This is a genomic window from Acidobacteriota bacterium (assembly GCA_009838525.1).
Lineage (GTDB): Bacteria > Acidobacteriota > Vicinamibacteria > Vicinamibacterales > UBA8438 > VXRJ01.
The window spans coordinates 1-57,418 of sequence record VXRJ01000035.1; the positions used below are offsets into that span (position 1 = coordinate 1).

Consider the following 57,418-nt stretch of genomic DNA (forward strand, 5'->3'; position numbering starts at 1 on the left):
CCCGGGGCACTTGCTTTCCTCCGAGCTCCGGGGCGGGTGGGTGTCGCCGGGGTCCGGGCTACTGCGGCTACGGCGCCGCCCGGAGAGCCGGCCGGAACGGCTCCAGCGATCCGGCAACGCCGTCCGCGGGGGTCAGCCCCAGCAGATGGGCGATCAGCGGGTAGACATCGACGGCTTCGACCGGTGGCAGCACCACCCCTTCCGCGATCCCGGGGCCCACGGCGAAGAAGATGCCGTGCATCGAGGGCAGGCGGGGGTCCCAGCCATGCATGCCGGCGGGCGGTGCGCGGCCGCCGGGCAGTTGCACCATGCCCGCCCCGTCCGGAATCACCATGACCTCTCCGAGGCTCGCGTTATCCCGCGCGTGCAGATGTTCCGGCAGTTCCTCGCGAAGCCAGGCGCGTGCGTGCGTGAGTTCGGCATTCAGCGCATCGCGCAGCGCACGGCTCCGCGCATCGTCGCCGGTGTGCAGGCTGATCGACGGCCCGGCCGGCACTGCCCGGACGTCAGTCAGATCTACGGATTCCGGCAACGTCTCCGTCAGGTCGGGGTCGGGCGTCGCCATCCCGTGATCCGACAGCACCACCAGTGCGACCCGGTCGGCGTGCGGCAGCGCGTCGACCCCCGCCATCAGATCGCCCAGCAGCCCGTCGGCGGTCTCGACGCTGTCGCGCATGCCGGGATGGTCCGGTCCCAGCCGGTGGCCATTGCTGTCGACGAGCGAGAAGTAGAGGGTGATCACGTGCGGGCGGCGCTCCGGCGGCAGGGCCAGCCAGTCGAGCGTCTGTGCCACGCGCATCCGGTTCGGCACGCTGCCGTCGTAGGGAAAGTAGTGACTGGGGCGGATGCCGCCGATGGCCGCTTCCGTACCGGGGAAGAAGAACGCCGCCGCCACCATGCCCTGCTCCTCGGCGGTGACCCAGATCGGCTCGCCGAGCCACCACGATCCGTCTCGCGGATCCTCCGGGTCGCGGTAGTTGAACTCGTCGTTCCGTACGGGATCCCAGAAGCGGTTGCCGGCGATCCCGTGCGCGCCCGGATAGAGGCCGGTGGCGATCGAGTAATGCGACGGGAAGGTGAGCGACGGGAAGACCGGCACGAGTCCCTCGGCCGCCATGCCGCGCTCGGCGAGACTAGCGAAGTTGGGTGTTTCGAAGCGGTCGAGGTACGCCGGATGGAAGCCGTCGAACGACACCAGCACGACGTGCGGCCGGTCGTAGACCGACGGATCGTTGGTGCCACCGGTTCCGGCCGGCGTCGACGGGCCCGATGCGGGCCGGACGGGTTCGGCAGCCGCGCAGGCGGCCACAACCGCAAGCCAGATGCTGCCGAGCGCGGCGGTCGTTCGCCTTGGGCTCACAGCGCCCGCCGCAACCGGTAGAGAGGGGTACTGGGGTGAGTGACGGGGATCGAACCCGCAACATCCGGAGCCACAGTCCGGTGCTCTACCATTGAGCTACACTCACCACGGAAGCTTGGTCCGGGATCCGGGCAAACCCGCATTGTAGCAGTCCCGCCCGCTACAATGAGGCTCATGGCTCCCGAGACCGCGGCCCGGCGCGACGCCCGGCCTACCGCCAGGGTCGACAGTGAAGCAATCAACGCCGCCCGCGTGATGGCCGAGGCGTTCCGGCTGGCGAACGAGGCCACCGATGCCGCCCGCCTTCTGAACGGCGTGCTCGACGGCCTGGTGTCGCTGGTCGATCACGATGCCGCAGGTATTTACGTCGTCGACACGCTGGGGGAGCGGGTTTCGCACAGTCTGGCGCGCGGTTGCGTCAACCCGGTACCGGTCGACATGCGTGCCCCGTTCGACGATCACGGCGTCGTCGGGCGGGTCCTCGCGGGCAGTAGCCCCCTGTCGTTGCACGATCAGGCGGGGGCCTGTGAGGGGCGCGACGTCGCTCACTCTCGCCTGATCGTCCCGCTCATCGGCACTGGCGGCCGGATCCGGGGAGCGCTGGATCTCTGGTCGGACCGCTCGAATGGCTACGACGACGCGGCGCTGGAAGCGGTCGAGGTCTACGCGCTGGCGGTGGCGGTCATCATCGAGAACGCCCGGTTGATCGAGGAGGTGCACAACCGCCGCCGCCTCGACAGCGAGTTGCAATTGGCGCGGGACGTGATGGAGGAGCTGCTGCCGCGCGCCGTGCCGTCGCTGGAGGGTTTCGACATCGCCGGCGTGCACGAGTCGTCGCGGGCAGTGGGAGGGGACTACTACGAGTTCATGCCGCTGCCGGAGGACCGGTGGGGGGTCGTCATCGCCGACGTCGTCGGCAAGGGAATCGCGGCCGCCCTGATGGCGGCGGCCACGCGCGCGTCGATGGCCTCGCTGGTGGGGCACGAACTGGCGGTCCGCGCCGTGATGCGTCGCGCCAACCGTTTCTTTCACCAGTCGGTGGAGGAGGGACGCTACGTCACCCTCTGCTACATGGTGCTCGACGTCCAGGCGCAACGCCTTCTGTACGTCAACGCCGGACACGTCCCGCCGCTCCTGATCCGGGCGGACGGCGAGGTGGAACTCTTCACCGAGGGCGGCGTACCGCTCGGCCTGTTCGAATCACCGCGCTATTTCGAGGGCCACGCGGCGTTCGAGGCGGGCGACGTACTCGTCCTCTACACCGACGGGATCGTCGAACAGACGAACGCGGAGGGCGAGGAGTTCGGCCGCGCCCGCCTCATCGAGACAATCCGTCAGTCGGCGGACGCGGGCGCGACGGAGATGTGCAGCCGCGTGATGCAGCAGGTGCACCGCTTCAGTGGCGGCATGCAGACTGACGATCGGACGCTGGTGGTCATCAAGTCCACGGCGCCCGCGGACCCGCATCCGCTACCGTCGTAGCGTTCCTAGTTGGCGTTGACGGTTTCGACGCCGTGCGGGTACTGCTGGTAGTGCTCGGCCAGCAGGTCGCGCCCGAAGTCCCCGTCGAAATCGCGCCAGACCGAGTGGACGTGGTTCGCCGTGTTCTGCACGTTGTCGTACTCGATCAGGAACGTCGGCCCCTGCACCCGGTAGTAGTGGGGTTCATCCTGCATGACGCTTCCCATCCAGGCGAACTTGATGTTGTCGAGGCCGGCCGCCCGCACCTTCGAGAGCCGCTCGGCGGCGACCGGCGCGGGCTGAACTGCGGCGTATTCCTCGATGAGGGCCCAGAGGGTCGCCTGCTGGTCGCCGTTCAACGCGGAATAGGCGACGCCCACATCCTCCTGCATGGCCGCTTCGCGGTCCGAGGTCGTCAGGATGTCGTCCGGCGCCTCGTCGGCGACGATCGCGTCGGCGAGCTGCTCGCTGGACAGCGACCCGAGCAGCGTCCGGGCCAGGTAGTCCTCCGCGTTCAGCACCCGCTCGCCGGCCTCCGAACCCTCACGGACGTAGGCGGGATTCGTGCCGAAGAACTGTGGCGTGGTCGAGCTGAGGGCGCCGTTGATTACCGTCCAGCTGTGCGAAATGTGGTGCCCTTCGTAGCGCCAGCCCCACGTCCCGCTGTCCGACGGCTCACCGAAGATCATGAAGAAGTAGAGCTCCGTGTCGCGGATATCACGCCCCTCCCGCTCGAAGAGGATCTGCTCGAGCTGGCGGATCCGCTCCGCCTTGTCGTAGCCCTCGGCGCTCAGGCTCGCCTGGACCAGCGCCAGCCCGGCTGCCTGCTGCTCCTCGGTCATCGTCTTGAGCGCCACACCCTTGCGCTCGCGGGGGATGAAATGCCAGTCAAGGCGATCTTCGCCGTTGAACGGGAACATCACGGCGGTCTTCTGCTCCGCCGTCAGTGTTTCGACGAACGCCTGGGCGGCCTTCGTCATGGCAGCGGTCTGGCCGGCGTTGTCCTGCATGGTGACCGCGCCGAGCGTGGCGATGCCGAACGCGAAGACGATGATCGGAATGAAACGGGCCGAAACCTTCATAGGTCCCTCCTGTGCGGGGTCGTGCAGCGAGCCTACAACCGCCCGGAAGTAGGCGTCAAGGACCCCGGCGGTGGTCCGGATCGGCCGAATATGGGACGATCCCGGCTGCTAGCTGTTCATCACCATGATCTCCCGTGCCAGCGTCGCCCAGGCGCCGGCGGCTGCGCTGGTAGCGGTGGCTGTCCTCACCGGTCCAATCGTCGCCGTCACGCAGGAGCCGTCCGTCTCCGCCGGCACGCCGGCGCCGCAACCCACCGAGGCCGCCGCGCCCGCGGTCCCCATCGACGGGCCGCCCCCGCCGGTTCCGCCGGCCGTGATCTCCCGGGACGGAGGGCAGGCGACCATCCGCGCCATCCGGCTCGCCACGCCGTTGCGGGTGGACGGACGGTTGGACGAACCGGTTTACGAGACGGTCGCGCCGGTCTCCGACTTTATTCAGCAGCTACCCGATGAAGGCGCCCGCGCCACCGAGCGGACGGACGCCTGGGTGATGTTCGACGAGGAGAACCTCTACATCTCCGGCCGCTGCTGGGAGAGCGCGCCGCCGGAGGAATGGGTGGCGACCGAGTTGCGGCGCGACGCGTTCAACATGCTGAACAACGACCTGTTCGGCTTTCTGATCGACACCTTCTACGACCGGCGCAACGCGCTTCTCTTCTACGCCAACCCGATCGGCGGCTTCGTCGATCAGGCGATTACGAACGAGGGCAATCCGAACCGCGACTGGAACCCGGTCTGGGACGTGCAGACGGGACGGTTCGACGGAGGCTGGACGATCGAGATGGTCGTGCCGTTCAAGTCGCTCCGCTACCGTCCGGGACGCGAGCAGGTGTGGGGCATCCAGCTCCGCCGCACCGTGATGCGCAAGAACGAGTGGTCCTACCTCACGCTGATCCCGATTTCCGCCGCCGGGTTCGGCGGGCGGGGCGGCGTCTTTCGCGTTTCCGCGGCGGGAACGCTGGTGGGACTCGAAGCGCCGCCGGTCAGCCGGAACCTGGAGATCAAGCCGTACGCCATTGGCGGCGTGACCACGGATCTGACGGCGGCCACGCCGCGCGTCAATGACGGTAGCGGAGACGGCGGAGTGGACGTCAAGTACGGCCTGACGCAGAACCTGACCGCCGACTTCACCTACAACACCGACTTTGCCCAGGTGGAAGTGGACGAACAGCAGGTGAACCTGACGCGGTTCAACTTGTTCTTTCCGGAAAAGCGGGAGTTCTTCCTCGAGGGACGCGGCATCTTCGAGTTCGCGCGCGGCAGCTTCCGGACGGCGCGCAGCCTGCGCCGGCAGAGCGTGTTCGGTGGCGGCGACGCGCCGACCATCTTCTACAGCCGGCGGATCGGCCTGCAGGGACGCGAAGTCGTGCCGATTCTGGGCGGCGGACGGCTGACCGGGAAGGTGGGCGCGTTCGACGTCGGCGTGATGAACATCCAGACCGAGCGGCTGGCGGACGCCGGTGTCGCCGGGACGAACTTCAGCGTGCTGCGCATCAAGCGCGACCTGCTGCGCCGCAGCAGCGTCGGCATGATCGCGACGAACCGGTCGGTCTCGCTGGCGGGAGACGGCGCGAACCAGGCGATCGGGGCCGATGCGGTCTTCTCGTTCTTCGACAGCGTCAACCTGCTCGGCTACTACGCGCGGACCCGAACCGGCGGGCTCACCGGTCGTGACACCAGCTACCAGGCGCGTTTCGACTACGGCGCGGACCGGTACGGCTTCGAGCTGGACCATCTGCTGGTGGAGGACAATTTCCGTCCCGAGGTAGGCTTCGTTCGCCGGGATAACTTCCGGCGGACGTCGGTCTCCGGCCGCTTCAGTCCCCGCCCGGCAACCATCGAGGCGGTGCGGCAGTTCGTCCTCGAAGGGAGCTTCGACTACTTCCTGACGGCCGACAGCGGCAGCCTCGAGACCCGCCAGGCGCAGTTGGCGTTCCAGACCGAGTTCGAGAACAGCGATCAGGTCGGTGTCCGGGTCAGCGACAGTTACGAGCTGGTGCGCGAACCCTTCTCCCCGGGACGTGGCGTTTCCATTCCGGCCGGCGCGTATCGCTTCAGCGACGCGCAGGTTACCTACGCGCTCGGCCCCCAGCGGCCGCTGCAGGGCCGCGTCGACGTGACGGCCGGCGGCTATTTCGGCGGCGCCATCCGGTCGATCGGCATTAGCCGGGGCCGGATGGACCTCTTTCCCAACTTCTCCGTCGAACCGAGCCTTTCGTTCAACTGGATCGAGCTTCCGCACGCTTCCGCCCGGACCGACCTGGCCGTGACCCGGGTCAACTACACCTTTTCGCCCCGCATGTTCTTCAGCGGCCTTCTCCAGTACAACTCGACGAATCACACCGTCGGAACCAACCTCCGCCTTCGTTGGGAGTACACGCCGGGCAGCGAGCTGTTCGTCGTCTACACGGAGGAACAGAACATCGAACCGCTTCGACCGGATCGCTACGCGGAGCTTCGCAATCGGGGCTTCGTGGTCAAGGTGACCCGGCTGTTCCGGTGATCCGTCTTCGCACCGGAGTGTCGCGGCGGCCGCCGCGGATCACGCCGACGCCGGTTGCTGGGCCAGCCCCAGGTTCCGGAGGATGGCCAGCGGCGAATGGGCGCGGTTGAGACCATAGAGGTGCAGGCCGGGGGCGCCGGCGGCGAGTAGCGCTTCGCACTGGCGGGTGGCGTAGTCGATACCGAAGGCGGTGACCGACGCGTCGTCGTCGCCGAGGCGATCGAGCTCCGCGAGGAGCGGCGGCGGAAGCGTGGCGCCGCACAGGGCGGTGAAGCGCTTTATCTGCTTCGTGTTCAGGATGGGGAGGATGCCCGGCGTGATCGGCACCGTTACGCCGAGCGCGCCGGTCACATAGTCGACCATCTCGAAGTAGTAGGCGTTGTCGAAAAAGAGTTGCGTCAGGACGAACTCGGCACCCGCGTCGACCTTGGTCTTGAGGTGGCCCCAGTCGGCGTGCTTCCCCTCCGCGCAGTCGGGGTGTCCTTCCGGGAACCCGGCGCATCCGACCGCGAACTCATCGGAACGGGTCCGGCGGATGACGCCGATCAGGTCGGACGCGTAGTCGAAGCCGCCTTCCGGGCGGCGGAAGTTGGGCTGGTCCGCGGGTGGATCGCCCCGGAGGGCCAGAATGTTCTCGATACCGAGGGTGGCCGCCTCGTCGAGAAACGTCTGCATGCCGCCGCGGGTGAAGCTGACGCAGGTGACGTGCGCCATCGCCGTCAGCCCGTGCTCCCGCTGCATCCGGTCGACGATCTGCAGCGTGCGTCCACGCGTGCCGCCGCCGGCGCCGTAGGTGACCGAGCAATAGTCGGGAGGCGCCTCGCCCAGCGCCGGCAGCACCTCATCGAACAGCCGGTCTTCTCCCGCCGGCGTTTTCGGGGGAAAGAACTCGACGGAGACCACCGGGCGTCCCGTGGCGCGCTTCGCCGCGTAGATATCGGGAATTCGCCTCACGACCGTGATTGTCGGCCGGAAAGACCTCCGAGGCCAGCCCGACACGCCCGCGCCTTGATTTTGGTCAACGCCTGTGCGACATTCGGGCGAACCACGGGTGAGGTCGGCCTCGCGACGCGCGACGACCCCGAAGGAGGTCCCAAGATGAGTGCTCGATGCTTCCGTTTCGCCGCTATCGCGGTCGGAGCGTTCCTTGTTCCGGTGTTGATGGCGGCGCCGGCCGTCGCGCAGTCTACGGCTTCCGACGCGGCCGGCGGATCGTGGGAAGCGCCGCGGCTGCCGTGGGGTGACCCGGACCTCCAGTCGATCTGGACCTCCTCGGGTGAGACGCCGATGGAGCGCCCGGACCAGTACGAGGGGCGCGAAACGCTGTCCGACGAAGAGGTGGCCCAGATTCGCGGCCGCATCGCCGCCCGCAACGAGGAGCTGCTGAACGCGGACGCGCAGCGGACCCAGGCAGGGGGCAACGTCGGCGCCTACAACAACTTCTGGATGGACCGGGGCGCCCGGACGAACCGCACGTCGATGATCGTCGATCCGTCCGACGGCCGGTTCCCGCCGCTGACGCCGCGGGGACAGATTGCCGCCGTCAGCCAGCCGCGCGGGGACAACGTGCCGGCGGATCGCCACATCTGGGAACGGTGCGTCACGCGGGGCGGGATGCCCAACGCGATGTTCCCGCGCTCCTACAACAACAACATGCAACTGTTCCAGACGCCGGATCATGTCGTGATGCTGCTCGAACAGGTGCACGAGGTGCGTGTCGTTCCGCTCGGCGACGGGGCGGCGGTTTCCAGCAACATCGGTCAGTGGAACGGCCTCGCGCGCGGGCGCTGGGACGGTGACACGCTCGAAGTGGTCACCACGAATCTCGATCCACGCGTGAGCGGGCTGCAGCCCTGGTCGGTTTTCAACTCGCACGACGGCTCGGGTGAGGGCATGACGCTGATCGAGCGCTTTACGCGAACCGGCCCCAACAGCCTCGAGTACGAGATCGAGGTGCATGACCCGGAGATGTACACACGGCCGTGGACCGTTGCGTATCCTTTCGCGACGCTGGACGACGTGATGTACGAGTACGCCTGCCACGAGGGCAATATCGGTATGGAAGGCATCCTCGCCGGCGGTCGCGCGGAGGACGCCGAAGCCTCCCGGTAGCGGGCGCATGGCGTCGTCGCCGGACGGCTCGTCCCGGCCCTTCGTCCCGTTCGTTCCCGAGAGCTCCGACCTGCCGGAGCTGACGTTCCGCGCCGTCCTGCTGGGAACGGCGATGGCGATCGTGCTCGGCACCGCTAACGCCTACCTCGGCATGCGCGCCGGCCTGACGGTGGCGGCCACCTTCCCGGCCGCGGTCGTCGCCATGGCGGCGCTCCGGATCCTGGGCGGGTCGATTCTCGAGGAGAACATGGCGCGGACGACCGCGTCAGTCGGCGAGGCGCTGGTGGCCGGCGCCATCTTCACGATCCCCGCCTTCGTCATCAGCGGCGTCTGGGACGAGCTGCGCTACTGGGAGAGCACCGCCATCATGCTGGTGGGCGGCGTGCTGGGCGTGCTCTTCATCATCATCCTGCGCCGCACCCTCGTGGTCGAGGCGGAGCTGCCGTACCCCGAGTCGGTGGCCGCCGCAGAGCTGGTGAAGGCGGGGCAGGGCGGACGGCAGACCGGCGCCGCCTACGTCTTCAAGGCGATGGGGGTGGCGGGTGCGTGGGAGTTGGTCAAGAACAGCAATGGCGTGACGCTGGTGTCGGATTCCGCCACGGCGTTCGTTTCCCTCGGCCGCTCGACGATCGAAATGCTGGGGCAGCAGATCAGCTATGTGGGCGGGTTCCTGCTGCAGTCGCCGGCCGCGTCGCCGGCGCTCGTCGGCGTCGGCTTCATCGTCGGCCCGCGGATTGCCGCGACACTGTTCGCGGGCGCCGTGATGAGCTGGCTCCTGCTGGTGCCGCTCGGTCTGTATCTCAATCCCGAGCTCGCCGCGCAGGCAACCGATCCCGCCGCGTTCGAAGCGCTCAGCACCGAGATCTGGCTCCGGCAGGTTCGGCCCCTCGCGGTCGGAACGATGATCGTTGCGGCGTTCTACACCCTCTTCAAGTTGCGGACGTCGCTGATCCAGGGGATCGGCCGGGCGTTCGGCGATATCGGCGCGACACACGGGGCGGGGAACGGACGGCAGGATACCGACATCAATTTCCGCAAGGTGGGAATTGGCATCGCGGCCCTCTCCGTTCCTCTCTTCGGCCTCTACTGGTACTTCAGCGAGAGCTTCGGCGGCGCGATCCTGCTGACGATCATGATGGTGATCCTCGGCTTCCTCTTCGCCGCGGTCGCCGGCTACCTGGTGGGCCTGCTGGGCAGCTCCAACAACCCCATCAGCGGTCTGACGCTCAGCACCCTCCTGATCGCCGCCATCGTGATGGTCGGGATTGGCGTCACCGGGTCCAGCGGCATCCTCGGCGTGCTGGCGGTGGCGGGAGTGGTCTGTTGCGCGTGCGGCATCTCCGGGGACATGCTGCAGGACCTGAAGGTGGGGCACATCCTGGGCGGCACGCCCTGGAAGATGCAGGTGGGCGAGCTGATCGGCGTGACCGTCGCCGCCATGGTGCTGATCTGGCCGATGATCCTGATGGATCAGGTCTACGAGATTGGCAGCCCGGAGTTGCCGGCGCCGCAGGCGGGACTGATGGCGCTCATATCGCAGGGGATCGTCGGCGGCGAGATGGCGTGGCCGCTGGTGCTTACCGGGATGGCGCTGGCCGGTGTCCTGATTCTCATCGAGGCGCCGTCGCCGATGCTCATCGCGGTCGGCATGTACCTGCCGTTCCCCTCCACGGCCGGGATCTTCGTGGGCGGTCTCGTAAGCTGGTGGCTGTCGCGGTCTCTGAGGGAGCGGCAGGCGACGGACGCGGAGCGCACGCGCGCCACCAATACCGGCGTGCTGCTCTCGTCCGGGTTCATTGCCGGGGAAGCGCTGATGGCGGTCCTGCTGGCGTTCGTCGTCGGGGCGAGCGCGGCGCTGCCGTGGCTCGTTCTGCCACAGTTCGCGAACAGCGCGCTGGGTGGCGCGCTGGTCTTCATCCTGCTCTACTACATGCTGATCCGGATGCCGCTGAACGCGATGCGCGGCGGCGGAAAGTGAGCCCGATACCGCCACGCCCGGCCCAGGATCTCGAAACCCGCGCCGGGGCGCAAGCCTCCGGAGCCTCGCCCTCGGATGCCGCCGGGGCGGTGTCTGCGGATGCCATCGCCTTCTGGAGTTCCCGCCCGCGTCGCTGCCTCGGCTGGCGCGAGCTGGATGACGGGCGGTGCGTCGTTCTGCGTCCGCAGTTCGGCGAGGGGACCATCGGCCGCTGGTTGGCCTCGAAGCTGGGCGATCCCTGTTATCGCATACGCCTCGACGACGTCGGGACCTTCATCTGGAAGGCGTGCGACGGCGAGACGCCGCTGACGGAGATCGCGGGGCGCCTGCGCCGAGCGTTCGGCGAGCGCGTCGAGCCGGCCGAGGAACGGCTGGCGCGGTTCGTGCGTTCGATGCTGCGGTCGCGGATGATCGACGTGTAAGGACCCGTTCCATGAAGGCGGGCGATTCGTGCGGCGATCAGGCTGGCAGGTTGACCAACGGGATACCCATCGTACGGGTGGCGTCCGCCATCCGGCGGTCGTAGGTGGCGAGCTCGACGGTCTGTCCCTCCTGACGCAGATAGTCGGCTGACGCCAGATGCAGGGCGTCGAGGGTCCGGACGGACACGGGAAATGCGCCGAGCGCGCGAGAGAGAACGGGCGGCGACAGCTCCAACAGGGCGATACGTCCGAGGAGCGCAGTGGCGGCATCGCCGTGGGATTCGGCGAACGCGCCGGCGTGCAGGACGGTCCAGATCTCGTATTGGAGGAGGCGACTGGCGGTCAGCGTGTTTTCCCAGAAGTCGGCCGGCGGCCGTCGATCCTCAAGGAAGAGGTGCGCCAACGCGACCGACGCGTCGATGTACATCACCGGTCGCTTCGAGCCTCGTCCAGCATCGCGAGGAGTTCTTCCATCTGCATGATCGGCTTCGGCGCCGGGGGCGGCCCCACGCCGGGCGCTGCCGGAGGCGTCAGAACGCCCTTGCGCACCATGTCCGCGAGCAGAGCGTCTGCGAGGATGGGGCTCCGTTCGGCACGTGGGGGCACGATCTCCGCGACGACGCGGTCGCGGTCCGTCACGAGCACGGTCTCGCCCGAGGCCGCCAAGCGCACGTATTCGCTCAGCTTGTTGTTGAGCACCTTCAGCCCGACGGATCGCATACGCACTAAAGGTAGCTTCCAGTGGCCACCTAGTCAAGGGCTTCTCGCTGCCTCGGAACGGCGCGCTTCGTTGCGGCGTGTACACTGGAAGCAGAGGGGAAACAACCGCCGAGGTGTTCCCGCAAGAAACCTGCCCGGCGCGACGCAGGGGGGCACGACATGTCCTGGTGGGGCTGGCTGATCGTCGGAATCGTCCTGATCGGCGGGGAGCTGATGACGGACGCCGCGTTCTATCTCGTCTTCGCGGGGGCCGCCGCGGTTGTCGTGGGGCTTCTCGGGCTTGCCGGGTTGGCTCTTCCGGTCTGGGCGCAGTGGGTCGCATTCTCCGTGCTGGCCATCGGCCTGATGGTGCTGTTTCGCCGGAAGCTCTACGACCGGCTGAGAGGGGGCCTGCCCGAGTTGCAGCATCCGGCGGTGGGCGCCGTGGTGGTCGTGACCGAGGAGGTAGCTCCCGGCGGGCGCACGCGGGTCCGCCTCCAGGGAACCGACTGGAACGCCGTTAACAGCGGGGCCACGTCCATCGCGGCGGGCGCCGACGCCCGGGTAGTCGAGGCCGATGGCGTCGAGCTTCGGATCGCCGCGCATACGCCGGAAAACAGGGAACGCTAGCTGCTGGACCGACAGGAGGGGAGTCACTTATGGAAGCGGGTTTGATTGTCGCCCTGGTGCTCGCCGGCGCCGCCATCGTCGTCATCGTGAAGACGGCGGTGGTCGTGCCGCAACAGAATGCCTACATCGTCGAGAACCTCGGGAAGTACTCGCGGACCCTGGAATCGGGATTCGCCATCCTGATTCCCTTCGTCGAGCGGGTCGCTTATCGGCACAGCCTGAAGGAGCGCGCGGTCGATGTCGAGGAGCAGATCTGCATCACCGCGGACAACGTGCAGGTTGGTGTCGACGGCGTTCTCTACCTGCAGGTCATGGACGCGCGCAAGGCGTCCTACGGCATCGGCAACTACCTGTTCGCCATCTCGCAGCTCGCCCAGACCACCCTGCGTAGCGAGATTGGCAAGATCGAGCTGGACAGGACCTTCGAGGAGCGCAGCCACATCAACCTGCGGGTCGTCGAGGAGCTCGACGAGGCGTCCAATCCGTGGGGCGTGAAGGTGCTGCGCTACGAGATCAAGAACATCAACCCGCCGCACGACGTGCTGAGCGCGATGGAGAAGCAGATGCGCGCCGAGCGGGAGAAGCGCGCGACCATCCTCCAGTCGGAGGGTGAGCGTGACGCCAAGGTCAACCAGGCCGAGGGCGAGAAGCAGCGCGTGATCAAGGAGTCCGAGGCGGCCAAGCAGCAGCAGATCAACGAGGCGGAGGGTGAGGCGGCCGCCATCCTGGCTGTCGCGGAGGCAACGGCGGAAGGGTTGAAGAAGGTGGCCGAAGCGCTCAACGCGGAGGGCGGCGACAAGGCGATGCAGCTCCGCGTGGCCGAGAACTACCTGGAACAGTTCGGCAACCTCGCGCAGGAAGGCAATACCCTGATCGTGCCGTCCAATCTGAGTGACGTGGCTTCCATGATCGGCGCCGCCACGTCCGTCGTGAAGGAGGTATCGGATGCGAGCGGCAAGGGGTAGTGCCGAGAGTGGAGTATATCGACCCCAGGCTGTACACCCCATGAACCGATGATGCCGTCCAGAACCGTCCTCTCGCCCGCGCTGAGAGCGGTGACGGTGCGCCGGCGCGGAGAACACCAGGTCGAAGACCTGGTCGTCGTCGAGGAACCCCTGGAAATCCGGCTCGACGGCAAACCGCTTGTCGTTACCATGCGCACGCCGGGTGACGACGAGGAGCTCGCTGCCGGATTCCTCCACGCCGAGGGTCTGATAGCGGACGCGGCCGGAATCGCGTCACTCCGCGCGGTGGCCGGCGACGGCTCGTCCGGCCTCGGCGGCCAGGCGCATATCCGGGTGACGCGGTTTGCCGGCGACCGCGTCGAGATCGTCCGAGCCGAGTCCCGGGTCGAACCGGCGCTCACCGCCATGGACCGGGAACGCGAGTTCCGGGCGACGGCCGCATGCGGAGTCTGCGGCAAGTCATCCATCGACGAGCTGAACCAGGAGGTGGCGCGGGTCAAGCCGGTCGAGGCGATGCCAGCCCTGATCGACCGGCTCGAAGCACTCCCAAGCCGTCTCCGCGCCGCGCAGTCGCTCTTCGACGCCACCGGCGGCATCCACGCCGCGGGGATCTTCAGCATGGACGGAGAGCTGAGTTGTGTCCGCGAGGACATCGGCCGGCACAACGCGGTCGACAAGGTGATCGGCCACTACGTGCTACGCAACGAGATGCCGCTCGACGACCGCATTCTGGTGGTGAGCGGCCGCGCCGGCTTCGAGCTGGTCCAGAAAGCCCTCGCCGCGAGGATCCCCCTGATGGTTGCGGTCGGCGCCGCCTCCAGCGTGGCCGTGGATATGGCCTCCGCGGCCGGGATGACGCTCTACTCCTTCGCCGGCCGGGGGCGCGGCAACCTGCACCTGCCGCCCGAGGACCAAGACCGCCAGGAGCCTACGCCGTAGGAGTTTCGCGCCAGCGAAACTTCCGACGCGCCCGCAAGGGCGCGCTAGCGCGCCCCGTGTTCCGCGGTCAGCCGTCGCATCAGTTCGATGGTGTGAGTCGGAGCCTCGAACTCCGCTTCCTCCAACGGGGTCCGCCCGTACTGATCCCGGGCGGTGAAGTCGGCGCCATTGGCGGCCAGGTACTCGACGATGTCGTCGTCACCGACCCGAATGGCGGTGTGGAACGCGCTGGGCCGACCCCGAGGATAGGCGTTGACGTCGAGACCGAGCTCCACCGCGAACCGCACCGCGTCCAGCTCGCGACTGCGGGTGGCCAGCAGCACGGCGCCAGCGCCCTCGTAGGTCTCCACCGCCGGCTCGGCGCCCAGGTCCAGCAACGCACGCATCATATCGACGTTGCCCGACTGCGCGGCGGCGAGGAATGGCGTGAGTCCTCCGGTCGGACGCCACGCGGCGCCGCCCGCCCCGCCGGTGCGCACGTGGACGTCCGCGCCCCGGCCGACGAGATCCCGCGCCAGATCGACGTTGCCCCGCGCAACGACCGCGTGCAGCACCGTCGCCCCGTCGGCGTCGCGGACGGTGAGGTCGGCGCCCCGGTCGAGCAGGAGGCGGGTTATCTCATCGTGGCCGGCCGCCGCGGCGATCAGCAGCGCGGTCTGGCCGTCGCCACCGGTTACGTGGGGATCCGCGCCAGCGTCGATCAGAGAGCGCGCGCTGTCGACATCGCCCGAGGCGGCTGCGAAGAGGATCGGCCGGTAGCCGTTTGTGGAGACGGCGCCGACATCGGCGCCATGCGCGATCAGCAGCCTTGCGATGGCCGTGCGTCCACCGGCGACCGCCCACATCAACGGCGTCTGGCCCATCCGCGACTCGGCGATGGAGACGTCGGCGCCCCGATCGAGGAGCAATCTCACCAACGCTTCGGCCCCGGAATCGACAGCCAGGAGCAGTGGCGTGTCGCCACTCCAGCGTGTCACTTCGATGGCGGCGCCGGCATCGAGCAGCATGCGCGCGATCGCCAGATTGCCGTTCGCACAAGCCAGGAGCAACGGCGTTTCACCGTTCTCGTCGGTGACGTTCGGGTCGGCCCCGGCTTCCAGCAGCGCCGCCGCAATTGCCTCGCTGTCGCGCACGGCGGCCCAGGCGAGCGGCGTCGACCCATCTTCGCGAGCCCTATTCACGTCGGTTCCGGCGGCGATCAGCGCCGCCACTCTATCGCCGTCGAGACGCTGAACCGCCTCGATCAGCGTCCGCTCCGGCGGCGGCGAGGGCTGGGTCGTCTGCGCGACGACCGAAACCGTCGCGCCGAGCGCCAGAGTCACGCAGAGCGGGTATGCCTTGCGCATCAGCCCAATGTACACCCCGACTCGGGCCAGGTGCTACACTGCGGATTCCGTGAGCGGACGAAGCGTCCTTCCGGCCGCCGCCGTTGCTTCGGCAGCTCTTTGCCTCCTGATCGCGCCGGCCGTGAGAGCGCAGAATCAGGACGGGAACGCCGCTACGGCGGGCGGCCCGGAGCTGCTGCAGGCGACCACGGCCCGCTACTGTCTCGCCTGCCACAACGATCGGGCGCGAACCGCTGGCCTGTCCCTCGCCGGCGTGGACGCCACGAACGTTGCCGGGCACGCTCCCGTCCTCGAGAGGGTTCTCCGGAAGCTGCGGTCCGGCGACATGCCGCCGGCGGGCCGGCCCCGCCCGGAGGCGTCGGCCGTAGCCGCCCTGACGTCGTGGCTCGAGACCGCCCTCGACGGCGTCGCGGCGGCGGCGCCGAACCCCGGCGCCCCTGCCATTCACCGCCTCAACCGCGCCGAGTACCGCAACGCCGCCCGCGATCTGCTGGCGCTCGACCTCGACCACGCGCGCGACCTCCCGGCCGACAACTCCGGCTACGGATTCGACAACATCGGCGACGTGCTGACCGTGTCGCCGCTGCACGTCGAGCGCTATGTCGGCGCGGCGCGGCGGATCAGCCGGCTGGCGCTCGGCCAGTTGACGCCCCGGCCCGTGGTCGAGCGGTACGAGGCGACCCGCGGGGCCGGCGACGCAATCGACGCGCTGCCGCCGAACACGCGCGGCGGCATGCTGTTCCGCCACTACTTCGCCTTCGATGCCGACTACGTACTTACCGTCCGGGTCGGCGGACGGCGCGCCACCGGGATGCCGGCGCCCCGGCTTGACGTGCGGGTGGACGGCCGGCGGGTCCGGCTGTTCGAAGCCGACTTCGATCCCGAGGAAGCCAGCCAGGAAACGCGCAACTTCCAGGTGCGGGTACCAGTCACCGCCGGCGAGCATGAGATCGCGGCCGGGTTCCTGACGGAGTACGCCCGGAGCGAAGGGGACGCTACCGCCAACGCCTATCGCGTCGACTACGTCCTCGTTGACGGTCCGTATGACGCTGCAGGGTCCGGCAACACCGAGAGCCAGCGGCGTGTTCTTGTCTGCCGGCCGGCCGCTGGCCAGCCCGAGGAGCCGTGCGCCCGCGAGATTCTGGCCGGGCTGGCCCGCCGCGCCTACCGGCGTCCCGTCGCCGCTTCCGATATCGATCCGTTGATCGACCTGTTCAGGATGGGTCGCGCCGACGGCGGCAGCTTCGAGGCCGGCATCGAGATGGCGCTGAGCGGCGTCCTGGTGTCCCCCAGCTTTCTCTTCCGCGCGCCGGCCGTCCCCGCCGACGCCGTGCCCGGCTCGGTGTACCGCCTTTCCGACATCGACCTTGCCTCTCGCCTCTCCTTTTTCCTCTGGAGCAGCATCCCCGACGAGTCGCTGCTGGAGCTGGCCGAGCAGGGCGAGCTGAGCGACCCGGACGTGCTCGCCGCGCAGGTCGAACGGATGCTCGCCGACCCGAAGGCCCAGGCGCTTATCGACAACTTCGGCGGGCAGTGGCTGCACCTCCGCAACGTGGCGGACTGGAGGCCGGACCCGGAGCGGTTCCGCCAGTTCAACGACTCGCTGCGGTACGCGTTCCAGCGGGAAACCGAACTGTTCCTGGCCCACCTGATCCGCGAGGACCGGAGCGTGCTGGAACTGATCGACGCCGACTACACGTTTCTCAACGAACCGCTCGCCGAGTTCTACGGCATCGACGGCGTCCGCGGGGGCTATTTTCGGCCCGTTCCGCTCGCGGGCACGGGCCGCGGCGGGGTCTTGACCCATGGCAGCATCCTGATGGTCACGTCCTACCCCACGCGCACCTCGCCGGTACTGCGCGGCAAGTGGGTCCTCGAGAACCTGCTGGGTGCGCCGCCGCCTCCGCCGCCGCCCGACGTGCCGGAACTCGAGACCGGGGACGAGGGCTCCGCCGCCAGCCTGCGGGAAGCCCTGGAGCGGCACCGGGCAAGTCCGGCGTGCGCCGCCTGCCACGCAAGCCTCGACCCGCTCGGCTTCGCCCTCGAGAACTTCGACGCGGTCGGCGCATTCCGGACGGAGGAGGAGGAAGGCGTGCCGGTGGACCCGTCCGGGGCGCTGCCCGACGGCACGCTGATCGACGGTCCGGACGGTCTGCGGCGCGTGCTGCTGGGCCGCCGTCACGAATTCGTCGAGACGCTGGCCGCCAAACTGCTGACCTATGCTCTCGGCCGCGGACTCGAATCGTACGATCAGCCGGCCGTGCGGGAGATCCGGCGCCGCACGGAAGCGGGAGACTACCGGTTCTCGGCGCTGGTCTCTGCTATCGTCGATAGCGTACCATTCCGCTTCAGGAGGGCTCCGGAGCCATGATCACCGGAAAGGCGCTGCCTCGCCGCACGTTCCTGCGGGGGATGGGAACCACCATTGCCCTGCCGTTCCTCGATGCGATGACGCCGGCGTTCGCAGCGCCGTCGAAGCCGACGACGCGGGTCGCGTTCGTCTATACCGCCAACGGCGTGATCATGGGGGACTGGACACCCACTGCGGAGGGGGCCGGATTCGAGTTCACCAAGACGCTCGCGCCGGTCGAGCCGTTCCGCGACAACCTGCTGGTCGTAACTGGTCTTGCCCACCGCAACGGTGAAGCGCTGGGTGACGGCCCCGGCGACCATGCGCGAGCCGGCGCAAGCTGGCTGACCGGCGTGCATCCGAAGAAGACGCAGGGGGCCGACATCCGGAACGGCATGTCGGTCGATCAAATGCTGGCCGAGTCCATCGGCCGCGACACGCCGCTCCCGTCGCTCGAGCTCGGTCTGCAGGATGTCCGGATGGTCGGCGGTTGCGATTCCGGGTACAGCTGCGCCTACAGCAACACCATTTCCTGGAGTTCACCGACAACGCCGCTCCCGTATGAGAACAACCCCAGCCAGGTGTTCGCGCGCCTGTTCGGCGACGGTGACACCACCGACCCCGCCGTGCGGGCGATCCGAGCGCGGCAGGATCGCAGCCTGCTCGACTTCGTGGTCGGCGACGCGGACCGGCTGCGCGTGCGCCTCGGTGCGGGCGACCGGCGGAAGCTGGGCGACTATCTCGACTCCGTCCGCGAGGTCGAGCGGCGCATCCAGAACGCGCAACGGCAGGACGTGGAACTGCCGGCGTTCGACCGGCCTGACGGCATCCCGCCCACCTTCGAGGAACACGTGGAGGTGATGTCGGATCTGATCACGCTCGCATTCCAGGCCGATCTGACGCGGGTCGTCACCTTCATGTACTGCCGTGAGGGGAGCAACCGAACGTACCGGTCAATCGGCGTTCCGGACGCCCACCACGGGCTGTCGCATCATCAGAACGATCCGGAGAAGATGGCGCGGCAGGCGATGATCGACCGCCACCACGTCGCGATGTTCGCCCACGTGCTCCAGAAGCTCCAGAACACGCAGGACGAGGACGGGTCGCTGCTGGACCATTCCATGGTGGTCTACGGGAGCAGCCTGAGCGACTCCAACGCGCACACGCACGACAACCTCCCGACGCTGCTGGCCGGCGGCGGCAGCGGCGCCCTGCACGGCGGTCGCCATCTGCGGTACCCCGACGGCACCCCGATGACGAATCTGTTCCTGACGATGCTCGACCGTCTGAACGTGTATCGCGACCAGATCGGGGACAGCACCGGCCAGATTGCCCATCTGAGCGACATCTAGGACCCCGTGGCGAAGCCACCCCTTGACGGACTGCGTGTCATCGACCTGACACGCGTCCTCGCCGGCCCCTACTGCGCCATGATGCTCGGTGACATGGGCGCGGAAGTGATCAAGGTGGAAGAGCCGACGCAGGGGGACGATACCCGCGACTGGGCGCCCCACCGCGGCGGGTTCAGCACTTTCTTCCTGGGGCTGAACCGGAGCAAGAAGAGCGTCACGCTGGACCTGAAGTCGGAAGCGGGCGCCACACGCCTGCATCAGTTGATCGCGACCGCGGACATCCTGATAGAGAACTTCCGCCCCGGCAGCCTGCGGAAGCTCGGATTCGGTTACGACGCACTGGCCGAGCGGCATCCGCGCCTTGTCTACTGCTCCATCACGGGCTACGGCCATAGCGGGCCGAAGAAGGACCTTCCGGGATACGACGCCGTCATTCAGGGTGAGTGCGGACTGATGGACGTGACCGGGCATCCGGATGGTCCGCCGACCCGCGTTGGTGTGGCCATCACCGACTTTCTGGCCGGCCTCTATGCGATGAACGGCATCCTGCTCGCCCTGCGCGATCGCGATCGGACCGGCCGGGGCCAGCACGTCGACATCGCCCTGATGGACGCGATGACCTCGGCGCTCGCGCTGCCGGCCGGGATCTACTTCAACACCGGCGAGGCGCCGGGGCGCGAAGGCAATCAGCACCACTCACTGACACCCTACGAGGCCATCGAGGTCCGGGACGGCCTGGCGGTGGTGGCGGTCGGCAACCCGCGCCTCTGGTCGCAGTTCTGCGAAGCGCTCGACGCCGCCGATCTCCATGACCATCCCGACTACGCGACGAACACGGATCGGATGGCCAATCGTGAGGCGCTTGTCGCGGAACTCCGGCGCCGGCTGGCGTCGTTCACGCGCGACGAGTTGATCGGACGGCTGCGCGGGCACAACGTCCCGTGCGCGCCGGTCCGAAGTATTGCCGAGGCGCTCGAGGACGAACATCTGCGGGCTCGCGAGATGGTCGTTGACATCCCGCACGACGGATTGGGCCAGGTACGGACGCTGGGCAATCCCATCAACCTCTCCCGAACGCCAGCGGTGATCGACCGTCCGCCGCCCGCCCTCGGCGAGCACAACGCCGAGATTCTGGGTGCAAGCGACGCCGCACCCGAGCCCGATGACGCCGCGGCGCTATCCGTCAGCGACCGTCCGGACCGCCGTCGAAGGCGGTTAGACTAGGAGCATGAACATTACGCCCCTGCAATGGCGCATCGCCGGGGGCGTCGGCGCGGTCATCGTCCTCGCCATCGCCGGCTTCTTCCTGTTCGGGCCTCAGAGCGAGGATGCGACGGAACCGTCCAGCGTCACGGCGGTCGACGAGGGGCCGCCGCCGACAGATCCGCCGCCCGCACCTCCGCCACAACCGGACGAGGAGTTGATCCTGCCGCCGCTCGACGAGAGCGACTCCCTGATCCGTGAGCTGGCCACCGCGCTCGCGAGGCACCCCGGCTGGCTGGCGTGGCTGGCGACCGACAACCTGATCCGCACGTTCGTGGTCGTGGTCGACAACGTGGCCGAGGGAAACAACCCGGCCGAACACGTGCCGTTCATGAAGACGGAGCAGAGGTTCGAGGTCGAAGAGGCGGATGGTCAACTGCGCATCGCGGACACGAGTTTCCGCCGGTACGACGGCCTGGCCGCGACCGTCGATGCGCTTGACGTCAGCGGGTCGGCCCGGCTGTACGCGCAATTGCTGCCGTTGATGGATGAGGCCTACGCCGAACTGGGCGCGCCGCCCGACGTCACCTTCCACGGCACGTTCCAGCGCGCCGTCGTCCGTCTGCTCGAGACGCCGGTAATCGAGGGGCGGACGGCCGTCGCGGAGCGCGGCCCGTTCTTCGCCTACACCGATCCGGCGCTCGAGAGCCTCTCGCCGGCGACGAAGCAGTTGATGGGGGTCGGCCCCGAGAACCTTCGCACGATCCAGGCCAAGGTGCGGGACATCGCCGAGGCGATCGGGCTGACCGATCTCCCACCCGGGAGCGTCCTGCTCCGCTGACTCCTGGAATGGCGGAAGCCCTCCGGGTCGCGCTCTGCCAGGCGAACCTGACGGTCGGCGACCTGGCCGGCAACGCGGAGCGCCTCCGTGGTTGCGTCCGCCAGGCCCGATCCGAGGGGGCGGACGTTCTGGTCTGCCCAGAACTCGCCATTACCGGCTATCCGCCGGAAGACCTGCTGCTGAAGCCGAGCTTCATTCGCGACGCGGCGGACGCCGTCGAGGAACTGGCCCGCGAGGTGAGCGGGATCATCGTCCTGGTCGGCATGCCGGACGCGGCGGCGGGGGGGGCGACGGCGGCGGACGGTGGACCCCGGCGGCTCACCGGCAACGCTGCGGCGGTTCTCGCGGACGGCCGGGTCGCCGGCGTGTACCGCAAGCACCATCTGCCGAACTACGCCGTCTTCGACGAGCAGCGCTACTTCGGGCCGGGAAACCGCGCGCTGGTCCTCGACATCGGCGGCTGCCGCGTGGCGGTCACGATTTGCGAAGACATCTGGGAGCCAGGAGGCCCGGTCGACTGGGCCACCATGGCCGGCGGCGCGGAAGTCGTCGTCAATCTCTCCGCGTCACCGTACCACCGTGACAAGGGAACGGAGCGGGAACGCCTGTTCGCGCACCGCGCCCGGCAGCACCGTTGCTTCCTCGCCTTCTGCAACACGGTTGGAGGCCAGGACGAACTCGTCTTCGACGGTCACAGCCTGGTGATCGGTCCGGACGGCGGCGTGATGGCGCGGGGGCCACAGTTCGAGGAAGCGCTACTGATCGTCGACCTCGATCCGGAACACGCCCGGTCGTCCCGCGCCGGCGACGGGCGGCGGCGGACGGCGGATGCCGCCGGTCCCGTCGATACACTGGCGCTCCCGGTGCGCGATCCGCACCTTCCCCGCCCGCCGGTCGCGCCACCATCCGCGTGGAAGGCGTTGTCCGACGAGGCCGAGATCTACCACGCGCTGACTCTCGGAACCGCCGACTACGTCCGCAAGAACCACTTTCCCGGCGCGGTGCTTGGCCTGTCGGGCGGAATCGACTCTGCCCTGGCCCTCGCGGTTGCCGTCGACGCGCTCGGCCCCGAAGCGGTCACCGCGGTCTCGATGCCGTCTCGCTATACCGCAGACATGAATCGCGGCGACGCGGCGGAGCTGGCGGCGCGGCTCGGCGTCCGGCTGATGGAACTGCCGATCGAGGACCTGGCCGGAGCGTACGGCGGAGCCCTGGCCGCCCCGTTCGCCGGCACGGAACCCAACGTCGCCGAGGAGAACCTGCAGGCGCGCATCCGCGGCAACCTGCTGATGGCGCTCTCCAACAAGTTCGGCTGGCTGGTTCTCACGACTGGCAACAAGAGCGAGATGAGCGTCGGCTACGCCACGCTGTACGGCGACATGGCGGGCGGCTTCGCCGTACTGAAGGACGTGCTCAAGACGTGGGTGTACCGACTGGCGGCATGGCGCAACCGGGACGGCGAGGTCATCCCGCAGCGGATTCTGGACAAGCCGCCGACGGCGGAGCTGCGCGAGAACCAGCGCGACTCCGACAGCCTGCCGCCCTACGACGTGCTCGACGGGATTCTCGCCACGTACGTCGAGGAGGATCGCAGCCCGGTGGAGATTGAGGCTCTCGGCTTCGAACGCGAAACGGTGAAACGAGTCGTGCAGCTCGTGGACCGGGCGGAGTACAAGCGCCGCCAGGCGCCCCCCGGAGTCCGCATCACGACGCGCGCGTTCGGCAAGGACCGGCGGCTGCCGATCACCAACCGCTACGCGTCACGGGCGGGAGCCTGACCGCGTGCGGGCTCGTCCCGCAGTCGAGGTTACCTATACTGGTCGAATCCGCGCGGGAGGAACCATGCACCGAAACCGTCACTTGCCCGTTACCGCCGGACTGCTGGCTTTCATGCTTGCGGTCGTCCCGGCTGCCCCCGCTAGTGCGCAGTGGACGCCGGATCGTCTCGATGCCGACGGATCGGCGCTGCCCCGCACCCCGTGGGGCGCCCCGGATCTTCAAGGCGTTTGGAACAACTCGACGACGACGCCGCTCGAACGCCTGACCCGCGAGGAACAGGCCCAGGGGCGGGAGGCGCAGCAGGCGGTCATCGAGGCGACACGAGGCACGGGAGCGGGCTGGCTGGAGCAGGCCGGCGATATCGAGCGTGAATCGTTGATCATCGATCCGCCGGACGGTCGGATCCGGATGGCGGCGTCCGGCGTGCAGCGGTTGATCGACCGCGAGAACGCCCGCGCCGGTCGCGGCGAGGCCGACTCGTGGAGAGATCGCAACAACTGGGAGCGCTGCATCTCGCGGACCCTGCCGACCGCGATGATCCCCACGCTGTACAACGCGAACTACCAGATCTTCCAGACGCCGGACTATTTCGTCCTGGTGATGGAGATGATCCACGAGGCGCGCATCGTGCCGCTCGATGGCCGTCCGCACGCCCCGGAGCCGGTGCGGCAGTGGCTTGGCGACAGCCGCGGGCGCTGGGAGGGCGACACCCTGGTCGTCGAGACGCTTCACTTCAACGACCGGCTCGACGGCGGCGATTACCAGCCGTCGCACGTAACCCCGACCGGTCCGCGCGGGTCGGGGGAGACCCTGCGGCTGGTCGAACGGTTCACGCTGCTCGACGCCAACACCATCGACTACCAGGTGACGGTCGAGGACCCGCAGACCTTCGCGGTGCCGTACACGGCGTCCATCCCCATGCACCGGTCGGCGCCCGACGTCACCTTGTTCGAGTACGCCTGCCACGAGGGGAATCACGCCATGGTGAATCTGCTTCGCGCTGGGCGCGCCGACGAGCAGCAGGCGATCGATGCCGCGGCCCTCGTTTCGCGCCAGCGGATACAGGCGGGGCACCCCGGTGTGCGCGAGCCGGCCGTCCCGTTCGCGCCGATTCCCAGTCGACCGCGGTGATGGTCGATTGAGCCCAGGGCGAGCCCGGGGTTGTGGTATAACGAACCGAAGCTCGGCCGCTCATGGACATTTCCCGCCGGACATTCCTGAAGGCCTCGGTCACCGGGGCGGCCGCGGTCAGCGCCCTCGGCTTCGATCTCGGTCCGGCGCATGCCGCGGTCCGGCAGCTCAAGATCCGGAACGCGCGCGAATACCGCACCGTCTGCCCCTATTGCGCGGTCGGCTGCGGGACGATCGCCTACGTCCACGGCAGCGGCGGGCTGAACACGACGAACACGGTGATCCATGTCGAGGGCGATCCGGACAGCCCGATCAATGGCGGTACCCTCTGCCCGAAGGGGGCGTCGCAGATGCAGCTCGCGGTCAGTCCGCGCCTCCGTCACCAGCCGCTCATCCGCCGCGCCGGCGCGGCGGACTGGGAGGAGATCGACTGGGACGAGGCGATGGACTGGTTCGCGCGGAAGTTCAAGGATTCGCGCGACGCCTCGTTCGTCGGCGAGGACGAGGACGGCCGCACCGTCAACCGCGTCGAGGGGATTTCCTGGGTCGGCAGCGCCACCGTCTCGAACGAGGACGCGTACCTCATCACGAAGACGATGCGCGCAATGGGGCTGGTGTACATCGATCACCAGGCCCGGATATGACACAGCCCCACGGTGGCCAGTCTGGCCGCCACGTTCGGACGCGGGGCGATGACCAACCACTGGAAGGACATCAAGAACACCGATGTCATCCTGGTGATGGGGGCGAATCCGGCGGAGAACCATCCGTGCGGGTTCAAGTGGGCGGTCGAGGCGCGTGACGAGCGGGGCGCGAAGCTCCTCACCATCGATCCGCGGTTCACGCGGACGTCGGCGGTTGCCGACCGGCACCTGCAGATCCGGCCGGGGGCCGACATCGGCATCCTGGGCGGACTGATCCGCTACGCGCTGGAGAACGACCTCCACCACGCCGACTACGTCCGCGCGCACACCAACGCGTCGTTCATCGTGGGCGAGGAGTTCGGCTTCGAGGACGGACTGTTCGCCGGCTACGACGAGGCGGCGGGGAACTACGACCGCACGGCGTGGGACTACGAGCGGGGCTCGGACGGCTACGTGCGCCGCGACCTGACGCTCGAGCATCCCCGCTCGGTCTTCCAGTTGCTGAAGCAGCACTACGACCGCTACACGCCCGACGTCGTCGCCGACATCGCCGGCTGCTCGGAAGAAGACTTCCTGGCGATGGCGGAGATTATCTGTTCCACCGGAACGGCCGACCGGGTGGGAACGATCATGTACGCCGTCGGCTGGACGATGCACACCGTCGGCAGCCAGATCATCCGGACCGCGGCGATCCTGCAACTGCTGCTCGGCAACATCGGGCGTCCGGGGGGCGGGATCAACGCGCTACGCGGCCATGCCAACGTGCAGGGAGCGACGGACCATGCCATCGTCGCCGGCATCCTGCCGGGCTATCTCCGGGTGCCGACCCCGCCCCAGGAGTCGCTTGCCGCGCACCTGAGCGACTCGACACCCCAGCCGCTCGTTCCCGACACCGTGAACTACTGGGGTAACTATCCGAAGTTCTACGTCTCGCAGATGAAGGCGTGGTTCGGCGACCACGCGACGCGCGCCAACGACTTCGCCTACGACTACCTTGCCAAGCAGGGCGAGGATGCCACCTGGCTGTCCATCTGGGACAAGGCGCGCGCCGGCACGCTGGAGGGATTCATCGCGCTCGGCTTCAATCCGCTGCTGGCCGGCCCGGACGTGCCGCGGCTGCTCGACGCGATGTCGAAGCTGCGGTGGAAGGTCGTGATCGATCCGTTCATGCTCGATTCGGCCGAGTTCTGGAAGGCGCCGGGCATGAATCCGGCGGAGATCGACACGGAGGTGTTGTATCTCCCGTCGTCGCACTGGATCGAGCGGGACGGCTCGTTCACCAACAGCGGCCGGTGGGCGCAGTGGAAAGAGAAGGCGGTCGATCCGCCGATCGGCGTCCGATCCGACACCTGGATCCTCTCGGATCTGTTCTGGCGCGTGAAGGAGCTGTACCAGGAAGAGGGCGGCGCCTGGAACGACGCCATTCAGCACCTCACCTGGGACTATCTCAATCCGCGCGAGCCGACCATGGAGGAGCTCGCCAAGGAGATCAACGGCTACGATCGGAACTCCGGGCGCCTGCTCTCGTCTTTTGGCGAGTTGCAGGACGACGGCTCGACGACGGCCGGCAACTGGATCTACACCGGCAGCTTCACGGAGGCGGGCAACCTGATGCAGCGGCGCGGCACGTCGGATCCGACCGGCCTCGGCATGCACCATGACTGGGCGTTCAGTTGGCCGCTGAATCGGCGCGTTCTCTATAACCGCGCGTCGGCCGACGCGGAAGGGCGTCCGTGGGATCCGGCGCGGGCCGGCATAGCCTGGAACGGCCGCGAATGGATCGGCGACGTTCCCGATTTCGGCCGGACGACGCCGCCCGATGCGGCGGGGGCGTTCATCATGACCGAGGAGGGGGTGGCCCGGCTGTTCAGCACCGACTACCTGGCGGACGGCCCCTTCTCCGAGCATTACGAGCCGGTGGAGAGTCCGTCGCCGAACGTGCTGCACGACGGCGTGCCGGTCAATCCGGTAATCCGGTGGTATGACGGCGTGCGCGAATCGCTCGCCGCGACCGGAGATGCCGAGTTTCCTTACGCCTGCACCATCTACCGCGTCGTCGAGCGCGAGCACTTCGTCACGTCGAACGTGCCGTACCTTGTCGAGACGATGCCCGACTTCTTTGTCGAGGTGCCGGAGGGACTCGCCGCCGAGAAGGGGATCCCGAACGGCAGCCGCGTGCGGGTCTGGTCGAGACGGGGCGAGGTGGAGGGAACCGCGATTGTCACCAAGCGGATCAAGCCGCTGCGCGTGAACGGCCGGGTCACCTGGACGATCGGCATCCCCGTCCACTGGGGCTTCGTGGGCCTGACGCAGGGGTCCATGGCGAACCTGTTGACGCCGTTCATCGGCGATGCGAATACGCGCTGTCCGGAGTTCAAGGCGTTCCTGGTGAACATCGAGCCGGCCGGCGGCGCGGCACGGGTGGAGACGTAGTGCAATGGCCGATAGCCTGACAATCCGTCGCGTCTCCGCGAGCCCCGACGCCTTCATCCCGATCGACTCGCTCCGCTCGGGCGCACCCGCCTATGCCAAGCTCATCGACATCTCGAAATGCATCGGCTGCAAGGGCTGCGAGGTCGCCTGCAAGGAATGGAACGACCTCGGCGTCGAGCCCACGGCGAACTTCGGAAGCTACCAGAGCCACCGGGATCTGACTCCCAAGACGTGGCTGCTGATGCGGTTCAACGAAGTCGAGATCGATGGCAACCTCAACTGGCTGATCAAGAAGGACGCCTGCCTCCACTGCGAGGAGCCGGGTTGCCTGTTCGCCTGCCCCGCGCCCGGCGCCATCGTGCAGTACACGAACGGCATCGTCGACTTCAACCAGGAGAACTGCATCGGCTGCCAGTACTGCGTTACCGGCTGCCCGTTCGACATCCCGCGCTTCGACGCGTCGACGCGCAAGGTCTCCAAGTGCAACATGTGCATCGATCGGGTGGAGTCGGGGCTGGAGCCGGCGTGCGTGAAGACCTGCCCGACGAACGCGATTTCCTGGGGCAGCAAGAGCGACATGCTCGCGCTGGCCGACAAGAAGATCGAAACGCTCCGGTCGCGCGGCTATGCGAACGCCGCCGTCTACAACCCGGCGGGCGTCGGCGGCACGCACATGATGTACGTCGTCCCGCACGGCGACCGGCTGGAGGACTACAGCCTGCCGTCCGATCCGACCGCGAGCCCGGCGCCGATGACCGCGCTTGGTTTCCTGAAGCGGACCGGCGCCTGGCTGATGGGCTTCAGTGTGCTGGGCGCCCTGGTCCACTTCGTGCGGTACGGACCGGAGCGTGTCGACGAGGAGCACGATGGCGAGTGACCGCCTGCTGCATCGTTTCTCGTTCACCGAGCGACTGGTGCATTGGGTGGTCGGCGTCACCTTCGTCCTGCTGCTCGCCACCGGACTCGCCTTCGCGCATCCGCCGCTCTTCTTCCTGACCGCCCTGCTCGGCGGCGGCCCCGCCGCGCGCGTGCTGCACCCCTGGGTGGGCGCGCTCTTCAGCGTTGCGATGCTCGCCATGATCTGGATCTGGATCCGCGACATGTTCCTGGACGCCGCCGACCGCCGCTGGCTCCGGGCGCTGCCGGCGTACGTGACGCGCGACCGGGAGCACGTGCCGCCCGCGGGAAAGTACAACGCCGGCCAGAAGCTCTTCTTCTGGTCGCAGTTCGTCTTCGCGGCCTTCTTCCTGCTGAGCGGCATTCCGCTCTGGTTTCCGGCCGGCTGGGAGTCGTCCACGCTCCAGTGGATGCGCCTGACCCACTACGCGGTGACCCTGGGTGGCGGAGTCGCTCTCGTCGTCCATGTCTATCTCGGCACCCTTGCCTACCCGGGCACTGCGCGCAGCATGATCGACGGCAAGGTTACCGAGCGCTGGGCCCGCCACCACCACCCGGCGTGGAAACCCGAAGAGTCGCCCCGGACGTAGGCGCCTAACGCTCGTGGCGTCCGATCCGGTCTGGAACCTCCGCCGCGCGCGGGCCGACACACTCCGCGCCAGGCACCCGCCCGCTGCCGAGCTGCTGGGGTTCTACGCCGACCTGCTGGCGCTGCAGGAGTCGATCTACGGCGAAGTGCTGCATTCGTCGTGGCCGACGGTTGACGTCCAGGGGGCGCGGCTTCGGCTCGACCGCCTGCCGGAGCGGCAGACGACCTGGGTCTTCGACAAGTTCATTCGCGCCCTGCCGCCGTCCGCGACACCGGTGCTGAAGGCGATCGCCGAGCGGCTGGCCAACGACCGGGATCTTCGCCACGACCTGCTCGTGACCTGGATCGGCCGCCGCCCGCTGGAGGAGATCGCCGACGGTCTCGACTGCGACGCCGCGCCGCTGGAGTTCTTTCCGCGCGCCTTCCTGCAGCCGTACGCCGAGGCGCTCCGGGTTCGCGCGGGTGTTGCCGCTACCGACGCCAAGATGCTCACGCCGGCCGCGTGTCCCCGCTGCCAGTGCCGTCCCGTGGCCGCCATCCTGAGGGACGAGCCGGAGATCAAGGGCCGCAAGACGCTCCTCTGCTCGCTCTGCGCCGCCGAATGGGCGTTTCCAAGGAGCCGCTGCGTCGCCTGCGGAGAGGAGGCGCCGGACCGGCTTCAGTCCCACGTGGCGGAGGCGTGGACGCACATCCGGCTGGAGGAATGCGCGTCGTGCGGCACCTACCTCAAGACCATCGACCTGAGAGAATCGGGCCTCGCGGTTCCCGTCGTCGATGAGCTCGCCTCGGTAGAGCTGGACCTTTGGGCGGCTGAACGGAATCTGACCAAGTACCAGCCCAACCTCTTCGGACTCTAGCAGCACATCTATAATGCGGCGTTCATGGACGCGTTCATCTACGGCGGCGCCCGCACGCCGTTCGGCCGGCACGCCGGCGCGCTCGCCGCGGTGCGGCCCGACGATCTGCTCGGCGACCTGATCGCCACCGTCGTGGATCAATCGCCGTTCGACGGCGCGGCCTTCGAGGACGTGATCGCGGGTTGCACGAATCAGGCGGGGGAAGACTCCCGGAACGTCGCCCGACGGGCCGGACTGCTTGCGGGCCTGCCGATCGAGGTGGCGGGAATCACCGTCAACCGCCTCTGCGCAAGCGGGCTGGCCGCGGTCGTGGATGCCGCGCGGGCGGCGACGTGCGGGCAGGGAGACCTGTTCCTGGCCGGCGGCGTCGAGAGCATGAGCCGGGCGCCGTTCGTGATGGGCAAGGCGGATCGGGCATATTCGCGGCAGTTCTCGCTCTTCGACACGACCCTGGGCACGCGCTTTCCGAACCCGCGCGCGACCGCCGCGTACGGCGACCACGCGATGTTCGAGACGGCGGAGGAAGTCGCGGCGGATCTCGGGATAACGCGCGAGGCGAGCGATGCGTTCGCCGCCGCGTCGCAGGCGAAGTACGCGCGGGCGAAGGCGGAGTGCTTCTATTCCGAAGAGATTCAGCCGGTGTCCGTGCCGTCGCGCCGCCGTGCGACGCCTCCGGCGACGGTTTCCGAGGACGAGCATCCGCGGCCCGGCGTCACCGTCGACGCGCTCGCCGCCCTTCGGCCGCTTGCCGACGGCGGTGTGGTCACGGCCGGGAGCGCTTCGGGCATCAACGACGGCGCCGCGGCGTTGATTGTCGGCTCCCGCGCGGCGGGCGAGCGGGCGGGCGCCGCGCCGCTCGCGCGGATCGTCTCGGCGGCGGCGGCCGGCGTCGAGCCGCGGGTCATGGGACTCGGGCCGGTTCCCGCCTCCCGCAAGGCCCTGGATCGCGCCGGTCTCACCCTCGCCGACATGGACGTGATCGAGATCAACGAGGCGTTTGCCGCCCAGGTGCTCGGCTGCCTCGCGCAGCTCGGCCTCTCGGCGGACGACAGCCGGGTCAATCCGAACGGTGGCGCCATCGCGATCGGCCATCCGCTCGGCGCATCCGGCGCGCGGCTCGCCTTGACGGCGACGCGTCAATTGCGGCGCGCCAACGGCCGTTACGCGCTGGTGACACTGTGCATCGGTGTCGGACAGGGGCTCGCGGCGGTTCTGGAGCGCGCCGCCTGAGCCCGCCCGATGGCTGGCCGTCACGTTCGTCTGATCGCTCTCGCCGTCATCTATCTCCTCGTCGCGCACGTCCTGCCGCCGCCCGAGGGTGTCGACCCGCAGGGGTGGCGCATCACCGCCATCTTCTTCGCGACGATCGCGGGCTTGATGCTGCAGCCGCTGCCCGGCTCGCAGGTCGTCCTGCTCGGCATCACGGCGCTCGTGCTCGTTGGCCGTGTCCCGCTCGAACGTGCCCTGACGGGCTACGCGACCGCGTCGGTCTGGCTGGTCCTGGCCGCGATGCTGATGTCGCGCGCGTTGCGCGACTGCGGTCTGGCCCGGCGCATTGCGCTGTGGTTCGTCCGTGCGATCGGCCGGACGTCACTCGGCCTGGCGTACGCGCTCCATCTCACCGACCTGACGCTTGCGACCGGGGTGCCGTCAATCACGGCGCGCGGCGGCAGCATCGTCTTCCCGATCGCGCGGAGCATTTCCACGCTGTATCAATCGGAGCCCGGTCCCACGTCGTCGCGCCTGGGCACCTTCCTGATGACGTCGATGTACCAGACCAGCGGCATTGCGTCGGCCATGTTCTTCTACAGCAGCGCCGCCAACCTGCTGATGGGCGATCTGGCGCGCCAGGTCGCGGGCATAGAGATCACCTGGGCGAGCTGGTTTCTCGCCGGCCTGGTCCCCGGCGTCGTCTCGAGCGTGCTGATTCCGCCGCTGATCATGCGCGTGCTGCCGCCGGAAGTGCGCAGCACGCCGGCCGCGCCGGAGTTCGCGCAGAAGGAACTGGACAAGCTGGGGCCGGTCAAGGGTGCGGAGGCGGTGGTCGCGGCGGTCTTCGTCGGACTCATCGGCTTCTGGGTTCTCTCGTCGTATGTCGACTGGCTCTCGGCCGGTCTGGTGGCGCTCGTCGGGATGGGCGTGCTGTTCGTGTCCGGGGCGCTTACCTGGAACTCGGCGCTGAGTGAACGATCCGCCTGGGACATATACGTCTGGTACGGCGGACTGATAACGATGGGCGGCCTGCTGAACGAGAGCGGATCGACCGCGGCGTTCGCCAGCTTCGTCGGAGGGTGGCTTGCCGGCATTCCCTGGCTGGCGGTGCTGGTCGTGGCGCTCGTGCTCTACTTCTACGCCCACTACTTCTTCGCCAGCACGACGGCCCACGCGCTGGCCCTCTACGGTCCGTTCGTCGCACTGCTCGCGGGCGCCGGCGCCCCAGTCGCGGTGGCGGTCTACGCACTGGTCTATCTGAACAACCTGCAGGCGGGACTGACCCACTACGGCACAACGACGTCGCCCATCATCTTCGTCGAGAAGTACGTCAGCTTCGCCGACTGGTGGCGGGCCGGGTTCATCGTCTCGCTGCTCAACCTGGCGGTCTGGCTGACGGTCGGCATCGCATGGTGGAGAATGCTGGGGTTGTGGTGATGAGAGCTAACGGCAGGACGGCGGCCATCCTCATCGTTGCGCTGGCCGGGGCGGCATGCGGGGCGGAGCAACAGCCGGCGGAAGCGCCGGCGTCTGGCGCGGGCAGCCGTGATCCCGTCGCCGAGGGTCCGCTGGATCTTGCCATCGCGGGCGGGCGGGTGATGGATCCGGAGAGCGGCCTCGACGCCGTCCGCCACGTCGGCATCCGCGACGGCAGCGTCGCGGTAATTTCCGAGACGCCGCTCGACGCCGCCGAGACGATCGATGCTGACGGCCTGGTGGTCGCGCCAGGCTTCATAGACCTGCACGCGCACGGCCAGGATCCGGCGAGCAACCGCTTTCAGGCGATGGATGGCGTCACGACGGCGCTCGAGCTGGAAATAGGCGCCTTCCCCGTCGACCGTTGGTACCGCCGTCGCGGCGGGGCGTCGCTCATCAACTACGGCGTCACCGTCAGCCACCAGGGTGCGCGCCGCTGGGCGACCGGCAGCGTATTCGCCCGCAGCAACGACGACGGGACGTTCTCGCTGGGCGAGAGCGGCGACGACACGCTCTATCGCGCCGTCACCGCCGACGAACAGGCGAGGCTCGACGAATTGATGGAGCGCGGGCTCCGCGACGGCGGCCTTGGTTTCGGCTTCGGACTGAGCTACACGCCCGGCGTCGCCCACGACGAACTGCTGCATCTGTTCGAGGTCGCGGCCGGTCATGGCGTGCCGTCGTTCGTCCACCTCCGCTCCTCCGGCGACTTCGTGCGGGGCGGCACGCTGGCGCCGTTCCAGGAGGTAATCGCCAACGCCGCGATCACCGGTGCGGCCCTGCACATCGTTCACCTCAACAGCAGCGCCGGCTCCTCGGCGGAAGCCGCGGTGGCGATGGTGCGGGGGGCGCGCGAGCGGGGAGTCGACGTCACGATGGAGGCGTACCCGTATACGGCGAGCGCGTCGCTGATCGAATCGCCGTTGTACGACTCGTGGGAAGGACGTCCCGCGTCGGCGTACCAGTCGCTGCAATGGGTGGAGACCGGGGAGCGGCTCACCCCCGAGACATTTGCCCGTTACCGCCGCCAGGGAGGCTGGGTAATCGGACACGGCCGCTCCGAGGAGCTGAATGCCTGGATCGTCGCCCAGCCGGACGTCATCGCGGCGAGCGACGGCATTCCGTTCAGCGAAGGGCGAGCCCATCCGCGCGGGGCGGGGACGTTCGCGCGCATCCTCGGACATTACGCGCGCGACGAAGGAGCGCTTTCGTTGATGGACGCGCTCCGCAAGATGACGCTCCTGCCGGCCCAGCGTCTGGAGGCGATGGCGCCGGTGATGAGCCGCAAGGGGCGTGTGCAGGTCGGCAGCGACGCCGACCTGACGATCTTCGATCCCGAGCGAATCATCGACCGCGCCACCTACGAGGCCCCGGATCAGTACTCGGAGGGGATAGCGCACGTGCTGGTCGGAGGAGAGTTCGTCGTGCGGGATGCCGTGCTGCTGGAAGACGCCGCGCCGGGCCGCCCCATCATGGGCCGACACCTGGAGAGCGATACTCCTCCGTAGGAGCTTGCGCGCCGGCAGGGCATGCGCCCGCGCTAGCGAAGCTTCCAGCGCTTCCGAGGACGTGCAGCCGGTCAGAGCGCGGGGCGACGCTCGCCGACGCGGGTCGTCTGCTCGAAGGCGTGGGCAAGCTGCAGGACGGCGAGGTCGTCGTGCTGGCGGCCGACAATCTGAACGCCAATCGGCAGGCCGTCGGTGGTGAACCCGCACGGAACCGAAATCGCCGGCAGGCCGAGGACGGAGATGACGCTGCACGACCCCATCCAGTCGACATAGGTGTTCATGGCGACGCCATCGATCTCGGTCGGGTATTCCTGCTCGATATCGAACGGGGGCAACTGCGCGACGGGAAGGACGAGGAAGCGGTAGCGTTCCATGAAGCGCCGCGCGTTCTCCAGCAGGGTAGTCCAGTCGCGCATGGCGGCGGCCACTTGCGGGCCGCTCAGGCGGCACCCCTCTTCGATGTTCCAGACGACCGTCTCCTTCATCAGGCCGCCGTGTTCATCGAGCAGCGAGCCGTAGCACAGCTCGAAGTACCACGCGCGCCAGGTTGCGAACACGTCGGCTGCCCCGGCGAGGTCCGGTTCCGCATCCTCGACGTGACATCCGATCCGTTCGAACGCTCCCCGTTGCGCATCGACGACGGCGGTGACACGCGGATCGAAGGGCAGTCCGGCGAGCCGCCGGCTCCAGGCGATCCTCACGCCGACCCCATGTTCACCATCGTTCCCGTTACCGTCGAGCGCGCCGCGCCCGATCGGCGGCCGGAATCTTGCACCCGGCTCCGGCAGCGATAACGGCGCCCGCGCATCCGGACCGGCGATGGCGCTCAGCATCAGGGCAACGTCGCCGACCGTCCGCCCCATCGGTCCCTGCACGCCCATCGGAAACCAGGCGGCCTGACTTGGCCATATTGGCACGCGCCCCGGCGATGGACGGAAACCGACGACATTACAGAAGCTGGCGGGGTTTCGAAGCGAACCGCCCAGGTCGCTGCCATCGGCCAGGGGCACCATTCCGGCCGCAAGCGCCGCCGCGGCGCCACCGCTGCTCCCGCCGCACGTCCGCGTCGGATCGTAGGGGTTTCGGGTAGCGCCGAAGACCGCGTTGAACGTCTGCGACCCGGCCCCGAACTCCGGCGTGTTCGTCTTTCCGATGGTAATTGCGCCCGCCGCGCGCAACCGCTCGACGATCAGGGCGTCGGCGTCCGGCACGAAGTCGGCGAAGATGCGGGAGCCGAACGTCGTCCGGATTCCCTTCGTCCAGATGAGGTCCTTGTGCGCCACCGGCAGGCCGTGCAGCGGGCCGAGCGCGTCCTCCCGCGCGACCGCCGCATCTGCCTCTGTCGCCGCCCGCCGCGCCTCATCGGGCACGAGCGTTACGATGGCGTTGACGGTGGAATTGACTGCCTCAATGCGCGCGAGGTGCGCTTCCATCACCTCGACCGCGGAAACCTTGCGGTCCGCGATCATGCGCGCCAGATCCGTCGCGTTGCGATACCAGAGGTCCGAGTCGGCCGGCATCGCGCTAAGCTACTACGGTTGCACGTTGCCGGTGATCAGGGAGTAACAGAATGGTCAGCATGTTGAACGGACGATTCGGCGTGGGAGTCTTGGTGCTTGCCGGGTTGGTCTCGGCCGTGGCGGCGGCGCCGGAGGCACCGATAGCGGCGCAGGTGTCGCGTACGGTGACTGCGGCGCAGGTGGAAACGTGGATGACCGAGCTCTCGAACTGGGGCCGCTGGGGCGACGACGACCAGCTGGGCGCGGTTAACCTGATCACCCCGGAGAAGCGGCGTTCCGCGCTGGCGCTCGCCACCGAGGGAGTTTCGGTTTCGCTCTCCCACAACTACATCACCGAGCGCGCCGCCGACGCGACGTCGCCGATCGGCTACGAAATGCTCGGCCCCGACCGCCCCGGCCCGTTCCGGAGCGACCGCTACACCTTTGCCTACCACGGCTACGCCCATTCGCACCTCGATTCGCTCTGCCACATGATGCACAACGGCCGGATGTACAACGGATTCGTCCGGGACGACCATGTGACCGCGGCCGGCTGCGCGCGCCTCGCCATCATCAATTACAAGCAGGGGATCCTCAGCCGGGGCGTGTTGATGGATATCGCGCGCCTCAAGGGCGTCGATTACCTCGAGCCGGGCACGCCGATCTATGCCGAAGATCTGGAGGCCTGGGAGCGGGAGGCGGGCATTCGTGTGGAGCCTGGCGACATCCTGTTCGTTCGCAACGGCCGCTGGGCGCGGCGCGCGGCGATGGGGGCGTGGGCGCTGAACGAACAGTCGGCGGGCCTCCACGCGTCGGCTGCTCCCTGGCTGCGCGAGCGGGGGGTTGCGATGATGGGGGCCGACGGCACGAGTGACGTGCTCCCGTCGCAGGTGGAAGGCGTGACACAGCCGATTCACCAGCTTGCCATTGTGGCGATGGGCATCCCGCTGTTCGACAACCTCGATCTCGAGGCGGTGGCGGAGGAGGCGGCGCGCCAGAATCGCTGGGAGTTTCTCCTGGTGGCCGCCCCCCTTGCCATGGACGGGGGCACCGGTTCGCCGCTCAACCCCCTCGCGATCTTCTAGCAGCCCGCTCCGTAGGAGTTTCGTGCCAGCGAAACTGCCAACGCGCCGCGCACGGTGCGCTTTCGCGCCAGCGAAACTGCCAACGCGCCGCGCACGGCGGGCGGCCTACCGGGCGCCGCCGCCACCCGTGGTCGTATCCAGCGAGAACGGATCCGGCGCGCGCCCCGCGGCGAACTCCTGTTCCAGGATCCGGTGGCCGATGAACATCGCGGCCAACCCGTAGTTCCCCTCGTGGCACCGCGGCTCGTAGTAGATCCGATTCTGCTGGTCGCTCTGACGCTTCAGCTCCTGCCGGACGGTCCACGGCGCCGTCCATACGGTCGGATCCTCGATGGTCACCTCGTAGGTGAGCGTGTCGGCGTCGACCACGGTGTACCGCTCGACGAGCCTCCGGTTCACTGAAGAGGCGCGAAACGGAAACTTCGGGGAGAAATTGGCGGTCTCAATGACCAGCGTGCCGCCCTCCCAGCGCCCCCGCGAGTCGCCGTGGCGAAGACGCACGCCACTGGGTGGGTGGGCCCCGCTCAGATTGACGATGCGCTGGTAGCCCTGACCCTGTCCCGTGTCGTAGGCGATCGCGACGGCGTCCTCGCCCTGGACGATGCGCCGGTGCCCGTTGAGGTCGGGCGTGGCGCCCAGCATGCAGCGATCGCCCAGACTCTGATCTTCGGGTCCGTCGTGGCGGTTCATCCGTAACGTGTTGTAGAAGGGCGGGACGTCGAACCGGCGCGGGGAAACCGGCCCGTATTCTCCGCCCTCGCAGCCGGGCGCCTGTTGCTCGCAGGTCGGCGTGTTCCGCATCAGCATCACCCGCCATTCGCGCTTGATGTCGGCTTCCCGCTGCGCCTCCGGGGTCAAAGCCGGGATGCGTCCGTTCGGCGGATCGACGACCAGCGACGTGCGCGGCCCGGCCGGCTTCACCGAGGTGTACACGCCGTTGTAGGCCCCGGATACGTCCTGCGGGCTCCCGCGCGGACCGCGGCGGTTACGCCCGGGGTCGAACCTCCGCGCGTCATCGCGGGCGGCTCGCTCCTCAGCGGTAGCGAACTCTCGATCGCCCAGCTCGGGCGCCCGCTCGAGGGGGGTGTCGTAGACGTCCAACCAGATCCCCTCGAGGTTCGGATGTCCCCATGCGGTCGTGCCAGTCGCCTGGCCCAGCGCGGGAGCCGCGACGAGGGTGAAGACCACCAGGACAGCGGCCTGCGTTAGCGCGATACCGAAGGAACCGAGCAGTTGGCGCTTCATGTCCCGACCTCCTCGAACGGCCGCCCGGTGGCCCGCGCACTCGACGCAGGCCATTAGAACATCATCTAGTTGCCGATGGCGAGCAGTTCGTCCTCGGTGCGGATGTACCAGTAGCCGTCCACCAGCGCCGGTGTGGCAAGCGTCCGCGCCCCGATGTCGTTCGTATGCAGCAGGTCGAACTCGTCGCCGGCGCGGAGCACGAAGGTGATGCCGTCGTCGTTCGTGAAGAAGACCTTGCCGTCGACGTAGATGGGGGAGGCCGAGAACCCTTCACGGACGGCGCGGCCGAGTCGTCCCTGCCAGAGCACCTCGCCCGTGGCGGCGCGGAATGCGGTAACGATGCTCGCCATGTCGTTGATGGTGTACAGGCGGCCGTCGTACGCGAGCGGCGACGGAACGAACGGAGAGCCGCGGGCCGTCGTCCAGGCGAGGTGCGTGCCGGTCACGTTACCGCTGCCGCCGGGGCGGATGGCGAGCGTCGGGCCGGCCCGGCCCGAAGTGCAGAAGACGAGGCCGGCTTCGACCACCGGCGTTGGAATCACCTCGAAGTTGTTTCCTTCGCAGCGCCACAGTTCGGCCCCGGTGTCCGGGTCGTAGGAGTTGACAGTGCGTGAGCTGCTGACAATCAGTTCTTCGCGATCACCGGCGCGAATCAGGACCGGCGTACCCCAGCCGACGGTCGCCTCCCGTGCGGTGCGCCACACCTGCTCGCCGGTTGCCGTGTCGTAGGCCGCGACGAAGCCGGCGGGCTGCTGATCCTGGTAGATGAACACGCGATCGCCATGCAGGAGAGGCGAGCCGGCGGGGCCATGGTAGTTGTCGATTCGTCCGACCTCGGTATGCCAGATCCGGTTTCCGTCAAGGTCCAGCGCTACCAGGCCGCGGCTTCCCAGGGAAACGTAGACGCGCTCGCCGTCGGTGGCTGGCGTCGCCGAAGCGGGTCCGTTCTTCTGGTGGACGCGTTCGGGACTGCCCGGCGCCACGTCGGTTTCCCAGAGCAGCGATCCGTCCGTGCGGTCGTAGGCGAGGATGTAGAGTTCGCGTCCCCGGTTGCGCCCGGCTGTGAGGAAGATCCGGTCTTCCCAGACGATCGGGGAGGAGTTGCCGCGTCCCTCCACCGTGGTGCGCCAGACGACGTTGTCGGTGGCACTCCAACGGTCGGGGTACCCGGCGCCGGCGACGATCCCCTGCCCGGAGGGGCCTCGCCAGCGCGGCCAATAGCGCGCTCCCTCGCCCTCTACGGCGACCATCGCCACCGCATCCGGCGCCGCGCCCTGTTGTGTCGTCGAAGCGCTTGCTTCCAGCGCCGGTTCGGGAATGGCAGCGGGCGCGCAGGCTGCAACGAGGACGGTGGCTGAGATGATGAACCCGAGATGACGGTCTGGCATGCTTACCCCTTGACGGTGGCGAGAGCGCTCGTGGCGAGAGACTCGCTGCCGCCTTTCGTGTACTCGTTCCGCGTCACGGTAGTGTAGGTGGAATCGCCCCTCGCGACCTCCTTGCCCTCCTCGTTGGTGACGACGCTCTCGCCATGCAGGATGCGGCGGCCCATCCGGGTTACGGTCGACGTGCAGGTAATGGCGCCGCGGCTCACGGGGCGGAAGAACTTGACGCGGAGGTCGACGGCGACAAGCGAGCCACCGGCCCCGACCAGCTCGCGGCACTCATCGCGCGCCAGCAAGGCATAGGCGATGCCGGTATCGATAAGCGTCGCGGTGACGCCCCCGTGCAGGATGCCGACGGGCTGCGTCAGGTCGTCGCGGTGCTCGATCGACAGCACGGAACGCCCGGGTTGGATGTCGATAACCTGCAGGCCAATCAGACGGAAGAAGGGAAGTTCCTCCGCGTTTTCCTGGAGTCGCTCGAGATACGCTCGATCGTCGGGGGCGGGAAGCTTCACCCTCGGGATTATACGGTCGCGGGCGTGGTGGGCGCAGGCGCCGCGATCGATATAATCGGCGTTCCGTGATGCCGACGCTCCGTCCGACGCGTCCCGCGCTCATCCTGTGCGGCGTCATTGCTCTCGGCGCCGCCTCAGTGGCGACCCCAGCGGCGCAGGACTGGCCCCATTTTCTCGGTCCGGCGCGTGACGGTCACTACGCGGGCCCGCCCCTTGCGCGCGACTGGCCGGGCGGCGCGCCGGAGGAATTGTGGCGGCGCGATGTGGGCGCCGGTTTCGCGGGGCCGGTCGTCGCGGGCGGTCGCCTGCTGCTGTTTCATCGCGTCGACAATCGGGAGGTGGTCGAGGCGCTCGACGCGGCTACCGGGGAGCCCATCTGGCGCTACGACTACGCGACGACCTACCGGGACGATTTCGGCTTTGACGAGGGGCCGCGGTCGGCGCCCGTCGTTGCCGGCGGGCGTGTCTTCACGTTTGGCGCACAGGGTCAGTTGCACGCGATCGATCTGGAGACCGGAACCGGGCTCTGGAGCGTCGACGCGATGACGCGCTTCCGTGTCCGGAAGGCGTTCTTCGGCGCGGCCGGCTCGCCCCTGGTCGAGGATGGGCGTGTAATCGCGAACGTGGGTGGAGCCGAGGATGGCATCGTCGCCTTCGATGCCGCCACCGGTGACATCGTCTGGACGGCGCCGGGCGAGGAGGCGAGCTATTCGTCGCCGGTTGCGGCGACTCTTGCCGGCGTTCGCCACGCAATCTTCCTGACGCGCGACAATGTCGTCAGCCTTGACCCCGTATCCGGCGCGGAGCGTTTCCGGTTGACCTGGCGCGCGCGCATCCGCGCGTCCGTGAATGCCGCCACGCCTCTCGTCATCGGCGACCGGTTCTTCATCTCGGCGCAGTACGGTACCGGCGCCGGACTATTCCGGGTCACGGCCGGCGGTGTCGAGGCGATCTGGACGTCGGACGACGTCATGTCCAACCACTATGCGACCAGCGTGCATCGTGACGGCTATCTCTATGGCTATCACGGACGGCAGGAGTTCGGTCCCAGTCTGCGTGCGGTCGCTCTCGACACGGGTGATATTGCTTGGGAGGCCGACCGCTTCGGTGCTGGCAGCCTGCTTGTGGCGGACGACCTTCTCATCGTGATGCGTGAGTCTGGCGAGCTGCTTCTGGCCGAAGCGTCGCCGGCGGCGTTGACGCCGCTGGCGCGTGCCCAATTGCTGCCTGGCGTTGTACGTGCCTACCCAGCACTAGCCGGTGGTGTCTTGTACGTCCGGAACGGCAGCACCCTCGCCGCCTTCAAACTGGCGCGGCGATAGGAGCGTTCCGGACCGTCGCGGCGAGTCCGTCGCATACCGGGCTGCCAGGTATCTGGCGCGTCCACGGAAGGGGAGGGCAGACCAAGCCCATGACAGAACTAATGGTCGTCGTCGCACTGGTCCTGGGAGCATCGGCCACCTGTTCGCTCTTCGAGGCGGTTCTCTACTCGGTCCCGGCGAGCCGGATTGCGCAGCTCGAACAGGATCGGCGCCCGTCGGGGCGAGTCCTGAAGCAGATGCGCCACCACGTGGACCGCCCGATCGCGGCGATTCTCTCGCTCAACACGATCGCGAACACCGGCGGCGGCGCCATGGCCGGGGCGCTGGCGGCGAACGCCTTTGGGCAGGACCGTATCTGGGTCTTTTCCGTTGCGTTCACACTGGCGATTCTCTTCGTCTCGGAGGTGCTGCCGAAGACGGTGGGCGTTGTCTATTCCCGCGCACTCGCGCCTTTCATCGCGCGACCCCTCGCCTGGCTGGTGACGGTGTTCGGTCCGTTGATTGCTCTGACGCAATTCGCCACGCGCCTTATTCGCCGCCGGCCGCAGGAAGAAGGGGTCTCGGACGAGGAGTTACTGACGATGGTCGGCCTTGGTCTGCGCTCGGGTGACTTTCGGCCTCACGAAGCGCGCGTTATCCGGAATGTCCTGCGTCTCGAGGAGCGGACGGTGGGAGACGTCATGACGCCCCGTCCCGTCGTCTTCACGCTGGCCGCGGAGATCACCGCGCGTGACGCCGCCGAAAGGGAAGGACTGGACAAGCACAGTCGCGTCCCGGTGCATTCGGCTGGCAACCCGGACGACCTTATCGGCGTCGTGCACAAGGTCGACATCCTGAGAGCAGTTGCGCGCGACGAATTCGAAACCCCGGTCAAGTCGCTCATGCGACCCATCAACGTCGCCGTCGAGGCGGTGAAGCTGGATGAAGTGCTCACGACCTTTCTCGAGCGGCGAGAGCATATGCTGGCGGTAATTGACGAATTCGGCGCCTTTTCCGGCATCGTCACGCTGGAGGATGTGCTCGAAGAATTGATTGGACGCGAAATCGTGGACGAGTTCGATCAGGTGGCGGATCTTCGTGCCTATGCAAGACGCCGGAGGCTGCCCGGGGACAACGAAGAATAGACCTATCTAATTCGGCTTGCATGCCGTAACATAAGCCGATAGACTCTCGGCGCTCGTGGCTGGAGAGGTCCGCCGTAACTTGAGCGGTCCCGCGGCAAATAGGTTGTAATCCGACGGGAGGAGGTTCGAGAATGTCAAAGAACCAGGCACTTGAGTTGCTGAGGGAAGAGGCACGTTCGCTCAGCGCCGACCTCGAGGCCGTCAACCGCGCGATCGCCGTCCTTGAAGGAAAAGGCGCCGGCACGGCGGCGCCGGCCGGACGGCGGCGTGGGCGGAAGCCGGGGCCGAAACCGAAGGCTGCGGCAGAAGCGCCGGCACGGCGGCGCCGGCCGACAATGACAGCCGAGCAACGCAACGCAGTCTCGCTTCGGATGAAGCGTTACTGGGCGGCCCGTCGCGAGGCGAAAGCGAAGGAACAGGGCGACTAGCGGCTTGCCGCCGGCGCGCCCGGAAATCCTCACGTTCTACGTTGGCGCGTCTTGTCGTACGGCACATTCAGGTAAATGACCTTCTCGAAGTTGCCGTCCCGGTCGAACTTCTGAATCCGCCGGTTAGTACGGTCCGCCACGTACACGTAGCCCTCGCGGTCGACTCCCATGTTGTGGGGCAGGTTGAACTGACCGGGATCACTGCCGTAGGTGCCCCAGGACTTGATCCAGTTGCCGTGCTTGTCGAACTTCGCGACGCGCGAGTTGACGTAGCCGTCGCTGACGAATATGTTGTCGTCCTGATCCCACCCGACGTCGGTCGGTCCGTTGAAGTAGCCGTCGACATGCCGCGCTTCCTGCTGCGTAATGTGTTCGTGCGGCTCGTATCCTTCCGGCCGCCGACCCAGATTCAGGGTGACGTACCCGGCGGGATTGAACTTCGTGACCGCATTGGTTCCCTTGTCGACAATCCATAGGTTGTCGTACTTGTCGTACCGTGCGGAGTGCGAATAGCCGAGCCCGTACACTCCCTGGCCCAGTTCGCGGACGAAGTGCCCGTCGTCGTCGAATTCGAGCACCTGGGTTGTCGCGTTGCCATAGAGCGGGCCGCTCTTCGCGGTACCCGGGTGGTTGAGCACCAGCAAATGCCCTTTTGAGTTCTCGGCGACGGCAAGCACTTCGCCGAGATTCACCTCGGGCGAGTACCTCAGGTAGTCCGGCACCGAGACAAACGGGATCTCTGGAGCGTTGCTGTTGTCGATCTGCTGCGCCCATACTGGCGCGAGCGCCAAACCGACGGCGAGGGCGGCGGCGATGATCAGGCGTTAGCGGTGGGTGATCCGGTGTCTTGGATAGCCGCTGACGAAGTGCTGGTGCCGGAGGTGGGACTCGAACCCACACGGAGAGTGAACCCCACCGGATTTTGAGTCCGGCGCGTCTGCCATTTCGCCACTCCGGCAATGTGAGGGCAAGGTCGCGGCCCGAGGAGCAACGCTGCGCAGGCGGCGTGAACCGCCGCTCGAATGTAGCAGGGATTGCATCGACCGGCTCCTGGGCGCTATGGGCGAATTGTACCGTCGTGGCGCCAGAGATAGAGAGTGCGAGTACTGCCGCGCTCGTCCTCGAAACGGTCTATTTCGTCGGCTTCCCAGTCGCCCATGCTGAAGGCGTGCGAGACGATCCGGGCGCCGGCCGGAAGCTGGCGCGTAAGGACCGGACGCAGTTTCGCGTTCGACGAGGAGAGCAGATACAAGGTAACGACCGTTGCCTCGGAAACATCCGCTTCCATGACGTCCATCTCGATGAACTCGACCAGGTGCTGGACGCCGGCCCGCTCGGCGTTCGCGTTCGATTCCGCGATCCGCTGCGGGTCGATGTCGATGCCGACACCGCGGGCGCCGAACTGCTGAGCGGCAGCGATAACGATGCGGCCGTCGCCGCTGCCCAGGTCGTACACCACATCGTTCGCAGTCACCTCCGCTAGCGCCAACATACGGTCGACCACGTCGTCCGGCGTCGGTACGAAGGGTGCAAGACTCCGGTTGCCCTGGGTCTGCGCCGCGGCGCCGGGGGGCAGCGACGTCGACGCAATGGACAGCAGCAACACTGCCGCCACAGTGACGGTCCGTACGTGCGGTCCCTTCATCGCCCTACTCTACAACAGCCGTTGCCGGTCCGCACCGGGAATCGGGATGGTGCGGCCCCGCCCTCCCCAGCCGGGCGTGTTCGCGCTCCAGAGCCCCGGCAGGCCGAATCCGGCGCGCCGGGCCGGTGATGGGCTATAATACGAAGGCTGTTTGGCCGATCGAACGCCCGTCAGTCGCCGTAAACTCTTGAGCTTGGGGGACTTTGGTGCCATTTAAGGTTGGAGACAAGGTCATCTACCCTAACCAGGGCATAGGCGTGATTGAACGGATTGAGACCCGAACGATCATGGGAACCACCTGCGGTTTCTACTCCCTCCGGATGACGTCCAGCGAGACGACCGTGATGGTTCCGGTAGACAACGTAGATGACGTCGGTCTGCGGCGGGCGATCGGCGACCACGAAGTGCGTCGTCTGTTTACGCTTTTGGGCAACGGCCGCATCGAGAACCACCAGAACTGGAAGGGCCGCTTCAAGGAGAACTCCAACAAGATGAGGACGGGTTCGCTCTACGACGTGGTTGAGGTTCTGAAGAGTCTCAACCATCTGAGCCAGTCGAAGAACCTTTCCTTCCGCGAGAAGCGGATGCTTGACCGGGCGAAGTTCCTGGTTGTTACCGAATTGTCGGAGGTCCTGAGCGAGCCGGGCGAGGCGATGGAGAAGCGTGTCAACAAAGCGCTCGAGCGATGCGTCGCCAACTGGAAGCGCCTTGTTGACGACCCCGCCGCCACCGCGACTGCCGCGGCGGACGCGCACGAAGAGCAGGCGATCGCGCCGGCGGAGACGGTCGTCAAGAAGAAGCCGGCCAAGGCGACCTTCTCGGGTGACGCCGCCGCTCCGTCGACATCCAAGAACGTGGGGACGCCCGCCGCGGCAAAGGATCCACCCGGGCGGGCGGTTCGCGCATCCTAAGGCCGGGCGCCCACATTCTGCGCTTGGCGACGGTTTCGCGCCGGTGGCGGAGTCCTTTCGGACAGCGGTCGCGACGGCTCGCTCACTTGCCGCGTTCGCAGGCGTCAGTCTCTGGGTCTTCGTGTTCGCTCCGGTAGGCGTCGTTCTGGCGCTGCTCTTCCGCTGGACGAACGTCCTCTACATTCTCGGCCGGGGTGGCGTGCGGCTTGGCTTGGCCGCCGCCGGCTTACGGGTCGAGGTGGAGGGCGCCGAACACGTTCGGCCGGAACGCGGCACGGTGTACTGCGCCAATCACAGCAGCAACCTGGAGCCGCCGGTCATTTATCTGGCGCTTGCCGCCGTGCACCCGAGGCTGAAGATCCTCTACAAGGCGGAACTGCGGCGCGCCATCCCGCTGCTTCGAACCGGGTTCGATGTCGCCGGATTCGTCCCGATTCAGCGCAGCGACGTGGGGCAGAGCGGGCGCGCGATCGAGCGCGCCACGGCGGCGCTCACGTCAGGTGACTCGTTCATGATCTTCCCGGAGGGAACGCGAAGCCGGACGGGGGAGTTGCTGCCCTTCAAGCCGGGCGGGTTCGTGATGGCGATGAAGGGGGGCGCGCCGGTTGTTCCGATCGCCATCACTGGCGCCGCCCGCGCGATGCGAAAGGGGAGTCCCCTGATTCGCCCCGTCACCATTCGAGTGAAGATAGGGCGGCCGGTCGGGACGGACGGCGAGGGACCCGCGGCCCGCCGCGCGCTCATCAGACAGACGCGTGAGTCCATCGAGACGATGCTGAAGACCCTGCGCTAGGACGCGAGGTTCAGCACGCGTCGTCAGGGCCGTGGAGCGCGTTGCCGGTACAGGGCTTCCAGCCTTCGAACGAGTACACTGCCTTCGAACCCGCGCGGGGGATCGACTCTACGACCGGACCCGATGCGAAGGGCTTCGGCCAGCCCATCGACATCGCCCCAGGGCACGAGCAGTTCGCCTCCAGGGTGCCACTCCCGCACGCCGCCGCTGTCCCAGGCGGCTACCGGCGTGCCCAGCGTCAGGGCCTCGATCCCGGCCATGCCGAACGGCTCCTGCCAGCGCGAGGGCATAATGAGTACGGCGGCGCGCCGGTAGGCCGCGGAGAGACGCCCGCGGTCGAGCCAGCCCAGCACGTCGACGCCCTCAGCTTCGATCTCGCGGCGCAACGGGCCGGTGCCTGCCACGACGAACGACAGGCCGGAGCCCGAGCGGCGCCAGGCGTCGATCGCCTCGCGGATGCCTTTGGCTTCGACCACCCGTCCCGCGAAGAGGACGCAGGGTGGACCGTCGGCTGCCGCGTCGGGGTCGAGGCCGTAGGGGAACGGGGGCACGACCGCGATTCGGTCTGCCGGGATCCCCACCTGCATCAACTCGCGCTTCATGTAGGAAGACAGCACGGTCAGCCGCAGGCGCCGCACCGATTCCAGTCGTTGCGCGGTGAGCTCGATGGTGCCCTCGAAGTAGCCGGGGTCGTTGAAGCACCCGGCGCATACGTCACGTCCCATTGCGTCGCCGCAGACCCGGCCGTCCGCCGTCCACTTGCCCCGGCCCGGACAGAAGAAGCGGTGGTCCTGGACCGTCATCACGGCATCCACGCCGACCGCCCACTCCAACACCGCCGGATTGACCACGTTGTGCACGTGCACCATGTCCGGGCGCAATCGGGCCATCAGGGGATCGAGATCCGCGTCGGCGTGCGTCCTGGCATCCACGCGCGGCACGACGGTGACCGGGCAGGACGGGCGAATGGCGCCATCGTCGCGGCCGACCGCCAGGTGCTGCTCGTGGCCGCCCGACAAGGCGTCCAGGAGCCCGAGCAGAGCCCAGTCGGCGCCCCCTCGATCGCTGAGGCGATCCGCGACGTGGAGAATCCGCACGACGGGCTGCTAGCCGCCGACGAAGAAGGTGATGGTCCAGGGCGGGAGGGGTGTGCCGTCGTTGGCGCTGATGCCGTCGAGCAATTCGACCGTCACGCTCTGGAAGCGCTCGAGTTCCTGTTCGAAGCGGACCTCGAGTACGCGGTTCCGTCCGCGATAGCCAATCGTCACGGGAATCTCGGCCCCTTCGGTGGCGGCGCCCTGTCCGTAGCGTGCGCGGACCTTCCCTTCGAACGACTCGGCGTCCATGTCGCGCGAGAACTGCACGCGAACGTTACCGTCCGGCGGCACGTCGATATCGTTCGCCAGGGGTGCGGTGAAGATGACTTCCGGTGGCGGCAGCCGCGTTGCGGCGCTGGCCGTCGTCGTCGTATCGGCGGGCCGGTCCGCGCCCGGCTCCGCCAAGGTCAGCCTGCCGGCGTCGACCAGGACCATGCCGTCCTCGATCCGGACCGATCCGGTCACTTCGAGCCACCGCCCGGTGTCCCGACGCGCCAGGATGTCCAGTTCGAAATCGTCCCCCTTCGGTTCCATGCCGACGACCCAGATAGCGGCGTCGGCGGAGCGCAGCACGAAGTCCCAGCGGCTCTCGTCGGGCGCTTCCGGCATGTCGCCGTAGAGATTGCGTCCGCGGAACCGGCCGATGACCGTCACACCGTCGTTTTCGTAGCGGACCGGGTCGAGCACGATGCTTCGAAGCGTCGTCGCCGTCGCTGCCTCCGCGGGTCGCGACTCGGTGGCGATCAGGATCGGCAATTCCCCTCTCGTTGGCCAGGGCCGTTGGAGCAGTTCGTCCGAGATACGGCGGATCGGCAATCCCGCGAGCCGCTGATCCGTCTCGTCCAGACGTCCGACATCGAAAAACGTGCCGACCACTTCGAGCGGCTCGCGCACGCCGGCCGGCGGTGGCGGCACGTCAAGCGCGAGGATGCGCACGCTGTCGTCCTCGCTTACCAGCCAGGTGAGCACCTGGTCGGCCACCGCTTCGGCGACGAGCACGACTTCCTGGCCGTGGAAGAAGAAAGGATGCTGGTTTATGGCGTCGAGCGTCGCCGCCCGGCGGGAGGTCTGGGCCGCGACGGGCGGCGCTGCCAGAAGCGCGACGATCGCCAGGCCGATCCTCAGACCCTTCATTGCTGCATCGTATACCGTTCCCGCCGCTATGCTCCCGCGTCGCGCCTTGTCAGCCGGCTGCCTCGCGGCTCTCGGTGTCACGCGGGGTTTTCACCCACGGGCTGCTAGCCGGCGTACAGGCGTTCGATGGTGTCCGCCCACCGGTCGCAGACGACGTTCCGCTTCACCTTCATGGTCGGTGTCAACTCGCCCGTCGCAATGGCGAACTCGGCCGGAAGGAGGGCGAAGCGCTTCACCTGTTCGTGTGGCGCCAACTCCGCGTTGGCATCTTCCACGATAGCGTCGAACAGCCGCACCACGTCCGGCCGTTCCACGAGCGCCTCGCGTGACGCGTCGTCCCCCGGCGTCCGAGCGGCGAGAGCGGGAAAGTCGGGAATCAGCAGCGCGGTGCAGTACGGCCGGCGGTCGCCAATCAACACTGCCTCCGCGACGAGCGGCGAACGCTTCAGGGTTGCCTCGATCGGCGCGGGCGAGATGTTCTTGCCTCCCGCGGTGACTATCAACTCCTTCTTGCGGCCGGTGATGGTGAGGTACCCGTCACCGTCCAGGCTGCCGAGGTCGCCCGTGTGGAACCAGCCCTCGCGTATAACTTCGTCCGTCGCCTCCTGCTTGTGGTAATAGCCCTGCATCACGTTCGGGCCCCGCACCAGGATTTCGCCGTCCTCGGCAATCCGAATCTCCACGTTGGGGATGGCGGGACCGACCGTGCCGAGCTTGGGTTTCTCGAGCGGGTTGACGCTGACCGTAGGCGACGTCTCGGTCAGCCCGTAGCCCTCGAGCACCGGGGCGCCGATGGCGAAGAGGAACTCCGCCACCGGCACCGTCAGGGGCGCGGCGCCGGACACCAGGATCCGGATCCGGCCGCCGAGTCGCGCCCGGATCTTCGACAGGACCAACCGATCGGCGAGCGGGTACTGGAGCGCGGCGCCAAGCGGGACCGACTGCCCGGCCAGTTGCGCGCGGGCTCGCGCCGTGCCGACGCCGACCGCCCAGTGGAACAGCTTCTTCCGGATCGCGGGCGCGCTCTCGACCGCTTCGAAGATCCGCGCGTGCAGCTTCTCGTAGACCCGCGGCACGCCGGTCATCACAGTCGGCCGGACCAACTGCATGTTCGGAGCGATGGTGTCGAGCGACTCGGCAAACGTAACCGTCACTCCCCTCCAGAGGTTGAGGTAGTTGACGAGCCGTTCGAACGCGTGGCTCAGCGGGAGAAAGGAGAGGGTAATGTCCTCTTCGTTCAGGACGACGACGCCAGCCGAATCAACCATGTTGCTCGCGACGTTCCGATGCGTGAGCATGACCCCCTTCGGTTCGCCGGTGGTTCCTGACGTGTAGATGATGGTTGCCAACTGATCCGGCTCGATGGCGAGCGCCGTTTCCTTGTAGCGGAGTCCGACGCCGTCGCCGGTTATCAGGTACTGGTGGCCCCGCACCGCCAGTTCCTCCAGGCTCAGTGTCACCCGCCCGGTCCCGCCGTCGCCGCTTGTCTCTCCGGCTGGCGGGTCCATTACGACGAGCGTGCGCAGACTGGGAAGATCGTCCCAAACGGCGCGTACCTTCGCCGCCTGTTCTTCGTTCGCCGCCACGATGACCGACGCGTTCGAATCGGCCAGGATGTAGCGGACCTGGGAAGGGGGCAGGGTCGGATAGATCGGTACGGTGACGCCTCCCGCCGTCAGGATGGCGAGGTCGGCGATCATCCACTCGGGCCGGCTGTCGGACAGGATCGCGACCCGGTCGCCGGCCTCTACCCCGAGCGTGCTCAGGCCGAGGCTCTGATCCCGTACCTGGTCGAAGAACTCCTGCGTCGAGAACATTCTTGTCGAGTCGCCCCGGCACTGGCCGATCAGGGCATCCTTCGGATGGCGTCCGTGAACATAGAAGGGCAACTCGGCAATCGTGCGGATTGCATCATCCATGGTTCTTACTCCCCGCGCCGCTAGGGCGCCTCAAAGTCCCCGGAGCGTCCCCCGCTTTTCCTGACGAGGCGGACGTTGCCGATCACCATCCGCTTGTCGACCGCCTTCAACATGTCGTAAAGGGTGAGCGCGGCGGCCGAGACGGCGGTCAGCGCCTCCATCTCGACGCCGGTCTGCGCCGTCGTCCGGACGGTCGCCTCGATTCCGTAGCCGTCCGATTCCTCGATCAGCGCCACTTTCACCTGCGCGAGCGGCAACGGGTGGCAGAGCGGGATAAGGTCCGCCGTCTTCTTCGCGGCCATAATCCCCGCGAGGCGCGCCGCATTGAGCGGGTCTCCCTTGGCGACCCTTCCTTCGCGAATCGCCGCGAGCGCATCCGGGCCGATCGCGACATGCCCGCGGGCCACCGCGACGCGGTCAGTCACCGGTTTGTCGCCCACGTCGACCATCTGGACGCGTCCCCGCTCGTCGACGTGACTGAGCCCCGGCGTCCGCCCCCGTCCAGCCGGATCAGCCATCACCCGACCGCCTCCGCGGGGGACGGCTCGTCGAGGCCCGCCAGGAAGAAGGACAGGCTCTCGAGCGAGACCGTCAGGTCGACGCTCTTGAGCTTCACGGTCTCCGGCACGCGCAGCGCGCCGGGGGAGAAATTCAGCACCGCGCGGATTCCCGCTTCCACCACCGTATTCACCACCTGTTGGGCGGAGACCGCGGGAACCGCAATCACCGCGATGGTGATGGCTTCGTGCTTCGCCACCGCGGCGAGGTCTCGGATGTCATGGATTGGGACACCGCTTCGCGACGTGCGGCCCACCTTTTCCCGCAGGGTGTCGAATAGCGCGACAATCCGGAATCCCTCGCGCCGGAAGCCGGGATAGTCAGCCAGCGCAAGGCCCAGGTTTCCCGCTCCCATGATCGCCACCGCCAGTTTTCGATCAAGGCCGAGGATCGTGTGCAACTGCTGCCGCACATCCTTGACGATATAGCCGACCCCCCGGACCCCCAGATCGCCGAAATGGGCCAGGTCCTTGCGGATCAGCGCCGCGTTGAATCCGAATTGCTCGGCCAGTCCCTTCGACGACACCGTCTTGACGCCCTGGGCGTCCAACTCGTTCAGGAATCGCAGATAGAGTGACAGCCGATTGGTCGTCAACTCCGAGATGTCTTCGCGCATGGGGCGGCAGGATTCACCACGAGTTCCTCGGCTCAGAAGAGCGTCATATCGTCCAAGGGCCACCAGCGAAGCTGGACCTTGCCGATGATGTAGTCCTTCGGCACCTGGCCCCAGTGCCGGCTGTCGGAGCTGTTGTTCCGGTGGTCGCCCATGACGTAGTAGAACGCCTCCTGGACCACCTCCGGCCCACGATCCTCGTGGCTTCGGAACGATGGCGGGATTTCGGCGTCCGGCTGGAGCACTTCGTTGACGTACACCTGACCGCCATCGATTCGGACCGTATCGCCAGGTCCCGCGACGATGCGCTTGACGAAGTTCTTCTCCGGCTCGTGCCGGTACTTGAGCATGACGATGTCGCCCGGCTCCGGGTCGCGGGCGCCTATGAGCGAACCGACGACAGTCCAGTCGCTGAAGTGATACACCGCCTTGTTGACGATGAGCCGGTCCTGATCCTGGAGGGTAGGCTCCATGCTCTTTCCCTCGACCCGCGCTACCTGGAAGCCGAACGTGACGATGAGCGTGGCGTAGACCGCGGCGGATGCGAGCGTCTTGAACCAGGCGGCCAGCTCGACGCCCGCGCGACGAAGGAACTGCGCCCTCCGCGAGGGTCCCGGTGAGGGTTCGGCAGCAGGACGTTCCGACCGGAATATCTCTTCGAGCGAGTCGCCCGGCGTTATAGGCTGAGATACTGTCGCAGCCGTTTCGTCTGCGCCCGGCTTACCGGGATCTCCGTCTGCTCCGAGTCCTTCATCTTGAGAATGTACGTACGGCTGAACCACGGCACGATCTCCTTGATCTTGTGGATGTTCACCACGTGCGCTCGATGTACCCGCCAGAACATCTCCGGGTCGAGGCGCGAATGGAGTTCATCCAGGGTCCGGCAACTGGCCGCTCCCTGCAGACGGCCGGTGCTTACTTTCACAACGTCGCCTGTCAACGAGGCGAAGACAATGTCCTCGGGTTGCATCAGCACGAATCGATCACTGACACGGATGGCAATCGGTTCGCGATGGGACCGGCGGTCCGCTACCAGATGGGCGATCCTCTCCAGCGTCGCTGCCTCCAGGGGATAGGCGTCGCCCGCCTCGTCGTTTCCGGTGCGGTGCTGCGTCTCGACCAGGTCGCGAACGCGCGCGATGGTCTGGGCGAGTCGCGCCGGCGCGACGGGCTTCAGGAGGTAATCGACGGCGTTCACCTCGAATGCCTCGATGGCATGCTGGTCATAGGCGGTTACGAATACGACGGACGGCGCTTCCGGGCGCTCGACCAGTTCGCGCGCCACCTCGAAGCCGGAGCGACCTGGCATCTGCACGTCGAGCAGCACCAGGTCGGGGTGGAGCGCATCGATCAACTCCAGGGCCTGGGGCCCGTCACCTGCCTGACCCGCTACCTCGACGTCCTCGAGTTGCTTGAGCTGGAAGCAGAGTTCGTTCCGGGCCGGCTCTTCGTCGTCCACGACCAGCGCGCGAATGCTCATTGGTAAACGTTCCGTCTATCTTAGCCGGTTCCGACTCCGGGAGGCCGTGGTTAGCCCCTGCGTAACACCGAGAGCGGCGAAGGCTGCTTTCAGGAGTCCGTTTCAGGCCGTCACCTCCCTCGGAACCTCCAGTTCCGGAATCTCCATGCGCGCGCAAGTTCCTTCCCCAGGGGTGCTCTCCAATTGCAGATGGTAATTCTCGCCGTAAATGGTCCTGAGCCGCTCATCAACATTGCGAAGGCCGATCCCGTCGCTGCGCCCCAGTACCTCCGTATTGACCATTCCGGCGCCGTTGTCCACTACCTCGAGAATCACATGGCCATTCCTTCTCATGCTTCGAATGGCAATCCGGCCGCCCCCGACCTTTCTTTCGATACCGTGCTTGATGGCGTTCTCGACGAGGGGCTGCAGCACCATGGCCGGCACCACGATGTCCAGGGTATCGGGGCCGATCACTTTCTCGATGGCGAGGGTCGGTCCGAAACGGACCGCCTCGATGTCGAGGTACTCGTCGACGGAGGCGAGTTCTTCCCGGAGCGTGACGTAGTGTTCGCCGGTTCGCAGCAACCGGCGGAGCATGGCGGACAACTTGAGGATGAGCATCCGCGCGGTTTCGGGCTGCGACCGGATCAGCGAGGAGATCGAGGTGAGGGTATTGAACAGGAAATGTGGATTGATCTGACGCGTCAGGGTTTCGACCCGCTCCGCCATCAGCAGTTTTTCCTGCTCCTGCAGCCGGTGCTCGATCCGTGCGCTGTTCCAGATCTTTATTGGGATCGCGACGCTCAGCACGGTCGACAGGACGACCAGAGCGGCAATCCAGATCGTGTCGGGCCGGTGGAAGAAGATACCGACCGGCCCGAACCGAAAACCGATTGCCTGACGGATTGCCTCGAGGCCGACCGGCGCGGCCGCCAACAGGACGTGCCAGTCGATCCGGAAACGGCTTACCGCGTGCCACGTGTGTTTTGGAAGGTCGGCGAAGAACAGCGGGGAAAGACGCCAAATCTCTTCTTTTGGACAGAGTTCGCGCAGGCCGCCTCCCGCGAAGCCGCATCCGACTGCGAACGGCAGCGTTCCGATCTCACCGCCCGACAGGGCTGGGGCGCCCACCAGCACACCGACGATTGCGCCGGCGTAGGGCCCGGCGATCAGGCCCGCGAGATACGGCCCGGCGAGTGAGAAGTCGGCCGCGTCGTAGCCAAGCAGGAGACGGGCGCCAACGCCGGCGGCGAGGGGCAGGCCGAAGCTGAATGCGAAGACCAGCCTCTCGCGCCAGGCTCGCTGCTCGGTCAGCAGGATCCGGCGAAACTGCCGGAACCGGACAAGCATCGTGGCTAGCGTTGCCACGACCGCCAGTTTCACCACGAGGGTGGTCAGCAGCAGTTGGGTGCCCGAAAGGAACCGTGCTTCGGGCGGCATGCGGACGATAATACCCCGTGGTATAGTCCGCGAATGCCCGTGAGCCTTTTCGGCGGTGATGGCGGGAAGGACCCTGCCACACGGGCTCTCTCCGTGACGGACGTGCAGAGCACGTTCGTGGAGGATGTCTACGACCGCCTCGGCTGGAAGCTGGACGACTGGCTGTTTGGCCCCTCCCTCCATCCGGGCCGCCTGCAGGCCATCCGGAAACTTGATCTGCAACCGGGCGACCGGGTTCTGGAGGTTGGGGTCGGGTCGGGCATCAACGCCACCCTCTACCCGCGCTATGTCAACGTGACCGGCATCGACCTCTCGAACAGGATGCTGGAAAAGGCGCGGCGCCGGCTTGCCTCGCGCAGCGTCGACAATGTCCGCCTGCAGCAGATGGACGCCTCGGCGCTGGAGTTTCCCGACGACTCGTTCGACCTGGTATATGCGCCTTACGTAATCAGTGTCTGCTCCGATCCGGTGGCGGTGGCCCGCGAGATGCGTCGCGTCTGCCGGCCCGGCGGAAGATTCGTTTTCCTGAACCATTTCCGGAGCCCGAACCGTCTGCTGGCGCGCGCGGAGCGGTGGCTCTCGCCGCTCACCGTCCACATCGGCTTCAAGGCGGACCTTGACCTGCCGGCGTTTCTCGCCCAGGCGGACCTCAACCCGGTTTCGATCGAGAAGGTCAATATTCCGCGCATCTGGTCGCTGGTGACCTGTAGCAAGGACTGACCATCGCGCCTCGCCGCTCTCGGTGTGACGCGGGGTTTCACCACGAGCTGCTAGGGCAGCCGGGCGTCGATCATCCTGGCCGCTACTTCGGCGCCGTCGAGGGGAGGCGTTCCTGGTAGGGGCTGCGCCAGCGCGCGCTCGATCGATGCCTGCCACCGTCCCGCGAAGAGATCGTCGCGCTCGATGAACGCGGTGCGGAGCAAGCCTTCCATTCCGGCGACAAGGACGTCGTACTCGGGGAAGCGCCCCCGCTCCGTGTAGATCATTGCCGTCCCGTTGGCCGCGCACTCCGACACGATCCCATAGCCCGGCTTGGTTGCCACTACGTCCACCGCCGCCACCAGATCCTCGTAGGCGATGGCCTGCTGCGCCATCCATGCTTCGTCGAGGGTAGTAACGGCGCAGCTCGGCGCCTCCTCCGCCATCGGGGCCGGGCCGCCCGTCGTCGCTACCGTGTGGCAGTCCCGCAACTCGCTCAGCCGCACCCAGTCGATGGGACCGACGCCGTATCGGCCGAACGCACAGAGTACGAGAATCCGGTCGGTCGGCAAGCCGAGTTGGCGGCGCACGTCAGCCGGCGAACGCTCCGAACGGCGCGCAACGAGCGGGATGTCAACGAGCCGGTCGCCGTCGAAGGTCTCGAAACCGCCATGCAACGGCAGGCGCCACGCCTGATCCGCGGAGGCGTAGGCCTCCCGTATCGTGTCGACGAGCGCCGGCGCCAGCTCGGTGGTTTCCTCATACCCGGCGTAGATCCAGTCCCAGGTGAAGTTACCCACGACGACCGCCGGCACGCCGGCCCGCGCCGCGGCGGCGGAGGCGAGGGGAGGGATGTCGCCCACCACCAGATCGACCGGTTCGACCGTCAGGCGCGCCGCCTCCGCCTCCGCGCGTGCGTCTAGCGAACGGTGGAAATCGCGGGCCCGAACGATCGATGCCGCCACGTCGATCGTGAGGCTGTCCCGCTGCACCATGCCGGTGTCGGTCTGGATCGCCTCGAAATCACAGCGCTCGCCAAGCGACCGGTCGAACATCCAGCGGGGCGCCGGGGTCCGGATCGCCACCTGCACGTCGGGTCGCCGGCGACGGAGAGCCCGGATGATCTCTGTCTGCCGGGAGGCGTGGCCGAAGCCGTGGCCCGAGATGTAGAAAGCGACGGCTGGCATCAGGCGTCACCGTCCGGTCGATGAACGCACGCCCCCAGGGCTGTTAGGGGGGCTGCTATCATCCCGGCATGCCGCTGCACGAACGTGAGTTCTTCGACGAGACACATGAGACGAAGCCGGCCTCCTATACCTGTCCGCGATGCGGGTTCCGCGGCGAGTACCAGGTCCGCTGGATACGCCGGGTCAAGAAGGCGCAGCCGCCAAGACGCGCTGACGCAGCCGACCGCGAGATGTTCAAGAAGCTCCGTAACTACATGGTGCGCGTCGACGACATCATGGTTTGCCGGCAATGCCGCCGCCGCTTCGAGATCCCGTCCCACCAGAACCTGGCGTTTTTCTAGTGCCGGTCCGGAAACCGGCGCACCTGGAAACCGGCGCACCATAAGGGCGCGCAGGCTCCTGCGAGACTATAATCGCGACGTGAGCGCTCATGATTTGTCGTGCGCGTGTCTGGCACTTCTGATCGCCCTTGCGCTTCCGGCTGCGGGCTCGGCGCAGACCCCGGAAGCCGATCTCGCGTTTCATCATCAGGCGACTCGCGCGCTGGCACATGGCGACGCCGAGGCCGCCGAGGATCTGGCGGGCACCCGCGAGTCCTCCGACCCCGCCGCGGCGGCGCTGCGGGCGCGCCGGCTGATCGAGACGGGCCGTTACGAGGAAGCCGAAGCGCTTCTCGACCCCGTAGCGCGGGCGGCGCCGGGAACGGTGGCGGGGCTGGAGTTCGGCCGCCTGCTGGCCACCGTCGGCCGGGTGGACGAGGCGGCGCGGTTCCTGGAGGCGGTCATCGTCGCGGGGCAGAGCACGCCCGATCCCCTGCTGCAGTACTACGGCGGTTTGGCCTCGCAGGCGGCCGGAGGATTCCGCCGCGCCAACATGTTCTTCCGGGGCGCGTCACGGTCGCTGCCGGAAGATCCGGCCGTCCACACGGCTTGGGGTGACCTCTTCCTGGAGAAGTACAACTACGCCGACGCGCAGCGGTCGTATCAGGACGCACTCGCGCTCGACGGCGAGTGGTCACCCGCGCTCGTCGGACTCGCCCAGGTGCTGGCTAACGCGGGCGTGCCGATTCCGGCCGGTGGCCCCGGGGCCGAACCGCTCACCGCGCGGGGAGCGGCGGAACGCGCGCTGGCCATCGACCCCACGAACGCCCGCGCCCATCTCCTCATCGCGGAGCTTGAACTCGCGGACCAGAATCGCGACGCGGCGCGCGAGTCGATCGATGCCGTGCTCGATCACAACCCGAATCACCTGGAGGCGCGTGCGCTCGTGGCGGCGATCGCCTGGCTGGAGGACCGGCGCGACGACTTCGAGAATGAGGTGGCGGGGATTCTGGCGATCAACCCCGTCTATGCCGACGCCTACCGGATCGCCGGTTACCACGTGGCGCGCGCCTATCGCTTCCCGGAAGCGGTCACGCTGGTCCGCCGCGCTCTGGAGCTGAATCCGGACCATATCCGCGCCCACGCCGATCTCGGCATGCACCTGCTCCGGACGGGCGACGAACCGGGCGCACGGGCCGCGCTGGAGCGCTCGTTCGAGGCGGATCCGTACGATGTCGTCACCTTCAATCTGCTCGAGATGCTGGATC

General features: G+C 67.7%; 50 protein-coding genes and 2 tRNA genes (1 of these 52 cut by a window edge). 29 read left to right on the forward strand and 23 right to left on the reverse strand.

Annotated elements, in window-relative coordinates; genetic code table 11:
* Positions 1-67 precede the first annotated feature (67 nt).
* A complete protein-coding gene (locus F4Y45_15410) occupies positions 68-1,360 on the reverse strand; it encodes an alkaline phosphatase family protein (protein ID MXY25892.1) in 1,293 nt (430 codons plus the stop codon).
* A gap of 31 nt (positions 1,361-1,391) precedes the next feature.
* Positions 1,392-1,466 (reverse strand) — tRNA-His (locus tag F4Y45_15415).
* A 59-nt stretch (positions 1,467-1,525) separates the two neighbouring features.
* Here F4Y45_15415 and F4Y45_15420 point away from each other — a divergent pair.
* Positions 1,526-2,842 carry a SpoIIE family protein phosphatase gene (locus F4Y45_15420; protein MXY25893.1) on the forward strand — a complete coding sequence of 439 codons (1,317 nt, stop codon included), beginning with the start codon at positions 1,526-1,528 and terminating at the stop codon, positions 2,840-2,842.
* A 5-nt stretch (positions 2,843-2,847) separates the two neighbouring features.
* Here the strand turns inward: F4Y45_15420 and F4Y45_15425 are convergent, their stop codons facing one another.
* Positions 2,848-3,903 (reverse strand): DUF3500 domain-containing protein, encoded by a 1,056-nt coding sequence (locus F4Y45_15425; GenBank protein MXY25894.1) that lies wholly within the window; start codon positions 3,901-3,903, stop codon positions 2,848-2,850.
* A gap of 124 nt (positions 3,904-4,027) precedes the next feature.
* Between F4Y45_15425 and F4Y45_15430 the strand changes: the two genes are divergently transcribed.
* Positions 4,028-6,406, forward strand: a complete 2,379-nt coding sequence (locus F4Y45_15430; protein ID MXY25895.1) for a carbohydrate binding family 9 domain-containing protein — start codon at positions 4,028-4,030, stop codon at positions 6,404-6,406.
* A 39-nt stretch (positions 6,407-6,445) separates the two neighbouring features.
* On the opposite strand, the gene F4Y45_15435 is transcribed toward F4Y45_15430, so the two are convergent.
* Entirely contained in the window at positions 6,446-7,360 is a 915-nt protein-coding gene (locus F4Y45_15435) for a methylenetetrahydrofolate reductase [NAD(P)H] (protein MXY25896.1), read from the reverse strand.
* 144 nt (positions 7,361-7,504) lie between these two features.
* Between F4Y45_15435 and F4Y45_15440 the strand changes: the two genes are divergently transcribed.
* From F4Y45_15440 to F4Y45_15450, 3 genes are read left to right on the forward strand one after another with little or no spacing between them, the layout of a single operon-like run.
* A complete protein-coding gene (locus tag F4Y45_15440; GenBank protein MXY25897.1) occupies positions 7,505-8,518 on the forward strand; it encodes a hypothetical protein in 1,014 nt (337 codons plus the stop codon).
* A 7-nt stretch (positions 8,519-8,525) separates the two neighbouring features.
* Positions 8,526-10,496, forward strand: a complete 1,971-nt coding sequence (locus tag F4Y45_15445) for an oligopeptide transporter, OPT family (protein MXY25898.1) — start codon at positions 8,526-8,528, stop codon at positions 10,494-10,496.
* Positions 10,379-10,918, forward strand: a complete 540-nt coding sequence (locus F4Y45_15450) for a PqqD family protein (GenBank protein ID MXY25899.1) — start codon at positions 10,379-10,381, stop codon at positions 10,916-10,918. The genes F4Y45_15445 and F4Y45_15450 overlap by 118 nt, the downstream gene beginning before the upstream one ends.
* Before the next feature lie 37 nt (positions 10,919-10,955).
* Here the strand turns inward: F4Y45_15450 and F4Y45_15455 are convergent, their stop codons facing one another.
* Together F4Y45_15455 and F4Y45_15460 are read right to left on the reverse strand one after the other, a co-directional pair.
* The gene (locus F4Y45_15455; protein ID MXY25900.1) at positions 10,956-11,348 is read right to left on the reverse strand and encodes a type II toxin-antitoxin system VapC family toxin; all 393 of its coding nucleotides are present in this window, start codon (positions 11,346-11,348) and stop codon (positions 10,956-10,958) included.
* Positions 11,345-11,638: a prevent-host-death protein gene (locus F4Y45_15460; protein ID MXY25901.1), complete on the reverse strand. Its 294-nt coding sequence runs from the start codon at positions 11,636-11,638 to the stop codon at positions 11,345-11,347. Before F4Y45_15460 ends, F4Y45_15455 begins: the two co-directional genes overlap by 4 nt.
* Positions 11,639-11,797: 159 nt before the next feature.
* Here F4Y45_15460 and F4Y45_15465 point away from each other — a divergent pair, with 159 nt between their 5' ends.
* Genes F4Y45_15465 through F4Y45_15475 form a run of 3 tightly spaced genes read left to right on the forward strand, consistent with a single transcriptional unit; the run spans position 11,798 to position 14,151 of the window.
* Complete coding sequence (locus tag F4Y45_15465) at positions 11,798-12,247, forward strand: hypothetical protein (protein ID MXY25902.1); 450 nt, start codon at positions 11,798-11,800, stop codon at positions 12,245-12,247.
* 29 nt (positions 12,248-12,276) lie between these two features.
* Positions 12,277-13,212 carry a paraslipin gene (locus tag F4Y45_15470; protein MXY25903.1) on the forward strand — a complete coding sequence of 312 codons (936 nt, stop codon included), beginning with the start codon at positions 12,277-12,279 and terminating at the stop codon, positions 13,210-13,212.
* Positions 13,213-13,260: 48 nt separating this feature from the next.
* A complete protein-coding gene (locus tag F4Y45_15475) occupies positions 13,261-14,151 on the forward strand; it encodes a sulfurtransferase FdhD (protein MXY25904.1) in 891 nt (296 codons plus the stop codon).
* 44 nt (positions 14,152-14,195) lie between these two features.
* Here the strand turns inward: F4Y45_15475 and F4Y45_15480 are convergent, their stop codons facing one another.
* A complete protein-coding gene (locus F4Y45_15480) occupies positions 14,196-15,497 on the reverse strand; it encodes a hypothetical protein (GenBank protein MXY25905.1) in 1,302 nt (433 codons plus the stop codon).
* 7 nt (positions 15,498-15,504) lie between these two features.
* Between F4Y45_15480 and F4Y45_15485 the strand changes: the two genes are divergently transcribed.
* From F4Y45_15485 to F4Y45_15545, 13 genes are all read left to right on the forward strand, one after another.
* Positions 15,505-17,868: a DUF1592 domain-containing protein gene (locus F4Y45_15485; GenBank protein MXY25906.1), complete on the forward strand. Its 2,364-nt coding sequence runs from the start codon at positions 15,505-15,507 to the stop codon at positions 17,866-17,868.
* The gene (locus F4Y45_15490) at positions 17,865-19,199 is read left to right on the forward strand and encodes a DUF1552 domain-containing protein (protein MXY25907.1); all 1,335 of its coding nucleotides are present in this window, start codon (positions 17,865-17,867) and stop codon (positions 19,197-19,199) included. Before F4Y45_15485 ends, F4Y45_15490 begins: the two co-directional genes overlap by 4 nt.
* Positions 19,200-19,205: 6 nt before the next feature.
* Positions 19,206-20,423, forward strand: a complete 1,218-nt coding sequence (locus tag F4Y45_15495; GenBank protein MXY25908.1) for a CoA transferase — start codon at positions 19,206-19,208, stop codon at positions 20,421-20,423.
* Between the two features lie 4 nt (positions 20,424-20,427).
* Positions 20,428-21,243 (forward strand): DUF3014 domain-containing protein, encoded by an 816-nt coding sequence (locus F4Y45_15500; GenBank protein MXY25909.1) that lies wholly within the window; start codon positions 20,428-20,430, stop codon positions 21,241-21,243.
* Positions 21,244-21,251: 8 nt separating this feature from the next.
* Positions 21,252-23,021, forward strand: a complete 1,770-nt coding sequence (locus F4Y45_15505; protein ID MXY25910.1) for an NAD+ synthase — start codon at positions 21,252-21,254, stop codon at positions 23,019-23,021.
* Positions 23,022-23,085: 64 nt separating this feature from the next.
* Positions 23,086-24,153: a hypothetical protein gene (locus tag F4Y45_15510; GenBank protein ID MXY25911.1), complete on the forward strand. Its 1,068-nt coding sequence runs from the start codon at positions 23,086-23,088 to the stop codon at positions 24,151-24,153.
* 62 nt (positions 24,154-24,215) lie between these two features.
* Entirely contained in the window at positions 24,216-27,230 is a 3,015-nt protein-coding gene (fdnG, locus tag F4Y45_15515; protein ID MXY25912.1) for a formate dehydrogenase-N subunit alpha, read from the forward strand.
* Positions 27,231-27,234: 4 nt separating this feature from the next.
* A complete protein-coding gene (fdxH, locus tag F4Y45_15520) occupies positions 27,235-28,107 on the forward strand; it encodes a formate dehydrogenase subunit beta (GenBank protein ID MXY25913.1) in 873 nt (290 codons plus the stop codon).
* The gene (locus F4Y45_15525) at positions 28,097-28,717 is read left to right on the forward strand and encodes a formate dehydrogenase subunit gamma (GenBank protein MXY25914.1); all 621 of its coding nucleotides are present in this window, start codon (positions 28,097-28,099) and stop codon (positions 28,715-28,717) included. Before fdxH ends, F4Y45_15525 begins: the two co-directional genes overlap by 11 nt.
* 13 nt (positions 28,718-28,730) lie before the next feature.
* Entirely contained in the window at positions 28,731-29,573 is an 843-nt protein-coding gene (gene fdhE / locus F4Y45_15530) for a formate dehydrogenase accessory protein FdhE (protein ID MXY25915.1), read from the forward strand.
* A gap of 24 nt (positions 29,574-29,597) precedes the next feature.
* Complete coding sequence (locus F4Y45_15535; GenBank protein MXY25916.1) at positions 29,598-30,803, forward strand: 3-oxoadipyl-CoA thiolase; 1,206 nt, start codon at positions 29,598-29,600, stop codon at positions 30,801-30,803.
* 9 nt (positions 30,804-30,812) lie between these two features.
* A complete protein-coding gene (locus F4Y45_15540; GenBank protein ID MXY25917.1) occupies positions 30,813-32,222 on the forward strand; it encodes a DASS family sodium-coupled anion symporter in 1,410 nt (469 codons plus the stop codon).
* Complete coding sequence (locus F4Y45_15545; GenBank protein MXY25918.1) at positions 32,222-33,769, forward strand: amidohydrolase family protein; 1,548 nt, start codon at positions 32,222-32,224, stop codon at positions 33,767-33,769. The genes F4Y45_15540 and F4Y45_15545 overlap by 1 nt, the downstream gene beginning before the upstream one ends.
* A 71-nt stretch (positions 33,770-33,840) precedes the next feature.
* Here F4Y45_15545 and F4Y45_15550 read toward each other — a convergent pair whose 3' ends face one another.
* Positions 33,841-35,289, reverse strand: coding sequence for an amidase (locus F4Y45_15550; protein MXY25919.1), 1,449 nt, complete (start codon positions 35,287-35,289; stop codon positions 33,841-33,843).
* A gap of 59 nt (positions 35,290-35,348) precedes the next feature.
* Here F4Y45_15550 and F4Y45_15555 point away from each other — a divergent pair, with 59 nt between their 5' ends.
* On the forward strand, positions 35,349-36,353 hold the full coding sequence (locus tag F4Y45_15555; protein MXY25920.1) for a cyclase family protein: 1,005 nt from the start codon (positions 35,349-35,351) through the stop codon (positions 36,351-36,353).
* 105 nt (positions 36,354-36,458) lie between these two features.
* On the opposite strand, the gene F4Y45_15560 is transcribed toward F4Y45_15555, so the two are convergent.
* From F4Y45_15560 to F4Y45_15570, 3 genes are all read right to left on the reverse strand, one after another.
* Positions 36,459-37,598, reverse strand: coding sequence for a hypothetical protein (locus tag F4Y45_15560; protein ID MXY25921.1), 1,140 nt, complete (start codon positions 37,596-37,598; stop codon positions 36,459-36,461).
* A gap of 65 nt (positions 37,599-37,663) precedes the next feature.
* Positions 37,664-38,986 carry a PQQ-binding-like beta-propeller repeat protein gene (locus tag F4Y45_15565; protein MXY25922.1) on the reverse strand — a complete coding sequence of 441 codons (1,323 nt, stop codon included), beginning with the start codon at positions 38,984-38,986 and terminating at the stop codon, positions 37,664-37,666.
* A 2-nt stretch (positions 38,987-38,988) separates the two neighbouring features.
* On the reverse strand, positions 38,989-39,549 hold the full coding sequence (locus F4Y45_15570) for a PaaI family thioesterase (protein MXY25923.1): 561 nt from the start codon (positions 39,547-39,549) through the stop codon (positions 38,989-38,991).
* Between the two features lie 17 nt (positions 39,550-39,566).
* On the opposite strand from F4Y45_15570, the gene F4Y45_15575 reads away from it, so the two are divergent.
* The 3 genes from F4Y45_15575 to F4Y45_15585 all read left to right on the forward strand — a co-directional run bounded on the left by F4Y45_15575 (position 39,567) and on the right by F4Y45_15585 (position 42,372).
* Positions 39,567-40,820 (forward strand): PQQ-binding-like beta-propeller repeat protein, encoded by a 1,254-nt coding sequence (locus F4Y45_15575; GenBank protein ID MXY25924.1) that lies wholly within the window; start codon positions 39,567-39,569, stop codon positions 40,818-40,820.
* Positions 40,821-40,909: 89 nt separating this feature from the next.
* Positions 40,910-41,944, forward strand: coding sequence for an HlyC/CorC family transporter (locus F4Y45_15580; protein MXY25925.1), 1,035 nt, complete (start codon positions 40,910-40,912; stop codon positions 41,942-41,944).
* A gap of 131 nt (positions 41,945-42,075) precedes the next feature.
* Complete coding sequence (locus tag F4Y45_15585) at positions 42,076-42,372, forward strand: hypothetical protein (protein ID MXY25926.1); 297 nt, start codon at positions 42,076-42,078, stop codon at positions 42,370-42,372.
* Positions 42,373-42,401: 29 nt separating this feature from the next.
* Here the strand turns inward: F4Y45_15585 and F4Y45_15590 are convergent, their stop codons facing one another.
* The 3 genes from F4Y45_15590 to F4Y45_15600 all read right to left on the reverse strand — a co-directional run bounded on the left by F4Y45_15590 (position 42,402) and on the right by F4Y45_15600 (position 44,017).
* Positions 42,402-43,163 carry a hypothetical protein gene (locus F4Y45_15590; GenBank protein MXY25927.1) on the reverse strand — a complete coding sequence of 254 codons (762 nt, stop codon included), beginning with the start codon at positions 43,161-43,163 and terminating at the stop codon, positions 42,402-42,404.
* A 79-nt stretch (positions 43,164-43,242) separates the two neighbouring features.
* A tRNA-Leu gene (locus F4Y45_15595) sits at positions 43,243-43,330 on the reverse strand.
* A gap of 99 nt (positions 43,331-43,429) precedes the next feature.
* Positions 43,430-44,017, reverse strand: coding sequence for a methyltransferase domain-containing protein (locus tag F4Y45_15600; protein ID MXY25928.1), 588 nt, complete (start codon positions 44,015-44,017; stop codon positions 43,430-43,432).
* A 203-nt stretch (positions 44,018-44,220) separates the two neighbouring features.
* Between F4Y45_15600 and F4Y45_15605 the strand changes: the two genes are divergently transcribed.
* Complete coding sequence (locus F4Y45_15605; GenBank protein ID MXY25929.1) at positions 44,221-44,928, forward strand: hypothetical protein; 708 nt, start codon at positions 44,221-44,223, stop codon at positions 44,926-44,928.
* On the forward strand, positions 44,681-45,721 hold the full coding sequence (locus F4Y45_15610) for a 1-acyl-sn-glycerol-3-phosphate acyltransferase (GenBank protein MXY25930.1): 1,041 nt from the start codon (positions 44,681-44,683) through the stop codon (positions 45,719-45,721). The genes F4Y45_15605 and F4Y45_15610 overlap by 248 nt, the downstream gene beginning before the upstream one ends.
* A 23-nt stretch (positions 45,722-45,744) precedes the next feature.
* Here F4Y45_15610 and F4Y45_15615 read toward each other — a convergent pair whose 3' ends face one another.
* From F4Y45_15615 to F4Y45_15650, 8 genes are all read right to left on the reverse strand, one after another.
* The gene (locus F4Y45_15615; GenBank protein MXY25931.1) at positions 45,745-46,818 is read right to left on the reverse strand and encodes a glycosyltransferase family 4 protein; all 1,074 of its coding nucleotides are present in this window, start codon (positions 46,816-46,818) and stop codon (positions 45,745-45,747) included.
* A 9-nt stretch (positions 46,819-46,827) separates the two neighbouring features.
* Positions 46,828-47,952: a hypothetical protein gene (locus tag F4Y45_15620; GenBank protein MXY25932.1), complete on the reverse strand. Its 1,125-nt coding sequence runs from the start codon at positions 47,950-47,952 to the stop codon at positions 46,828-46,830.
* A 104-nt stretch (positions 47,953-48,056) separates the two neighbouring features.
* Positions 48,057-49,871 (reverse strand): long-chain fatty acid--CoA ligase, encoded by a 1,815-nt coding sequence (locus F4Y45_15625; GenBank protein MXY25933.1) that lies wholly within the window; start codon positions 49,869-49,871, stop codon positions 48,057-48,059.
* Positions 49,872-49,891: 20 nt separating this feature from the next.
* Positions 49,892-50,389: a cyclic pyranopterin monophosphate synthase MoaC gene (gene moaC, locus F4Y45_15630; GenBank protein MXY25934.1), complete on the reverse strand. Its 498-nt coding sequence runs from the start codon at positions 50,387-50,389 to the stop codon at positions 49,892-49,894.
* On the reverse strand, positions 50,389-51,045 hold the full coding sequence (locus F4Y45_15635; protein MXY25935.1) for a redox-sensing transcriptional repressor Rex: 657 nt from the start codon (positions 51,043-51,045) through the stop codon (positions 50,389-50,391). Before F4Y45_15635 ends, moaC begins: the two co-directional genes overlap by 1 nt.
* A 32-nt stretch (positions 51,046-51,077) precedes the next feature.
* A complete protein-coding gene (lepB, locus tag F4Y45_15640) occupies positions 51,078-51,824 on the reverse strand; it encodes a signal peptidase I (GenBank protein ID MXY25936.1) in 747 nt (248 codons plus the stop codon).
* The gene (locus F4Y45_15645) at positions 51,719-52,522 is read right to left on the reverse strand and encodes a response regulator transcription factor (protein MXY25937.1); all 804 of its coding nucleotides are present in this window, start codon (positions 52,520-52,522) and stop codon (positions 51,719-51,721) included. The genes lepB and F4Y45_15645 overlap by 106 nt, the downstream gene beginning before the upstream one ends.
* A 102-nt stretch (positions 52,523-52,624) precedes the next feature.
* Positions 52,625-54,127, reverse strand: coding sequence for a sensor histidine kinase (locus tag F4Y45_15650; protein MXY25938.1), 1,503 nt, complete (start codon positions 54,125-54,127; stop codon positions 52,625-52,627).
* On the opposite strand from F4Y45_15650, the gene F4Y45_15655 reads away from it, so the two are divergent.
* Positions 53,978-54,664 (forward strand): methyltransferase domain-containing protein, encoded by a 687-nt coding sequence (locus F4Y45_15655; protein ID MXY25939.1) that lies wholly within the window; start codon positions 53,978-53,980, stop codon positions 54,662-54,664. The two genes, F4Y45_15650 and F4Y45_15655, sit on opposite strands and share 150 nt — an antisense overlap.
* Before the next feature lie 50 nt (positions 54,665-54,714).
* Here F4Y45_15655 and F4Y45_15660 read toward each other — a convergent pair whose 3' ends face one another.
* Positions 54,715-55,830: a hypothetical protein gene (locus F4Y45_15660; protein MXY25940.1), complete on the reverse strand. Its 1,116-nt coding sequence runs from the start codon at positions 55,828-55,830 to the stop codon at positions 54,715-54,717.
* Between the two features lie 105 nt (positions 55,831-55,935).
* Between F4Y45_15660 and F4Y45_15665 the strand changes: the two genes are divergently transcribed.
* Positions 55,936-57,418: the 5' portion of a tetratricopeptide repeat protein gene (locus tag F4Y45_15665; GenBank protein ID MXY25941.1), read on the forward strand. It continues 1,379 nt past the right edge of the window; the window shows 1,483 of its 2,862 coding nt (coding positions 1-1,483); it begins with the start codon at positions 55,936-55,938; its stop codon lies off the right edge, out of view.

What these genes read in the sequence shown, in the direction of transcription:
- F4Y45_15420 (MXY25893.1), top strand. Translation starts at nt 1,526, where the DNA reads ATGAGGCTCATGGCTCCCGAGACCGCGGCCCGGCGCGACGCCCGGCCT.
- F4Y45_15425 (MXY25894.1), bottom strand. Translation starts at nt 3,903, where the DNA reads ATGAAGGTTTCGGCCCGTTTCATTCCGATCATCGTCTTCGCGTTCGGC.
- F4Y45_15430 (MXY25895.1), top strand. Translation starts at nt 4,028, where the DNA reads ATGATCTCCCGTGCCAGCGTCGCCCAGGCGCCGGCGGCTGCGCTGGTA.
- F4Y45_15440 (MXY25897.1), top strand. Translation starts at nt 7,505, where the DNA reads ATGAGTGCTCGATGCTTCCGTTTCGCCGCTATCGCGGTCGGAGCGTTC.
- F4Y45_15445 (MXY25898.1), top strand. Translation starts at nt 8,526, where the DNA reads ATGGCGTCGTCGCCGGACGGCTCGTCCCGGCCCTTCGTCCCGTTCGTT.
- F4Y45_15460 (MXY25901.1), bottom strand. Translation starts at nt 11,638, where the DNA reads ATGCGATCCGTCGGGCTGAAGGTGCTCAACAACAAGCTGAGCGAATAC.
- F4Y45_15465 (MXY25902.1), top strand. Translation starts at nt 11,798, where the DNA reads ATGTCCTGGTGGGGCTGGCTGATCGTCGGAATCGTCCTGATCGGCGGG.
- F4Y45_15470 (MXY25903.1), top strand. Translation starts at nt 12,277, where the DNA reads ATGGAAGCGGGTTTGATTGTCGCCCTGGTGCTCGCCGGCGCCGCCATC.
- F4Y45_15475 (MXY25904.1), top strand. Translation starts at nt 13,261, where the DNA reads ATGATGCCGTCCAGAACCGTCCTCTCGCCCGCGCTGAGAGCGGTGACG.
- F4Y45_15480 (MXY25905.1), bottom strand. Translation starts at nt 15,497, where the DNA reads ATGCGCAAGGCATACCCGCTCTGCGTGACTCTGGCGCTCGGCGCGACG.
- F4Y45_15485 (MXY25906.1), top strand. Translation starts at nt 15,505, where the DNA reads ATGTACACCCCGACTCGGGCCAGGTGCTACACTGCGGATTCCGTGAGC.
- F4Y45_15490 (MXY25907.1), top strand. Translation starts at nt 17,865, where the DNA reads ATGATCACCGGAAAGGCGCTGCCTCGCCGCACGTTCCTGCGGGGGATG.
- F4Y45_15500 (MXY25909.1), top strand. Translation starts at nt 20,428, where the DNA reads ATGAACATTACGCCCCTGCAATGGCGCATCGCCGGGGGCGTCGGCGCG.
- F4Y45_15505 (MXY25910.1), top strand. Translation starts at nt 21,252, where the DNA reads ATGGCGGAAGCCCTCCGGGTCGCGCTCTGCCAGGCGAACCTGACGGTC.
- F4Y45_15510 (MXY25911.1), top strand. Translation starts at nt 23,086, where the DNA reads ATGCACCGAAACCGTCACTTGCCCGTTACCGCCGGACTGCTGGCTTTC.
- fdxH (MXY25913.1), top strand. Translation starts at nt 27,235, where the DNA reads ATGGCCGATAGCCTGACAATCCGTCGCGTCTCCGCGAGCCCCGACGCC.
- F4Y45_15525 (MXY25914.1), top strand. Translation starts at nt 28,097, where the DNA reads ATGGCGAGTGACCGCCTGCTGCATCGTTTCTCGTTCACCGAGCGACTG.
- F4Y45_15535 (MXY25916.1), top strand. Translation starts at nt 29,598, where the DNA reads ATGGACGCGTTCATCTACGGCGGCGCCCGCACGCCGTTCGGCCGGCAC.
- F4Y45_15540 (MXY25917.1), top strand. Translation starts at nt 30,813, where the DNA reads ATGGCTGGCCGTCACGTTCGTCTGATCGCTCTCGCCGTCATCTATCTC.
- F4Y45_15545 (MXY25918.1), top strand. Translation starts at nt 32,222, where the DNA reads ATGAGAGCTAACGGCAGGACGGCGGCCATCCTCATCGTTGCGCTGGCC.
- F4Y45_15550 (MXY25919.1), bottom strand. Translation starts at nt 35,289, where the DNA reads ATGCCGGCCGACTCGGACCTCTGGTATCGCAACGCGACGGATCTGGCG.
- F4Y45_15555 (MXY25920.1), top strand. Translation starts at nt 35,349, where the DNA reads ATGTTGAACGGACGATTCGGCGTGGGAGTCTTGGTGCTTGCCGGGTTG.
- F4Y45_15560 (MXY25921.1), bottom strand. Translation starts at nt 37,598, where the DNA reads ATGAAGCGCCAACTGCTCGGTTCCTTCGGTATCGCGCTAACGCAGGCC.
- F4Y45_15565 (MXY25922.1), bottom strand. Translation starts at nt 38,986, where the DNA reads ATGCCAGACCGTCATCTCGGGTTCATCATCTCAGCCACCGTCCTCGTT.
- F4Y45_15575 (MXY25924.1), top strand. Translation starts at nt 39,567, where the DNA reads ATGCCGACGCTCCGTCCGACGCGTCCCGCGCTCATCCTGTGCGGCGTC.
- F4Y45_15580 (MXY25925.1), top strand. Translation starts at nt 40,910, where the DNA reads ATGACAGAACTAATGGTCGTCGTCGCACTGGTCCTGGGAGCATCGGCC.
- F4Y45_15585 (MXY25926.1), top strand. Translation starts at nt 42,076, where the DNA reads ATGTCAAAGAACCAGGCACTTGAGTTGCTGAGGGAAGAGGCACGTTCG.
- F4Y45_15600 (MXY25928.1), bottom strand. Translation starts at nt 44,017, where the DNA reads ATGAAGGGACCGCACGTACGGACCGTCACTGTGGCGGCAGTGTTGCTG.
- F4Y45_15620 (MXY25932.1), bottom strand. Translation starts at nt 47,952, where the DNA reads ATGAAGGGTCTGAGGATCGGCCTGGCGATCGTCGCGCTTCTGGCAGCG.
- F4Y45_15625 (MXY25933.1), bottom strand. Translation starts at nt 49,871, where the DNA reads ATGGATGATGCAATCCGCACGATTGCCGAGTTGCCCTTCTATGTTCAC.
- moaC (MXY25934.1), bottom strand. Translation starts at nt 50,389, where the DNA reads ATGGCTGATCCGGCTGGACGGGGGCGGACGCCGGGGCTCAGTCACGTC.
- F4Y45_15635 (MXY25935.1), bottom strand. Translation starts at nt 51,045, where the DNA reads ATGCGCGAAGACATCTCGGAGTTGACGACCAATCGGCTGTCACTCTAT.
- F4Y45_15645 (MXY25937.1), bottom strand. Translation starts at nt 52,522, where the DNA reads ATGAGCATTCGCGCGCTGGTCGTGGACGACGAAGAGCCGGCCCGGAAC.
- F4Y45_15655 (MXY25939.1), top strand. Translation starts at nt 53,978, where the DNA reads ATGCCCGTGAGCCTTTTCGGCGGTGATGGCGGGAAGGACCCTGCCACA.
- F4Y45_15650 (MXY25938.1), bottom strand. Translation starts at nt 54,127, where the DNA reads ATGGAGGGAGGGGCCAAACAGCCAGTCGTCCAGCTTCCAGCCGAGGCG.
- F4Y45_15660 (MXY25940.1), bottom strand. Translation starts at nt 55,830, where the DNA reads ATGCCAGCCGTCGCTTTCTACATCTCGGGCCACGGCTTCGGCCACGCC.